Genomic DNA, 57,151 nt, shown 5'->3' with positions numbered 1-57,151 from the left:
TCATCATCACATCGCGATCGCGGCTGTTTTTCACCCAGGGGAACAGAATGCCGATGCCTAAATCGAAGCCGTCCATCACCACGTACATCATGGTGCTGAATACGATGATCACAAACCAGATCAGCGGAAGATCGATATTCATGTTTAGCTCCTGTCGTCCAAGGTTTCTTTCACCGCTGAAAGCGGACGGGACGGTGTGCCATCGCTGTTGGATTCATCACTTTCATGCTCCTGCGGGCCTTTGCGGATCAGACGCATCATGTAGGAGTAACCCACGCCAAACACCGAGCTGTAAACGATGATAAAGGCCAGCAGGCTGATGCTCATCTGCAATTCACCGTGGGCAGATACGGCGTCTTTGGTGCGCAGTAGCCCGTAAATCACCCAGGGCTGTCGGCCGATTTCCGTGGTAAACCAGCCTGCCAGCAGGGCGAGTATGCCAGATGGCCCCATCCATAAAATGAAATGCAGGAACGGCCTGGAGTGATAGAGCCTGCCGCGCCAGCGCAGCCATAGGCTCCAGAAACCGGCCAGGATCATCAGCATGCCCAGCGCCACCATAATGCGGAACGTCCAGAACACCACGGTGGCGTTAGGGCGATCTTCCGGCGGGAAGGATTTCAGCGCGGGCACCTGTTCGGTCAGGCTATGAGTCAGGATCAGGCTGCCAAGATATGGGATCGCCACTTGGAAGCGGGTTTCTTCTCGCTGCATATCCGGCCAGCCAAACAGGATCAGCGGCGTGGCTTCTCCTGGGTGGTTTTCCCAGTGTCCTTCCATTGCCGCGATTTTTGCCGGTTGATACTTCAGCGTATTCAAGCCGTGTGCATCACCGATAACCGCCTGAATCGGGGCCACGACCAGTGCCATCCACATGGCCATCGACAGCATTTTGCGCATGGCCGGAGTATCACGCCCGCGCAACAGGTGCCAGGCAGCGGAAGCGCCGACAAAAAAGGCCGATGACAGGAACGCAGCGGTAGTCATATGCAACAGGCGGTAAGGGAACGATGGGTTGAAGATCACTCTCAGCCAGTCGACCGGGATGACCACGCCGTTGACGATCTCGTGCCCTTGAGGGGTATGCATCCAACTGTTGGAAGCCAGGATCCAGAAGGTGGAGATCAGCGTACCAAGTGCCACCATGCAGGTGGAGAAGAAGTGCAACCCTGGGCCGACGCGGTTCCAGCCAAATAGCATCACTCCCAGAAAACCGGCTTCAAGGAAGAAGGCGGTTAGCACTTCATAGGTCAGTAACGGGCCGGTAATGCTGCCAGCAAACTCGGAGAAAAAACTCCAGTTGGTGCCGAATTGATAGGCCATCACCAGGCCGGACACCACTCCCATACCGAAGTTAACGGCAAAAATTTTTGACCAGAAATGATAGAGATCGCGATAGGTACGGTTACCACTCTTTAACCATAAACCTTCCAGCACCACCAGATAACTGGCCAGACCGATGGTGATGGCAGGGAAAATGATATGAAAGGATACAGTGAAGGCGAACTGAATACGTGCTAGCTCCAATGCGTCAAGACCAAACATGACGCCTCCTACATTTGTACATAAATTGACCTCTTCAGTATAGCTGTAATTTTCCAAACCAACGCTTGGTATTCAGTAGAGCACAGAGTAGAGTGACTATAATAGTGACAGATATTTTATATTTACCTATAACAGTTGGGTTCGAATGACCAGATATGAACAGCTTGCTCAGCAGATCCGTGAGCAAATCCAGAATCGGGTGTGGCGTGCGGGTGACAAACTGCCTTCGCTGCGTGAAAGCGGTAAACGCGCGGGATTGAGCCTGATGACGGTGGTGCAGTCTTACCAACTGTTAGAAAGCCAGGGCTGGATTGTCGCCCGGCCGCAGTCTGGCTATTACGTCGCGGCTCGCCCGCAGCCACTGCCGCAGCCGGTAAGCGGTGAAAAACTGCTGCTGAGTGAACAGGTCGATATCAACACCTTTATCTTCGAGGTGTTGCAGGCGTGCAAAGATCCGGACATTGTGCCCTTTGGCTCGGCTTTTCCCGATGCCACGCTGTTTATGCAGCCGAAGCTGGCGCGGGCGTTGAGCAACGTCGCGCGTAAATTCACCCCGCACAGTTCGCTGGCCAACCTGCCGCCGGGCAACGATGCGTTGCGCCGTCATATTGCTCAGCGCTATGCGCTGAGCGGCATGCAGGTGGCACCGGATGAGATCGTGATCACTGCCGGTGCCATGGAATCGTTGAGCCTCAGCCTGCAGGCGGTAACGCAGCCGGGCGACTATGTCGCTATCGAATCCCCGGCATTTTACGGCGCGTTGCAGGCGCTGGAACGGCTGCGGCTGAAGGCGGTGGCGATCGCTACCCATCCGCAGTACGGCATCGATCTGGATGCGCTACAGCAAGCGGTGGAACAGTACCCGATCAAGGCCTGCTGGTTGATGACCCACTTCCAGAATCCGCAAGGTGCCACCTTACCGCAGGAGAACAAACAGCGGCTGGTGACGTTGCTGCGCGAGCACCAAATCTCCTTGATTGAAGATGATGTGTACGGTGAGCTGTATTTCAGCGCTGAACAACCACTACCCGCCAAAGCGCTGGATAGCGGCGGGCAGATCCTGCACTGCTCGTCGTTTTCCAAATGTCTGGCTCCGGGTTTTCGCGTGGGTTGGGTGGCGGCGGGGCGCTACGCACCGCAGATCCAGCGTTTGCAACTGATGAGTACGGTGTCGACCAGCGTGCCGACCCAGATGGCGATTGCCGACTACCTGCTGCACGGCGGTTACGATACCCACTTGCGCCGCCTGCGTCGTTTGCTGGCCCAGCGCCAGAGCGTGATGTGCCAGGCGATTGCCCATCACTTTCCAGCCACGGTTAAGGTCAGCCAGCCGGACGGTGGCTATTTTCTCTGGTTGGAGTTGGATCCGGCACTTTCGGCCATGGTGCTGTATCAACGCGCATTGGCTGAAGGGATCAGTATTGCCCCTGGGCGGATGTTTACCACCGGCAACCACTTCAACCACTGTTTCCGTCTCAATGCCTCTTTTGCCTGGTGCGATAGGTTTGAAATGGCGATCAAAACGTTAGCCAGACTGATTCGTGAGCTGGAGCCAGTGGCGTGAATCAGGCCAGATAATGTTTCAACGCGCGCCCGGCCTGATGGAGGGCGGAATGCACCGCCGGGACGTGGGCCAGCGGGTTTAGCAGGCCGTAATCGTGGATCAGACCGTTGTAGCGGGTGGCCGTGACTTCAACACCCGCAGCGTTCAGCAGGCGGGCATAGGCTTCGCCTTCGTCACGCAATACGTCCAGCTCTGCGGTTTGGATCAGCGCTGGCGGCAGGCCTTTCAGCTGTTCTAGCGTGGCATTGAGCGGTGAGGCGTAGATCTCTTTGCGCAAGGCTTTATCAGGGGCGTAATGATCCCAGAACCCTTTCATCATATTGCGCGTCAGGAAATGGCCTTCGGCGAACTGATGATATGACCCGCTATCAAAACTGGCATGGGTAACCGGCCACAGCAGGATCTGGCAACGCAGCGCTGGCGTGGCGTGTTCTTTCGCCAGCAGGCTGACCACCGCCGCCATATTGCCGCCCACGCTGTTGCCAACCACCGCCAGGCGCGTGCTATCGACGTTGATTTTCTCGCCAAATTCCGCCACCCACTCGGTGGCGGCGTAGGCCTGATGAATCGCGCTGGGATAGTGAGCTTCCGGTGACGGCGTGTAATTGACAAACACCGCAACCGCCCCGGAGCTGTAAACCAGATCGCGCACCAGCCGCTCATGGGTGAGGAAATCACCCAGCACCCAGCCACCGCCGTGGAAGAACATAAACGCCGGTAATTTTCCCTTCACTCTGGGCGGGCGCACGATGTGCAGCAGAAGTTCCTTGCCCGCCACGCGGATAGTTTTTTCTTCAATTTCAACGTCATGTAACGGTACCTCGACGCTGCGTTGCACCGCCTCCAGCACCTTACGCGCCTCTTTCGGCTTCATTTGCTCCATGGGTTTGCCCACACCGCTATTCAACGCCTGCAAAAAGGCGGCGGTGCACTGTTCTGCGGCTGGTTGGCTGAGATCAACGATTTTCTTCGGCATGCTGGAGCCTCAAAAGTGGGAGAGATGGCGCAATCAAAGTGTAGTTAATGCCTTTATTTTTGTGCGACAGCGAACGGGCAAAAATATGTCAGGGCGCGTAATGGCTGAATTGCGCGACAGAACGCCTCAATTGAGTGCGCCTAATGCACCGCCGTGGTGCAAAAGCGTGAATCTTCCGCCAACGGGCCAAATTATTTTTGCGAGCGCGATCAGAGAAACAGAAGAATTTTGCGATTGAATAGGATTTCGCTGCCAACGATGATTTCACACCGTATTTTTTCCATTATTCATTACCAATGCATAAATATTGAATATTTATGCATTATAACTTCTTGTTTTAACGAAAAAAATTTCAAAACACGCTAAAAAACCCGATTTGGCACGATAGCTGCTCTACACTCTTTATGAAACGACATGTATTTTAACTACTCGTTAACATTTATTCCCCGTTCCGGGGTGCTAAATGCGACAGATATAGCGAAAAATCGATTTTATGTAACAGGTTTGTATCTGAATGGCCGCTGATAAGAAGAATTATCGTCGGTCAGAAAATCTCATCAGCAAGACGATTTTTTGTGGTGTTGCATTGCTTCCGGTGCAGGAACGGCCCTTACAGTCAAAATTCAGCCTTTGCTGAAGTTCATGAGGTCACTATGGAACAGCCAATCGCAGTTACCCGCCAGTCTTTCGATGACTGGATGGTCCCAGTCTATGCACCTGCTGATTTTATTCTGGTGCGGGGAGAGGGATCACACGTCTGGGATCAGCAGGGCAAGTCTTATATCGACTTTGCCGGCGGGATTGCCGTGAACGCGCTGGGGCACGCTCATCCGCAGGTCAAGGCAGCGCTGGTGGAACAGGCAGGCAAGCTGTGGCACTTGGGCAATGGTTATACCAACGAACCGGTGTTGCGCCTGGCAAAACAGCTGATCGACGCCACCTTTGCTGAAAAAGTGTTTTTCTGCAACTCCGGGGCGGAAGCCAACGAAGCCGCGTTAAAGCTGGCGCGCAAGTATGCGCTGGATAATAGCGGCAGCGAAAAGAATCAGATTGTGGCGTTCAACAATGCTTTCCATGGCCGCACGCTGTTTACCGTTTCAGCCGGTGGTCAGCCAAAGTATTCGCAGGATTTTGCACCGCTGCCCGGTGGGATTATCCACTCACCGTTTAACGATCTGGCTGCGGCGGCAGAAGTGATTAATGCCAACACCTGCGCGGTGATCGTCGAGCCGATCCAGGGCGAAGGCGGCGTGTTGCCCGCCGATCCGCTGTTCTTGCAGGGGTTGCGTGAATTGTGCGATCGCCACGGCGCATTGCTGATCTTTGATGAGGTACAAACCGGCGTGGGCCGTACCGGGCATCTGTATGCCTATATGCAATACGGCGTGGTGCCGGATGTGTTAACCACCGCCAAGGCGCTGGGCGGCGGCTTCCCGATCGGGGCGATGATCACCACGGACAAACTGGCGAAAACGCTGGGCGTCGGCACTCACGGCACCACCTATGGCGGAAACCCGCTGGCAACGGCGGTGGCCGGTGCAGTGTTCTCCCTGATCAACACCCCGGAAGTGTTGGACGGGGTAAAACAGCGTCACCAGTGGTTTATCGATGGGTTGAATAAAATCAATCAACAGTATCCGATCTTTGCGGAAATCCGCGGTGGCGGTCTGCTGATTGGTTGTGTATTAAGCAAGGACTATGTGGGTAAGGCTAAACAGATCACGCAACTGGCCAACGAGGAAGGGGTGATTGCCCTGATCGCCGGCCCAGACGTGGTGCGCTTCACCCCTTCGCTGATCATCCCGGAACAGGATGTTAAAGAAGGGCTGGCGCGGTTCGCGCGTGCTGTCGCGCGGATTTGCAGTTAATAAAGCGGCTGCACCCAAGTGGTGCAGCCTATCCCCGGTTGGCGTGAAAAACCCTGGGGAGACGATTTTCGAGGTTCGCATCATGATGATTATCCGCCCTATAGCGCGTCGCGATCTGGCTGACTTACTGACGCTTGCCGGTAAATCCGGTATTGGTTTGACTTCTCTGCCGCAGAATGAAGATACGCTGTCGGCACGTATTGAGCGGGCGTTAAAAACCTGGCAAGGCGAACTGCCGAAAAGCGAACAGTGTTACCTGTTTGCCCTGGAAGATACCGAGCGTCAACAAGTGGTTGGCGTCAGCGCCATCGAGGTGGCGGTGGGGTTATCCGAGCCCTGGTACAGTTTTCGCGTGGGCACGCAGGTGCATGCCTCAAAACAGCTTAACGTGTACAAATCGGTGCCGACGCTGTTTCTGAGTAATGACCATACCGGCCATTCGGAACTGTGTACGCTGTTCCTCGATCCTGACTATCGTCACGGCGAGAACGGCAAGCTGCTGTCTAAAGTGCGTTTCCTGTTTATGGCAGCGTTCCGCGAGCATTTTTCCCGTAAAGTGATTGCCGAAATGCGTGGTTTTTCCGACGAGAACGGCCGTTCACCGTTCTGGGAAAGCGTCGGCCGCCACTTCTTTTCCATTGAGTTTGCCAAGGCGGATTACCTGAGCGGCACCGGGCAGAAAGCCTTTATCGCCGAACTGATGCCAAAACATCCGCTGTATGTCGACTTCCTCGCCGAAGATGCTCAGAAGGTGATTGGTGAAGTCCACCCGCAAACCGCTCCGGCGCGCCGGTTGCTGGAGGCCGAAGGGCTGCGTTATCAGGGTTATGTGGATATCTTCGACGGTGGCCCAACGCTGGAGGCGGAGATCGACGAGATCCGCGCGGTGAAGCGCAGCAAACTGGTAAAAGTGGTACTGGACGATGTGCCAATGAACAGCGATGCCCCGGTGTATCTGGTGGCTAACGACAACTATCCCCATTACCGCGCACTGCTGGTGCATGCCGATCTGCATGACGATCGTCTGCGCATCAATGCCGAAACCGCAGCGGCGCTTGGCGTTGAACAAGGCAGCCAGGTGCGGGTAATCACGCTTATTGCACAGGAGAAGGCGTAATGTCACACCCAGCATTGTTGATTAACGGAACTTGGCGTGAAGGCCATGGCGCTGAATTCGGTAAAACCGATCCGGTAGATAACCAACCGTTGTGGCAGGCTAACGCGGCGGATGCGGCCGATGTGGCCGCCGCTTGTGAAGCCGCGCGCGGTGCGTTTCCCGCCTGGGCTCGTACGCCGTTTGCCGAGCGTGAGCAGTTGGTCAAACGCTTTGCGGCCCTGCTGGAAGAGCATAAGCAGGATTTGGCGGAAGCGATCAGCCGTGAAACCAGTAAGCCGCGCTGGGAAACCCTGACCGAAGTGCAGGCGATGATCGGCAAAGTGGGGATCTCCCTGCAAGCCTATCAGACGCGCACCGGCATAACAGAAACGGCCATGGCCGACGGTGCTTCGGTGCTGCGCCATCGCCCGCACGGCGTGCTGGCGGTGTTTGGGCCGTACAACTTCCCCGGCCATCTGCCGAACGGCCATATAGTCCCTGCCTTGCTGGCGGGCAATACCCTGGTGTTCAAACCGAGTGAACTGACGCCGTTGACGGCGGAGGCGACGCTGAAACTCTGGTTGCAGGCCGGTTTGCCGGATGGAGTGATCAATCTGGTGCAAGGCGGGCGAGAAACCGGTGAGGCGCTGGCCGCCAGCCAGAACATCGACGGGTTACTGTTTACCGGCAGTGCCAATACCGGCTACCACCTGCATCGTCAACTGGCCGGGCAGCCGGAAAAAATCCTGGCGTTGGAGATGGGCGGCAATAACGCGCTGATCGTCGAACAGATTGAAGACTGTGATGCGGTGGTGAACCTGGCGATCCAATCGGCGTTTATCTCTGCCGGGCAGCGTTGTACCTGTTCGCGTCGTATTCTGGTCAAACGCGGGCCGGAAGGCGATGCCTTTATCGAGCGTTTGGTCGAAGTCGCTGGCGCTTTACGTATTGGCCGCTGGGATGCCGAACCGCAGCCGTTTATGGGCGGGGTAATCTCGGTTGCCGCAGCCGAGAAGATGCTGGCAGCACAGCAGCAACTGCTGGCGTTAGGGGGCAAGGCCTTGCTGACTCTGCGGCAGTTGGCGAGCGGCAGCGCCTTACTCAGCCCTGGGATTATTGACGTTACGGGCGTTGCTAATGTGCCGGACGAAGAGTATTTCGGCCCGCTGACCACCATCATCCGTTACGACAGCTTTGACGACGCATTGCGCATCGCCAACAACACGCGCTACGGATTGTCTGTGGGGTTGGTGTCACCGCAGCGTGAGCAGTTCGAACAACTGCTGCTGGAAGCGCGCGCCGGTATTGTGAACTGGAACAAGCCGTTGACCGGTGCTTCCAGTGCTGCTCCTTTTGGCGGCGTCGGGGCTTCGGGCAACCATCGGCCGAGTGCGTTCTATGCGGCAGATTATTGCGCCTGGCCGATGGCGTCGCTGGAAAGCCCCAGCCTGACGCTGCCAACCAGCCTGTCACCCGGTTTGTCGTTTAACTGATGCCCAGAGGAGAGAACAATGTCGGGATATGAAGTCAATTTCGATGGGTTGGTCGGTTTGACGCACCACTATGCTGGGTTGTCGTTTGGTAATGAAGCCTCAACCCAGCATCGCAATGCGGTATCCAACCCGAAGCTGGCGGCTAAGCAGGGCTTGCTGAAAATGAAAGCGCTGGCGGATTTAGGTTTTCAGCAAGGGGTGTTGCCGCCGCAGGAACGCCCGCATCTGCCGATGCTGCGTAAACTGGGGTTCAGCGGCTCCGATGAAAGCGTGCTGGCTCAGGCGATGCGCACGGCACCGCAACTGCTTTCCGCACTCAGTTCGGCCTCTGCCATGTGGACCGCCAATGCGGCGACGGTGTCACCTTCTGCCGACAGCGCCGATGGCAAAGTGCACTTCACCGCTGCCAACCTGAATAACAAATTCCACCGGGCGATCGAGGCGGAAACCACCTCCGCCGTGCTGCGGGCGATTTTCAGCGATCGGCAGCATTTTGTGCATCATGAGGCTTTGCCACAGGTGGCGCTGTTCGGCGATGAAGGGGCGGCTAACCATAACCGGCTAGGGGGCGATTATGCCCAGCGAGGCGTGCAGGTGTTCGTTTATGGTCGGCAGGAGTTCGGTGGGGAGCAGGCTCCAACGCGCTATCCGGCTCGGCAGACGCGGGAAGCCAGCGAAGCGATCGCCCGCTTGCATCAGTTGGACGCAGAGCAGACGGTCTTTTTGCAGCAGAATCCGGCGGTGATCGATCAAGGAGTGTTCCATAACGATGTGATTGCGGTCAGCAATCAGCAGGTTCTGTTTCATCATCAGCAGGCTTTTTTGCATCAGCAGCGCGGGCTGGATGAAGTCCGGCGCAAGATGGCCTCGGTGGGATCTGAACTGGTGGCGATCGAAGTGCCCACCGCGCGCGTTAGCGTGGCGGATGCGGTAGCGACTTACCTGTTCAACAGCCAACTACTGACCAAAGCGGATGGCCGAATGATGATCGTGGTGCCGGAAGAGTCCCGCCAGCACGAAGGGGTTTGGCACTATTTGACGGAAATGGTGGCCAGCGGCGGCCCGATTGATGAAATCAAGGTATTCGATCTGCGTGAGAGCATGCGCAACGGCGGTGGCCCGGCTTGCCTGCGGCTGCGGGTGGCGATGAATGAGCAGGAACTGCGGGCAGTCAACCCGCGGGTGATGATGAATGACGCGCTGTTTACCACCCTTAACCAGTGGGTCGATCGCTATTATCGCGATCGCCTGACGCAGGGCGATCTGGCGGACCCGCAGTTGCTGCGTGAAGGGCGTGATGCACTGGATGCCTTGACCTCGATCCTCGGTTTGGGGTCTGTTTACCCGTTCCAGCAATAACCGGAGCAATCATGATCGACTTATTGGCGCTCACGTTGGCGGGGGAAACCCCGTCGCAATCCCGTGGTGAAAATGCGACGTTGCGTTGGCAGTGGCTGGGGGAAGGGCTGCTGGAGATCTGCCCGCTGCACGGTTATCAACGGGCGGCGGTGATTTCTGCCGGTATCCACGGCAATGAAACGGCACCTATCGAATTACTGAACCAATGCGTGGGTGAAATACTCGCGGGCACCCGAGCGTTGGCGGTACGTTTGCTGGTGGTGTTAGGCAACCCACCGGCGATGCGCGCCGGTAAGCGCTACTTGAGCAGCGATATGAACCGCATGTTCGGTGGCCGCTACGCTCAGTTTGAACCTTGCGGGGAAACCGCGCGGGCGCAGCGGCTAGAGCAGGCGATCGGTGCCTTCTTTGCCGGAGAAAGCGCCGCACGCTTTCACTTTGATTTGCATACGGCGATCCGCGAATCGCATTTACCGCGCTTTGGCTTGTTGCCGTTCCAAAACCGGCCATACAGCGCGGAAATGCTGGCGCTGCTGGAGGCAGCGGCGTTAGATGCCGTGGTGATCCATCAGGCTCCGGGGGGCACTTTCAGCCATTTCTCCAGTGAACAATGGCAGGCTGCCAGTTGCACATTAGAGCTGGGAAAGGCACGGCCGTTTGGCAGCAACGATTTGCAGCAGTTTGCGGGTATTCATCAGGCATTACGGGCGTTTATCAGCGCCGAACCGCTGCCGCAACGTGCGCAGGCTCCCGTGCGGGTATTCCGCGTGGAGCAATCACTGATTAAGCGCAGTGAAGCATTCAAGCTGCATTTGAGTCATGACACGGCTAACTTTACTGCATTGGCACGGGGAACCTTGTTGTGTGAACAACCTGGCGAGATATACCGGGTGCAGCATGATCAGGAGTGGATATTGTTCCCGAATCCCAGCGTGGCTCTAGGATTGCGTGCTGGCATGATGCTGATTGAAATCCCGCGTAGTACCCTGTTCTGATCCCTTCCTCAGCGCCGCAGGTTAAAAAGAACCTGCGGTGCTGCCGTTATTTTCTGCGCAACAACCGAGTATTTTATTTAATGATTTTGATAGCGAAGGGTACCTGTTCATTAATTTAAGGTATTTCTTATGCTGTCTAAGATAAACGAACTAATAGAATGAAAGCTAAATCGGTTAAATCACTTAACTCGATTTAGATATGCAGAAATGTGAAATAGGCAATTCGATGAGCCATCCTGCCAAGATTGAGGTCGTTGCTTGGCGGGTAAAAATCAAACAAAATGAAACTTTTCTGCTCATAGAAGAACTGTTTCATCTGTTAACTTATCAAAAAAGTTAAAAATATTAAATTTAATCAGCTGGTTACGACAATCTTTTTTGTTAATGTTTTGTTACAAATAAACATGGTTTACAGCCGCTATTTTATGAACTTTTTGATTTTAAGTTTTTATTCATGATGATAATGTCACATGGCTCTTAATTGAGGGCCTTCATAAAATACACAACGATAAAGATCACAGCCCAAACCATAAATTGGGCGTGACGGGCAGATTTTAATTAATATCTAGGAAAGAAATTATGAAACGCAGTGTACTCGCTCTGGCGGTCGCCCTCGGTACCGTTACTTCAATGGCCAATGCGGCAGAAATCTACAATAAAGATGGCAATAAACTCGATCTGTATGGCCGCGTGAACGGCAAACATTACTTTGTCAGTGACAGCAAGGAAAGCGGTGATAAATCTTACGTTCGTTTAGGTTTCAAAGGCGAAACGCAGGTTAACGATCAACTGACCGGTTATGGTCAGTGGGAATACCAATATCAAGCCGACAAAAGCGAAGGCAGCGATGCGAACGAAGGCAGCAAAACCCGTCTGGGCTTTGCGGGCCTGAAGCTCAAAGACTACGGTTCATTCGATTACGGCCGTAACTACGGCGTTGTGTACGATGTTGAATCCTTTACCGATATGCTGCCAGAGTTCGGTGGCGACTCTTACTCAAGAACTGACAACTTCATGACCAGCCGTTCTACCGGTCTGGCAACCTACCGTAACCGTGATTTCTTCGGTCTGGTGGATGGCTTGAACGTAGCGCTGCAGTATCAGGGTAAAAACGAAGGCCGCGACCTGCACCGCCAGAACGGTGACGGCTACGGTCTGTCAGCGGTTTATCAGGACATCGGTGGCAGCGGTATTGGCGCAGCGGCAGCCTATTCTGATTCCAATCGTACTGAAGCACAGAAAAATGCCCTCTACGGTCACGGTGATGGCAGCGCTTCAGCTTGGACGACCGGGCTGAAATACGATGCTAATCAGCTCTATCTGGCGGTTATGTACGCAGAAACTCGCAACATGACCCCAATCACCGTTAATGGCGTGAAGGGTGCGGCTAAAAAGACTCAGAACGTTGAAATCGTCGCGCAATACCAGTTCGAAAACGGACTGCGTCCTTCTCTGGCTTATGTGCAATCTAAAGGCAAAGATATCGAAGGGATTGGTGATACCGATTTGGCAAACTATGTTGATATCGGTGCGACCTATTACTTCAACAAAAATATGTACGCCTACGTTGATTATAAAATCAACCAGTTGAACGACGATAGCAACAAACTGCGTCTGAACAACGACAACATCGTTGCGACCAGCTTGACCTATCGTTTCTAAGCGTTTATTTCCAGATGCAGGAGGGCATAGCTCGCACCTGCATCTGTCTACCCCATTCCTGTGTCGGGAAGTGGTCAAAAGGCAGAATGCGAACTCTGCCTTTTTCTTTTAAATTCAGATAGGGTTTTACTCGCTGGCGGGCAACCACAGGCCGTCGATAAAATCCTCAATCGGATAACAACCGGCATGGCGCAGCCGCTGTTCTTTCATCACCAGCAGGCATTGCTGCTCATCACGCAAGACATCAACCACAATATCGGCACAGCCACCATCCAGATAGCAAACGAACATCACTAATGCGTACATAATGCTATCGCATCCTCTTCGTTAACGCTTTTATACTGTCAGTTTAGGCTATGGCGCATTTACTGTGACAATCCACGTTGGCGTTACAGTTAAATATAGGTAGCGAAAGCGTTTTGCCGGGTTAAAAGATCTTTTTTGCTGAAAGATTATCATTTAGTGAAAAAGTGATCTGCCGCAAATAAAAAAAATCATGTTGAACTAAGGTTGATCTTAATGGGTGAATTTGGTCTGTCGGCTCGTTGACGTTGTGAGGTTGCTATGAACCAATTACTCTCTCGTACAAGGTTATATCATATTGTGATTGCAACGACTCTATTCTGGCTTTCAATTGCTGCCTTGGTTTCGGTGATGCTAAACTAACCCTAAGTAGTTAATTAAAAATCCGCTTCGGCGGATTTTTTTACGCCTTGGCATAGGCAGATCAGAGAGCAAGTTTATACTTTATATTCATGCCCAAGAATAAGCCGATAAAATATGATGCTCATTGCCGCCATACTGATTCTCTTCGTTGCGCTCTTACATATTTACATTTTTGTTCTGGAAGTCTTTCTCTGGCAAACGCCAGCGGGAAGGCGTGCTTTTGGCACAACGGCAGAGTTTGCCGCCGCCACGCGAGTATTGGCGGCAAACCAAGGGCTGTATAACGGTTTTCTTGCAGCTGGCTTGCTGTGGGGAATGTGGCGGCAGGATGTGCCTACCCAACTGTTTTTTCTGGGCTGCGTGCTGATCGCGGGCGTTTTCGGCGGTTTGACCGCCAGCCGCAAAATTCTCTGGGTTCAGGCATTGCCAGCACTGGTGGCCATACTGGCATTATTGCTGGCGTATTATCGCGCTTGAGGCGTGGTTCAGGCCATTTTCTGATGAATGACGTGCAAGGGGGGCTCAATATGCAGATCTACGCTCAGGTCCTGGCGGAAATCATACGGAGTGATATCGAAACGTTTTCTGAACATGTAAGTGAAATGTGACTGAGAACCAAAGCCAAAATCCAGCGCGATGTCAAAAATGGAAGCTTCACTGCTGCGCAGTTGGTACACCGCTCCGGCAAGACGGCGTTCACGAATATATTTGCCCAGCGAGATCCCTGTCGCTTCTTTAAACAGCTTCTGCATATGCCACAGAGAGTAGCCGGAATACTCAGCCAGTTCTTCCAAGTGGATCACTCGCCCGAGGTGAGTTTCAACCCATTTACTGAGGGCGCAGACTAATGAGAGGTGGTGTTCTTGTATCAATACACTTACCTATTGATTTATTGTTAAATTTATAAATCCTGAATGCTTGCGGATACTCTGCTAATGCTATGATTTTACAGGATTTATCGGTTTAACCTAGACTAAAAGACGTTGGTAAACGCACCTAGCCTAACCCAGAGATTTGAGGTTGTCACCACCGATAGTCGATTGACCCTGCCATTACAGCCGCTACCGCCCCCGTGCAGGGTTATCACTTCCGTTAAACAAAGCCTCTGCCCACCTTGAATCACATAGTAATACGGCTATGCTTGAGCTATTGCTGTTTATAGGGAATGTGACGCTATATGGCACCTCCACGATCCAATGAAAGTACTCGCACCCGGAAAGTCTTCTCCTTCTGGGATAACTATTTGTCACAGCAGGTTAACCTCTTGCCGGTATTGTTATTTATTGTTGGGGTGATCTTATCAGGCGTTGGGGCATGGCGGCTTTATAACGAGATTGAACTTAATGCCAAGGCTGAATTTCAACGCAACGTTGAGCGGATTTCTGGTGAGATTGTCAGGCGTTTTTCTCAACCGGTATACGGCCTGAATGGCGCGAAAGGTGCTTATGCCACCAATAACGATTTAAATCGTGAACAGTTTCGTGCCTATGTGGCATCCCATGACCTGTCGGTTGAGTTCCCAGGGGTTCGAGGGTTTGGTTTTATTCAACGGGTGCAACGTAACCATCTGGAGGCGTTTCTTGCGCAGGTCAGAGCGGATGGTGCCCCGGACTTTACTGTCCACCAGCTTGATGACAAGCATTACGACGATCTGTATATCACTAAATATATTGAGCCGGTTGAAAATAATTATGGTGTTGAAGGGCTTGACGTTGGCTCTGAATCTGTCCGGCGTGCGGCTATTCTATCGGCGATTAATACTGGCCAACCTACGCTGTCTGGCACCCTTCATTTAGTGCAGGATAACCGTAAAACGCCCGGGGTTCTGCTGTTTGTGCCGGTTTATGCCTATGGTACCAACCCTGTTACGCCTGTGGAGAGGCAGGCATCATTGGTGGGGCTGCTCTATTCGCCTATCGTGATTGCCGATCTGTTACGTGATATTCCAGAGTTCACTAACAGACGAATGGATATCGAGCTGTTTAATGGCGCGCACGACCTCTTTGCACAACATTTGGTTTTTGATGCCGATGGCAGCCAAAAACCAGGTTTTATGCCAAAAGCAGAGCATAGCGATCAGGTCATCAATGCCAGAACATTCCGCCAGATAAATACATTGACGCTGCCAGGGCGCGAGATGACCCTACGGGTAACCAGTACCCCGTCCTTTGAGGCACTGACGGAACGTTACGCTCCGTGGTTATTGTTTGCTTTTGGTTTGTTGCTCAGTTCCGCACTGGCGTTATTGCTGCGGCAACAAATAAACGGACGATATCGTGCAGAAATGCTGGCACGTAATATGACGGCAGATCTTGAACGCTTGGCGCTGGTGGCTAAAAATACCTCTAATGCGGTGATCATTACAGATGTTGACCGGCGTATCCTGTGGGTTAACGAGGGTTTTGAACGTATTACGGGCTACAGTAAAACCGAAGTCCTTGGTCAGTCTCCTGGGCAATTACTGCAATGTGCCAATACCGATAAGAAGGTTGCTGCGGCAATGAAAGCCGCATTGGATGCCGGCGAGCCGTTTAATGGTGAAATCATCAACCGGTCTAAGTCAGGCCAGGAATACTGGATTGAATTAGAAATTCAACCGCGCTACAACGATCAGAATGAACCTATCGGGTTTATGGCCATTGAATCGGATATCAGTGAACGTAAAGCCACCTATATGCGGCTTGAGGCCGCTTTACGTGAAAATAACGCGTTGCTCAGCACCCTTAATTTGCATGGCATCATTTCTTCCGCTGATAGTCATGGGCTAATTACTGAGGTTAATGACGCATTTTGTAAAATCAGTGGTTATCAGCGGGACGAGTTGGTTGGCCAGAATTATCGTCTATTAGACTCGCATACTCATCCCACTGAGTTTTGGCAAGCGATGTGGAAAGATATCGCCAGCGGAACCTCTTGGCGGGGAGAAATCTGCAACAAAGCGAAGGATGGGAGCATTTATTGGGTGGATACCACCATTGCACCGTTTAAAAATAGTGCAGGCGAGATTGAACGCTATATCTCCATCCAGATTGATATTACCACCAGCAAAAATCAGCAGGCTAGCCTGACTATTGCCCGTAACCAATTGATCCGGGCCGCCGATGTGGCGGAGTTGGGCATCTGGTTTTGGAATATTCCAGATAAAACCTTCTCTTTTGATGAGCGCATGAATGATATTTATGCGCTGCCCGCGGAGTTATGTCATGCGCCTATTCCTCAGGAGCATTGGTATAGCCTGCTGCATCCAGACGATCGCCAAGAGGTTACACATGCAGTGAAAATGGCGCTGGAAAGCGAAAGTGTTTACCGCCAGAATTTCCGCATTGTGATCAATAACCAAGTCCGGTTTATTCAATCAAGCGGGATGGTTGAACGGGATGAGAATGGCCGTCCGGTCTCAATGATGGGGATAAATCGTGATGTCACTCAACAGTATGAGGATGAGAATATCCTGCGGGCAGCCAGGCAAGCGGCAGAGGCAGCGAATCATGCCAAATCGGCATTTCTGGCGACCATGAGCCATGAATTACGTACGCCAATGAATGCTGTTCTGGGGATGATGACCCTATTAAGGAGAACCGGGCTCAATAATAAACAGGCTGACTATGCCATCAAAATTGAAGCGGCTGCCCGTACGCTGTTGCGGTTGCTGAATGACATTCTGGATTTCTCGAAAATTGAATCGGGCAAAATGGTTCTGGAATGCATCCCGTTTGATATTCATACCATGCTGCGGGATCTGTCCGTCATTCTATCCAGCAACCTGAGAGTGAAAAACGTTGAGGTCCTGTTTGATATTGATCCGCGCTTACCCTCATTTGTCGTGGGTGACAGCATGCGGCTGCAACAGATATTAATCAATCTTGGCGGCAACGCGCTGAAATTTACCGAACAGGGAGAGGTGATACTGTTTATCAAGGTTGTCCAGCAAGACAGCCATCAGGTGGCCTTGCATTTCGGTGTTCGCGACACCGGGATTGGGATCGCGCCTGAACATCAGGAACGCATTTTCAGTGGGTTTACGCAAGCGGAAGCCTCTATCACTCGCCGTTTCGGCGGTTCGGGATTGGGGCTGGTGATCAGCCAACGTTTTGTGGCCTTAATGGGCGGGACTCTGGAGTTAGAAAGCCAGGTGGGTCATGGCAGTCTGTTCCATTTCACCATTACGCTGCCTGTTCCTGCTCGTTCATCGATGGTGAGTGAGGTGCCTGAGCCATTGGCGGTCAGGGCTCATGCATTAAATTATCTACGCGTCTTGGTGGTTGATGACAACCCGACGGCCTGCGATCTGATTAAGCGCATGGGCGAATCGTTAAAATGGACCGTTGACGTGGCCAACAGTGGCAGCGAAGCGTTGCAACTGATGCAGCAGCAACGTGAGCAAGGTATTACCTACGGTGCGCTATTCATTGACTGGCAAATGCCGGGATTGGACGGCTGGCAGACCAGTAAGTCTGTACGCGAACTCATGCCGGAAGGGATTGTGCCGATGATTGTTATGATCACCGCCCACGATCGCGAAATGCTGTTGCAGCGCAGCGAGGAAGATCAGGCGTTGCTTGATGGCTATCTGGTCAAACCTATTACGGCTTCTATGCTGCTGGATTCAGTGACCGATGCATTAAGCGAAGGCAAACAGCCAGAAAATTCGCCGCCCAGACTGGTGGCCCCTTCGGAACAATTGCCTGGTATCAGGCTGTTGGTGGTCGAAGATAACGTGAACAACCAGCAGATTGCCCGCGAATTGTTGGAGGATGAAGGGGCTATTGTTCAGATTGCCAATCATGGTCAGGAGGCGATTGATATCCTGCAGGATAACGTCTCCGTCTTTGATGTGGTGTTGATGGATTTGCAGATGCCCGTCATGGATGGTTTAAGCGCGACGCAGTATATTCGCAACACGCTGGGGCTGGTGGATTTACCTATTATTGCCATGACCGCCAATGCGATGGCTTCCGATCGCGATGCCTGTTTGGCGGCAGGGATGAACGACCATATTGGTAAACCCTTTGACCTGAATAATCTGATCCGTGTGGTACGGAAATACAGCAAACAGCCTGAAATAGCGATTGCCACACATAAAGAGACGCTTTCACCGCTATTAGTGGAATGGAAAGAGGCAGCAGCGGTGGCAGGGATTGAACTGGAGTCGGCGCTTAATCGATTAGGTGGGGACATTCCGTTGTTGCAGAAAATGATCTCGCTGTTTGGGGCAGAACTGGCCGATTTCCCTGAACAACTGGATACGCTGGTCGCGCAGCAGGATTGGCGATCTGCATCGCGTCTGTTACACACGGTCAAGGGGCTGGCCGCGCAGCTTGGTGCAACGCATCTGTCGCAGAATGCCGGCAAGGGGGAGACGTTACTGAGCGGTGCATCAATACCTGAACCAGAGACGATAGCGAGCTTGCTGAGTGAAATAAAAGATCAAGCGCGGTCCGTGCAGCTCGGGATGGTAGAATTGAGCCACATGCTGCAAGGGAAGGCTGCTGATGCGGATTCAGCCGGGAACGGGAAGACAGATTCTCTTGGCTCTGAGCTGAACGCACTGATATTGCTGTTACAAAATTCAGATATGGCAGCACTGGAAGCGATGAATCAATTACAGGCGACTTTTGGCCACCAAGTGGGTGAGGCATTTTCTCCGCTGAGTCATGCGATTAACCAATTAGACTTTGCGCTGGCCATCCAGATAGCTCAAGCGTTGCTGGACGGCTGTTTAATTCAAAGGAATGAAAGTAATGACGATAATTGATCAAGATACCGTCGTGTTTTTACCGAGTTTAGATAAGCCAAAGCTGCTGATTGTCGACGATCACCCGATCAATATTCAGGTGTTATATCAAGCGTTCTCTACCGATTATCAGGTTTGTATGGCAACCAATGGCAAACAGGCGCTGGATGTCTGTATTAAGCAGAAGCCGGATCTGATTTTGCTGGATATTGAAATGCCGGACATCAGTGGCTATGAGGTGTGTGCCCAACTCAAGGCTCTGCCTGAAACCAAGGATATCCCGATTATCTTTGTCACCGCTCATATTGATGAAGAGACCGAAACTCGCTGTTTTGATGAAGGTGCGGTGGATTTCATCAGCAAGCCAATCAACAGAAACACGGTGAGAGCGCGAGTGCGCACCCATCTGTTGCTGAAGGCGCAATCTGACTTGCTACGTCAATTAGTCTATTTGGATGGCTTAACCGAAGTACATAACCGGCGCTATTTTGACGAGCGGCTGGAGCAGGAGTGGAAACTGGCCAGCCGTCACCAGACACCGCTTAGCCTGATTATTATTGATGTCGATTTTTTCAAGAAATATAACGATTTGTATGGTCACTTGGCAGGAGATGACTGCTTACGCCGTGTGGCAAAAACTATCTACAATGCCCTGAAGCGCGCTACCGATCTGGTTGCCCGCTACGGTGGAGAGGAGTTTGCCTGTCTGCTGCCCAATACCGAATTGAGTGGTGCGATGGCCGTGGCGGAGTCAATAAGATCACAACTGATTGAGCAGGAGATCCCTCATGCCGACTCCTCGGTATCGCCCTTTGTCAGTATCAGCCTGGGAGTCTGTTGCCGAAGTGCTGAAAGCACCGGTACGCTGGCCGATTTCTTGCTACAGGCGGACGCCCAACTGTATCAAGCGAAGAGAAAGGGCAAAAATCAAACCTGCGGAACCTGGTTAGAAGATACTGGGCTCGAAGCAAGCTGCTGATCCAGCACCTGCTGCCTGCAATCCCCACCTCGTTGGTCATATGAATAAAAAGCCTTACCGGATGACTTGTCATCATCCGGAAAAACCAGCTAATCTGAAATTACCCGCAACCGCCAACCTGAGTGGTCCAGGTCCGAGAAGTTTTTAGCCGAAACAGAGAGCCAACCGTAACAACGTCATATTGATGGGGTGATCGCATGTTAATAACAGTGATTATTACTCTTTTTGTTATCGTGGGCGTCGCTGCCTTTATGGCTGCGCCAGTGATGATGGTCAATAACGCGGAAGGTGTGGGAGGTGAAGATCAGTGAAATCAGGTAATCAACCCACTTATCGGTATTAATGCAACTCAATGATGGCGGGTTCCAGGTAAGGTGCCCTGTCATCATCATTTACCCGCCTGAAACGACTAGCCATGCCACAAGCTCAATAACCCTTTTGCCTCTGGTGTCGCTCTGAGCATGATGATCGGTTTCCAGTTCGGCAGTCGTCATTCTGGCTTTGGCAGTATACTTGGCTTGGCTGTGCGCTTTGGGAGCCTGATTGCTGAGAGGTTGATCGGCATATTCAGCCGGTTCCAGGTTGCCAACCCGTTAAAATCAGCGTGTCCACTTTCACCGGTTACCGATAAAAATGAGATCATAAGGTTATGGAAATCAAGGATTACTATGCCATTTTAGGGGTTAAACCCTCTGATGACATTAAGGCAATCAAGACCGCTTACCGCCGCTTGGCACGGAAATTCCATCCGGATGTCAGCACCGAAGCTGATGCGGAAGCCCGTTTTAAAGATGTTGCTGAAGCCTATGAAGTGCTCAAAGACAACGAACGACGTGCGGAATATGATCAACTGCTTCAGCATCGTAACGATCCTGGTTTTGGTCGGCAGACGCGCCGTACAGAGAGTGGCAATGCTGAAGATTTCTCCGACATCTTCACGTCGATGTTTGGTCGCGGCGCGCAGGGGCGGCAGCAGCGGCATGCGGCGCGAGGGCAGGATGTGGAACTCGGCGTGGCGATGTTCCTGGAGGAAACTCTGAGTGAACAAACCCGGTCACTGAGCTATAAGGTGCCGGTATACAACATTTTTGGTCTGGTCGAAAAAGAAATCCCCAAAACCCTTAACGTAAAAATTCCTGCGGGAGTAGCCGATGGCGAACGCATCCGCGTTAAGGGCCAAGGGGTTCCTGGTACTGATGGCGGTGCGAATGGTGATCTGTATCTGATCATTAAGCTTGCTCCACATCCGCTGTTTGAAGTGATCGGACACGATCTGGAGATTATGGTTCCGCTGGCACCTTGGGAGGCTGCGCTAGGAGCAAAAGTCTCGTTGCCCACCTTGTCAGATAACATTCTGCTCACCATTCCTGCGGGCAGCCAGGCCGGCCAGCGGCTGCGAATTAAGGGCAAAGGTCTGGTCAGCAAGAAAGAGACCGGCAATTTGTATGCGGTGATCAAGATTGTTATGCCGTCTAAACCGGATGAGAAGCAGGCAGCACTCTGGCAACAGTTGGCTGAGGCTAATGCCGCCTTCGATCCCCGTACAGCATGGAGTAAAGCATAATGGCCAAGTTACAGATAACCTTTACCGTGACTGAGTTCTGCCTGCATACCGGAGTGACCGAAGCCGAATTGAGCGAGGTGGTGGGGTTGGGGGTCATTGAGCCGCGGGATCCTGAGGCGGCCGATTGGCTATTCGACGATGGTGCGCTTGCGGCGTTCAATCGCGCCCAGCGCCTACAGCACGAACTGGCGCTGGACTGGCCCGGTATCGCTGTGGCCTTGACGCTGTTGGAGGAGATTGAGCAGTTACGCAAAGAAAATAGCCAGTTGCGCCATCGCTTGGAGCGTTTTATTGAGTGATAGACATGTTGTACTATGCAGCGTCTGAATCAAGAAGGAAGTTATTATGTCTGACATGCTGAGCAACGATCAGGAACTGGTTTCTGATCTGGTTGCCTGCCAACTGGTTATCAAACAGATCTTGGACGTGATCGACGTTATTGCGCCGACGGAAGTACGGGACAAGATGGCTAGCCAACTGAAGAGTATTGATTTTTCTACCCATCCAGCCGGGGCCGATCCCATCACCAAGCGGGCGATTGAAAAAGCGATCGCGCTGATTGAGATGAAATTTAACCGCGAGTAATCCGTGAACCGCCGCATGGCGGCGGTTTTTCTCGTAACATGGCGTAATAACAATTTCTGGCAAACCTGCACTTGGCTTGACCGGGAGTGGTAAGATAGTGGCTCGGTTTATGCAGTAGATAGGGTTGTTCATGTACGATTTAGGTTATGGGCCGTCTGGCCTGATTTCCATTGCCGTTGTCATTTTATCCGTGTTGCTTGGCTTGTGGGTGTGGTTCCTGGTGAACCGTGCCAGCGTGCGTGCCGATGAGCAGATTCGCCTGCTACAGGAGATTGCCGAGCAACAGCGCCAGCAAACGGCGTTGCTGAAAACGCTGGTGAAAAACGCACGCGGAGAGCAAGAACCGAGCGATGACGACGATCTCGGCCCGGCGCTGGGTTTCAAAGGGTTTATCCCAGAGCGTTAAGCTCAAGACTGATTTTGTGAGAAGGTAAAGAATCAATCGCACCTTCTCACCATTCCACCCTCAGTAAAACACCATGCCCGCATAGGGTTTCTCGCGACAGGCCGCTAAACGGCTGGCCAGATCGCCGCAGTGGATTTCCAGTGCGTGTCGATCGGGATCGAAAAAATAGAGTGATTCTCCCTCGCTACGGTTACTTTTCCACTCTTCTACCCCATGTGTACGTAAGCGCACGGCAAAGGCGGCAAAATCCTCGGGTGCGATGCTGAAAGCGTAATGGGTATAGTCGTGCCTAGTTTGCTCTACGCGAGCGCCATCCAGCGACAGGCATAGCCACAGTTCACCCAGCGTCAGATAGGCTCCCTGTGCCCAACGGGCTTTAGGGCTAAAGCCCAGCATGTCGACATAAAAAGCAAAGCTGCGATCAAGATCGCTGACGGCGAGCGTCAGGTGGTTAAGGCCCGATAGCATGATGAGGAATATCCTTAAGCGTGTAGCCAGTTGTCATAAATCTGTCGTATCAGCATCGTAATGTAGCGTTAACTATAAGAAAGAGGGTTATCGCCAATGATTAAATGGTATGAAGAAAGTGACGCTGAAGTAAACCGCAGTATTGCGCTAATCACCGGGGAAAATCCGGAAAAATGGTACCCTTACGGTGGTGTCAAAGGTAAAGACTATTGCAAGAACCCTGCGGATGCCTGGCCGATTATCTGCGCCAATAACATTAGCCTCAACGCCATCAGCCAGGATAATCATCCGCAATGGCAGGCCAGTATCACCACCCAACGCGGCGCATGGCAAGCGGGCAGCAGCAGCCCACTGCGAGCCGCCATGATCTGTTTTCTGCTGAGCCAGCAGACGCAAGAGGTGATTTGCTGACGCTTTTCTCATCACTCTTCTGATATTTGCCCCGTTAAATCAATTTATCTGCCAATAGGATAGGCAAAAAAGCCAGATGTTTATCATACTGGTCATAAGCCACAGGCGAGCTATCTTGTATTACTTGGGGGCAGGGAGAGGTAGGGAATGAAGATCACCAATCGTTATTATGATGCGAGCAAAGCCCATCATACGCCGCACGGATTCTGCAACCCTGAACCGACGCTGCACAAACAGGGGGATCTGAGGCGCTGGCAGGAGGAGCGTAAAAAGCTCGGCTTGCCCAAGCCACCGCAGGCGGGTTATGAGCAGTTCACCGCAAGCTGGTGGCAAGCCGCCGATCTCAGTGGCAACCAGGACAGCGTTTGGTGGTTGGGCCATGCTTCGCTGTTGCTGCGCCTGGGTGGGCGTTATGTCCTGATCGACCCGGTTTTGTCAAACCGAGCCTCGCCGCTGAGTTTTTATGGCCCAAAACGTAAAACGCCCCCTCCGGTGACGGTGCAGCAACTGCCCGCAGTGGATGTGGTGTTGATCTCCCATAATCATTACGATCATCTGGATCGCTGCACCATTAGGGAACTGACCAAGCGTTTCCGCGAGATCACCTTCGTGGTGCCGCTGGGGCTCAAGCGCTGGTTCAGCCATTATCCGGCCAAGCGGGTGGTCGAATTGGACTGGTGGGAAAGCCTGACGCTGGATGAGATGACGTTTCATGCCACGCCTGCGCGCCATTGGAGCATGCGTACCCCTTGGGATCGTAACCGTTCGCTGTGGTGTGGTTGGGTGATCCATCATCCTGCGCTGCGTTTTTATTTTACCGGTGACAGCGGTTATTCTGAAAAATTGGTCGAGATTGGCACTCGCCTGGGGCCATTTGATATGGCTGCATTACCGATCGGTGCCTATGCACCAAGATGGTTCATGCAGGAGCAGCATATGGATCCGCAGCAGTCGGTCATGCTCTATCAGCAATTAAATTCCCCGCGGGTTATTCCTATTCACTGGGGGGTTTTTGAATTGGCCGATGAGTCTTTGGATGAGCCTCCGCAGCAATTAAGTCTGGCATTAAACGCTGAGGGAATTATGCAGCATCGGTTTCATCCGTTAAAAATTGGTGCGCGTATTGATCTTGATGAAACTTCTCAGGAGTAAAGCTCTGTGCGTTCAGTGCTACCTGGTATTCCGCACCGTGCGGGCTTTGGTGGGGGAGGGCTTTTAGGTGGTCAATGAGGCTGATAGTGGTTGAAATGGGTAAAAAACAAATCCAGAAGTGGGGCCGAAATTCATTGACCCATTTCCTTAATCATGGGTGAAAATAAATATTTTGTTATCAGAGAATACTTTTTTTATTTATTGATCCTTGACTAGGCTAACTCCGAATATTTACCGCCTGATGGCCACGGCTATTTTAGCGAGCTGCTCTTTATTGGTGCATAATTCCCGATGGTGCATGTTTATGCAGCAGTAAACCGCAACTTTATGCCGCACAAAAAAGGCATAACGACCATAACTTCTAGCACCAGGAGACGATCTCTTCCTGCTGTGGCAGGCTTGGCAGCAAAAATTCAGATCGATGCGCCGTTTTGCCACCCGTTCATCGATATTCAAATCGTGCATATAAAATTCCATAAAGATTCAAAAATTTTTATGCTTTTACGGTGCTCAGACGCTTATATGTTGTCAAAAACATTCGTCGCCAGCTTGAAAGAATTGTTAAAATTCAGGCAGCACGCGGAGTTCAGCCCAGCACGTTTACAAAGCAGAAAATAGCCAAGGCTTCAACCTCTTTTACCGTATTTAGGCTATTGGTGCGGCCGACCGTTTCAAATATGTGCGACAGGTCGATCAGTGATTAAAAATGGCTTGCCATCGTTTACAGAGTATGTGATAACGCATCTGGGTAAAACGAGGTACAGTTCTGTATATGTGTGGCATTTTCAGTAAAGAAGTTCTGAGTAAAGACGTTAGCGTTGAATACCGCTTCTCTGCCGATCCTTATCTTAGTGCCTCAAGCAGTAACGACTCTAGTTTGTCTATGTAACGCCGCTGGGCGGTTTAAACAATCCAAAGGAAATACTCAAGATGGCAAAGATCAAAGGTCAAGTTAAGTGGTTCAACGAGTCTAAAGGTTTCGGTTTCATCACCCCAGCTGACGGCAGCAAAGATGTGTTCGTACACTTCTCTGCAATCCAGGGTAACGGCTTCAAAACCCTGGCTGAAGGCCAGAATGTTGAGTTCGAAATCCAAGATGGCCAGAAAGGCCCATCTGCAGTAAACGTTACTGCTATCTAATCAGCGTCAGCTGTACAAAAAACCCGCCTTTGTGCGGGTTTTTTCGTTTCTGCGATTTGCTCGCCTTCAGCCAGTGATGATAATGCCGGAATACTGATTACGTCCTTTGATCCCCGGATGGCTGGGATCCTGCGCCCGGCGGTGGCTGTTACGGCGATAACTGGTGTATTTAAAGCGTTGTGGCAGCCGTAGGTCGCCGTTCTGCGTGCAAATGGTGCAGCTGCCTGCGCGGTCGACCGCGGCAAACCCTAGGGCTTGGAGCTGGTTTTCGGCAATAGCCGCCAGATCCAGATGACGATGCCGTGGGCTGATCAAGTCAGGCGGCAGAGGCAAAGCCTGCTGAAAGCGCGCTACCAATTCCTCATTGACCTCATAGCAGCACGATCCCGCTGCGGGGCCAATGGAAGCTACCCAGTTTGCTGTGCTGTCCTCACGGTTGATATGCCGTGCCATCTGCTCAAGAATGCCGTCCAGTAATCCGCGCCAGCCCGCGTGCACCGCAGCGACAGCGCTGCCGTCATGACGGCTGAAAATCACCGGCAGGCAATCTGCGGTCAGCACGCTGATCAGAATCCCCGGTTCACGGGTAAAAAAACCATCGGCTTCGCCGCACGCTTGGGCTGGATGATGAATATCAACAATACGTATGCCGTGTACCTGTTTCTTTTCTGGCAGCGTGGCGCGATAGGGCAATAGCAGCTCCGGTAGCAGGGCACCTTTAGTGCCAAAGCCATGCTTGATGCCGGGAACGGCACTGAGGAGCGGGGAGGTGTCGGTCATAGAACGTTTTTTCCTGCAACTGGACGATAGGCTCCAGTGTAGCCAGCTTTTTTAGCCGTTGGCTAGCGGTAGCGGAGAGTATCCGCCTTGCATCGCACAGAGCCCTTCTTTAGACTAGCCGCGCCGTATCTCTCTGGAATCCAAGCCATGTCCTACCAGTGCCCCCTGTGCCACCAACCGCTGCATCATGCCAGCCAGCAATGGCGTTGCGAAAATAATCATCAGTTCGATCGTGCCAAAGAAGGTTACGTCAATTTAATGCCCGTGCAGCATAAGCGCTCAAAGCAGCCTGGTGACAGCGCCGAGATGATGCAGGCACGCCGTGCGTTTCTTGACGGTGGTTATTACCAACCATTGCAACAGTGGATCGCGGAACTGTTAGATACGGCATTGCCTGATGAGGCGCAAGCGTTGTTGGATATTGGCTGTGGGGAAGGTTATTACACCGCTGCGGTGGCAGCGCGCTTATCGCAGAAACGGGCATTGGCCGTGCATGGTCTGGATGTGGCAAAGGTGGCGATCCGTTCTGCCGCCAAGCGTTATCCAGCGGTGTCATTCTGTGTGGCTTCCAGCCATCGTTTGCCGTTTGCTGACGCCTCACTCGACGCGGTATTGCGCATTTATGCACCCTGTAAAGCCGAGGAATTAGCACGGGTGGTGAAGCCAGGAGGGGTGGTTGTGACGGTGTCACCTGGGCCGCGCCATCTTTACCAGCTAAAGCAGCAGGTTTATCAGGATGTGCAGTTGCATGCGGAAAACGACGAGCAACTTGAGGGATTTACCTGTGAAATCATCGAGACATTGGCCTATCCGATGACGCTGCCCGGTGCGCAGGCGGCCAATTTGTTGCAGATGACGCCGTTTGCCTGGCGCGCTTCGCCACAGGTGCAGCAACAGCTGGCAGAAACCACGGCTTTTGCCTGTGAAACAGACTTTGCGATCCGCTTGTATCGCTGTTGTCGCTAGAAACAGAAAAACCAGCCGAGGCAGGTTTTTCTGTTTAGGAAGATGTTAGGCAAGATAGCCCAAGTGCTCAAGCAGGATATTGACCCCAATGCCAATCAGCACCACCCCGCCAAGAATTTCAGCACGTTTGCCCAGCAGAGGGCCGATATAGCGGCCAATCATCATCCCCAGCGTGGCCATAATCATGGTGGCACAACCGATCGCCATGGCGGTATGGATGATATTGACCTGGAGGAAGGCCAGACCGACGCCGATGGCCATCGCATCCAGGCTGGTGGCGATAGCGGTAGCCACTAATACCCAGAAGCCATGACGTTTGACTTTCTGTTCTTCGTGCGGCTGGTTTTTTACGCCTTCCACGATCATACGCGCGCCCAGAATAAACAGCAGGCCGAAGGCTACCCAGTGGTCCCACTCCATGATGTATTGGCTGGCGAACAGCCCGATAGCCCAGCCGATCAACGGCGTAATGGCTTCAACGACGCCAAAGATCAGACCGGTGCGGAGAGCTTCGCGGAAACGTGGTTTATGCAGGGTAGCACCTTTACCGATTGATGCGGCAAATGCGTCCATAGACATACCAAATGCAAGAATGAGAGTTGCTGACAGGTTCATGTAAAATAGCCTCGGCCGGGCGGCTCCATATACACGTAACCCACCCCCAACCATACGACGGAGTTACGTGTCTATGGTCTCGCCAACCTATTCGGCTACCCGTACCACGTTTCGAGTTGCGAAACGAGTATGTTGATACGGGCGTTTCTGGTATTTGCTACCCAGAAACCGGCTACTCCCCAATGACGGCGCAACCTTACCATAATATTTTTAGCGGGGACAACCTTTAAATTGATGAGGTAATTTGATGGAATTGAGAATTATTTTCACTTAAGGCGGAAAGGAACAAATAACGGTGATAGCTGCATCAAAATATGCGGGAATAATAAACAGCGCACCAGAAACATTGCTGATAAATTATCCGGTGATGCGCGTACGGTTAAATTGATAAAAAACAGAAAAACTCTTTTGTTACTGATTATCAACAAGAAAATGATAAATTCTCTCCAGATCATCTAATTGTGTGACCTGGATCAATAATCTGCGCTGCTCTAAATCGATAACCAGAATACCATCTTCGGATAAATTCATTGCTCTGATGCGGGAGTATTCAAGAAAAGTGTTGGCATAAAAGAAACCTTGCGCTTTAAACAACAGCTTAGGCCAGCGAATATAGGAAATATAGACGGCAATTAACGCCAGAGAAATAAGCAGATAAGTGGTTAAGAGCGCGCCTTGCGTGGTGAGGTTGCGGTAAATCAGGATGGCAAGCAGGCCGACAAAAATCAGGCAGTCAAGCCGGTTATTGCGTTTTAACTGCACTTTGAGCAGGGTTTTGCCTTTCAGCAGGTTCATGCCGAACTCGTCGTACAGCGCATACAGCAGCATCAGCACAATAAAAATCAGTAACACACCGTCGGTCAGCGACATCTCACAACTCCATAAATAAAAAACCGGGGGTTTTGCCTCTAATGCCGGTCAGTTAAGCGAACAGTGGCATAACCATGCGGCATAATGCCAAAGATAACGCCCCCTCTCCCTGTGGGAGAGGGCCGGGGTGAGGGGCTTGTAGTACAGTGATCTTCCCCTCACCCTAACCCTCTCCCCGAAGGAGAGGGGACTGGTTAGCCTTTAGATTTTTATCCTCACTTGTTAACGCGATTATAGCCCTAGCAGACCGATCCAATAGCCGAAAATACCGATGGCGAAGAAGCCGATGATGATCCACAGCGCATTAACCTTCTTGCGCAGCAGCCACATACAGCCAAAGGTCAACAACAGTGGCACCAGCCCCGGCATCAACTGATCGAGGATGGTTTGCACCGTGGTGATCTTGGTTTGCCCGGTCTGGTCAGTGATCTTCGACACCACCAGCGGAATATTCACGTGCGTCCATTTGTTAACCAAGGCCCCCATGACAAACAGGCCGAGAATGGACGCTCCTTCCGTCAATTTTTGCAGGAAACCACCGCCCATATCGTTAACGATATCGACCCCTTTGCGATAGCCGTAGGCCACACCGTAATAACGGGTCAGCAGGCGCACCAGGTTAAACAGCACGAAGAACAGAATCGGGCCGAGCAGGCTGCCGCTCATAGCGATCCCCGCCCCCAGTGCAGCAAATACCGGGCGCACGGTACCCCAGAAAATCGGGTCGCCCACGCCCGCCAGCGGCCCCATCAGGCCCACCTTGATGCCGTTAATCGCCGCATCGTCAATCGGGGCTCCATTGGCACGCTGCTCCTCCATTGCCATGGTCACGCCGAGCACCGGTGCGGCGACGAACGGTTGGGTGTTGAAGAACTCGAGGTGGCGTTTGATCGCCTGCTTGCGATCATCGTTGTTTTCCGGGTACAGGCGACGGATCACCGGCACCATCGAGAAGCAGAAACCCAGCGCCTGCATACGTTCAAAGTTCCATGACCCCTGAAACAGGTTCGAGCGGATGAATACGCCACGAATATCGGCAGGTGTCAGTTTCTTTTGTGTTGTTGTATCAACCATTTCTTTCACCTATTCCTAGTCCAGTTCGTTATCAAGGTCGTTGGCATTGGCCGGGCCGGCCTGAACCACCTGAGACTTGTTGTATTTCGGGCTGAGCTGGATATAGAGCACGGCCATCACCACGCCAATCACGCCGAGCGCAACCAGGTTAAAATCGGTGAAAGCTGCGGTCACAAAGCCCAGGTAGAAGAATGGCATCAGGTAACCGGCACGCATCATGTTGATGACCATGGCGTAACCGACCACCACGATCATGCCACCGGCGATGTTCAAGCCGCTGGTGACCACTTCCGGGATCGAGTTAAGCAATGCGTGAACGCCAGCGGTGCCGACCGAGATCGCCACGATCACCGCCGGAATGGCGATACGCATGGCCTGTAACAGCAGGGCAGAGATGTGGATCCAGGTGATGGCGCGCAGGCTGCCGCGTTCTGCCGCTTTGTCAGCGGCGTGCTGGAAGGCCACGGTCACCGTACGGACAATAATAGTCAGTACCTGGCCCGCCGCCGCCAAAGGAATAGCCAGTGCGATACCGGCCCCGATGTTTTGCCCACCGGCAATAACCAGAATGGTGGAAATGATGGATGCCAACGCCGCATCGGGTGCTACTGCGGCACCGATATTCATCCAGCCTAGCGCAATCATCTCCAGCGTACCGCCGATGATGATGCCGGTTTTTATGTCACCGAGAACCATGCCAATCAACGTACAGGCGATTAATGGACGGTGGAATTGGAATTCATCCAGAATGGAACCCATCCCGGCAATACAGGCAACGATAAATACCAGCACAATCTGAAGAGTGGTAATCTCCATTGCACTTCTCCTATGACTAAAAAACTTTGAATAAAATAATCAACGGCGCAGGCCATTAATTGAGTTTGCTAATCAGATCCATCATTTTTAACTGGCTGTCGGACGAAACCTTACGCACTTCCAGTTCAATGCCGTGCTGGTTTAATTTATTAAACGCCTCGATGTCTTGTTTATCGACGGACACCGCGTTATTCACCTGGGTCTTACCCTGACGGAACGCCATGCCACCGATATTGACCGACTTAATCTCCACGCCACCTTCCACCAAACGCCAGACATCGGTGGGGTTGGTGAACAGCAACATCACGCGGTCACCGGCATATTTTGGGTTGTTCCAGACGCGAATGGCTTTTGCCACGTCGACCACGTGCGCGGTAACGCCTGGCGGCGCCACCTGGGTCAGCAGGGTTTTCCGCACGTGATCGGCGGCCACTTCATCACTGACCACGATGATACGGCTGACGTTGGTTTCCTTGGTCCAACGGGTAGCTACCTGGCCGTGAATCAAACGGTCATCAATGCGTGCCAAGCCAATTTTCATGCGATCGCCAGGGCCGAGAGGAGCTTGTGGAGCGGCGGTTTTTATCGGCGGGGGAACTGCGGGCTTCAGGCTCTCTGTGACCGGTTTCTTCAGCGCCTTTACGCCTTCACGGCCGGTTTCCAGGGCCAGCGCGACCAGGTCGTCGAAGCTGGGGTGATCATCACGCGCCATAAAGGTTTCCACCAGCATCGGAATATTAACCCCGGTGATCACCTCATAGTGTTGTTTATCAACAGCAATACGGCTGGCCGCATTAAACGGGCTGCCGCCCCAGGTATCGACCAGAAACAGGACGCCATCGCTGGTGTCGAGCTCGCTGATTTTCCCATGGTACTTTTCGATTAGCGTTTCGGCGTTTTCACCGGGGACAAAATCTATATAAGCAACGTTATCCTGATCGCCCAATAGCATTTCTGTGGTTTTCAGCAATTGTTCTGCTGCGGTCCCGTGTGTGCCGATGATAATAGCTATTGCCACTCGCTACCTCCTCGTTGAACTTAAGGCACAGACCGTGCCTTTCTCGTTACCATCCTGGCAGTAGATTTCCGTGGTGCAGATACATCATGGTAAAAAAGGGGGGCTTACTACACATTTCCCGCGCAGTTTCATCAACCTGTGCGCGTTAATTCACATTAGTGTTAATTTATTTTAGTGAGTGAAAAAATAAATTTTGTGATATCGCTCTGTTATTGGCCGATCGAATTATCACGGATGTGGGTTTGAGGGATTAAACAGCAGAGATGTTACAAAACGAGGCGCAAAGTAAAAGAACAGACAGCTGACAAAGCCAGATATTAGGGAGAGCGTGCCGAAGGGGTCGTAGCGGCGTAAGCCGCCGGAGCGCCCCTCGGTGCGCTAGGCCCGGGTATCTCGGGCTTAATACCACTTTGTCATCAAGCTCAGAAGCTACTTTTCCGCAGAAAAATTTCCTGCTAAAGTGCCTGCTTGTTTTATTACTAAGGAGTGAAGGGCCTCAGCCCTCCCTATGGACTGTCACCGAAGTTACTGTTTTTCAACGCTACACCCGCCACCTGCTGGCGTTATAGATGTCACACGGCCCGTCGGCTTTTTCCCGGTTCTGCAATTCTATTCCACCATGATCCTTGCTTGCGCAGCCTCTGCGTATGCTTTGTCACGCTTGAGCGCCGCTCGGCAAACCTGTCTTTCTTCTGGAGTCTGATATGGAAATATTAATGGACCCCTCTATTTGGGCTGGGTTATTGACCTTAGTGGTGCTGGAAATTGTACTGGGTATCGACAACCTAGTGTTTATTGCCATTCTGGCCGACAAACTGCCGCCCAAACAGCGGGATAAAGCCCGTATTCTTGGCCTGTCATTGGCGCTGGTGATGCGCCTTGGCCTATTGTCGGTGATTTCGTGGATGGTGACGTTGACCACGCCGCTTTTCAGCGTGGCAGAACTCAGTTTCTCCGGTCGTGATCTGATCCTGCTGTTTGGTGGTGTCTTCCTGCTGTTCAAGGCCACTATGGAGCTGCATGAACGGCTGGAAGGGCAAGGCCACCAGGGCGGGCTTAACCGCGGTTACGCCAAGTTCTGGGTGGTGGTGGTACAGATCGTTATCCTCGATGCCGTGTTCTCCCTTGATGCGGTGATCACCGCCGTGGGGATGGTGAACGATCTGCCGATCATGATGGCGGCGGTAGTGATTGCCATGGCGGTGATGTTGCTGGCGTCAAAACCGCTAACGAGCTTCGTGAACGCCCACCCGACCATCGTGGTGCTCTGTCTGAGCTTCCTGTTGATGATTGGCCTGAGCCTGATTGCTGAAGGTTTCGGTCTACATATTCCGAAAGGCTATCTGTACGCCGCGATTGGCTTCTCGATCCTGATCGAGCTGTTTAACCAGATTGCACGTCGTAACTTCATCAAGCATGAGGCGCGTCGCCCGATGCGCGAACGCACGGCGCAAGCCATTATGCGCCTGATGGGGCAGGAACGGGGGCAAGAGCAACCGGACGAAGCGGCAACGCGTGAAGTGAATCAGACCTTTGCGGAAGAAGAGCGCTATATGATCAGCGGCGTACTGACGCTGGCTTCTCGCACCTTGCGCAGCGTGATGACACCGCGTACCGAAATCTCCTGGGTGGACTGTGAACGTTCCCGTGAAGAAGTGCGCGAGCAACTGCTGGATACCCCACATAGCCTGTTCCCAGTGTGCCGTGACGAACTGGATGAGATCGTTGGCGTAGTGCGTGCCAAAGATTTGCTGGTTGCACTGGATCGGGGCGTGGACATCGCTGAGTTTGCCGCCCGCACGCCGCCGATGGTGGTGCCGGAAACCATGGACGTGCTTAAGTTGTTGGCGGTATTACGCCGGGCCAAAGGCCGCCTGGTGGTAGTGACCAATGAGTTCGGCGTGGTGCAAGGGCTGATTACACCGTTGGACGTGCTGGAAGCGATCGCCGGAGAGTTCCCGGACGAGGACGAAACGCCGGATATTATTGCGGAAGGCGATCGCTTGCTGGTGAAAGGCGGAGCGGATTTACACTCGTTGGAACAAGCGTTGGACTGCGACGATCTGGTCAGCCCGACGGAGGATTATGCTTCGTTGGCGGGTTTCCTGCTCTCTCATTACGGCCAGATGCCGGAAGTTGGGGAGGTGGTGGAACTGAACGCGTTGCGTTTCGAAATCCTTGAGGTATCTGACTACCGTATTGAGCTGGTGGGTATTACCAAGGTGAAGCCAGACTACGAACAACATTAATAATGATTCAGGCCGGAGGGTTCTCCTCCGGCCGTTTATGGCGCATTTCCTGCTGCCGGATTTCATATTGCTGTAACCACACCGGAAACACCTTGATTGGCATTGGTTTGGCAAAGTAGTACCCCTGCAACGCATTGACGTTACGGGAGCGCAGATAGTCGGCCTGTTCCTCGGTTTCTACCCCTTCAGCTACCATCTTGATCTTCAGGCGTTGTGCCAGCGTGATAATAGTGTCGGTAACGGTGGCGTTCACCGCGTCGGTCCCGATAGCGGCGGTAAAGCTTTGATCGATCTTCAGCACGTCCGGGCTCAAATTCTTCAGATAGCTCAGTGAACTGTGACCGGTGCCGAAATCGTCGATCGCCAGCATGATGCCCATCTCTTTGAGCGACTTAATCTGTTCATGCTGAATTTCCGACAGCGCCGTGCGCTCGGTCAATTCCAGCATCATTGAGGGCATCGGGTTGGCCGGTAACCAGATGCGACGAATATCGTCAATAATACTGACGGTATTGAAGTGTTCGGCGGCGACGTTGATGCTGATATAAAACGAGGGGCGCTGCGGGAATAGACTCAGGTTTTCCACCACGGTGGTCATCAGATAGCGGGTGAGCACGATGATCAGATCGTGTTGCTCGGCCAAGGGAATAAACACATCCGGTGAAATCCAGCCCTGACGTTTATTCTTCCAGCGCAACAGCGTTTCGACACCGATGCAGCGGCCATTGTCGCTCTTGATGATCGGCTGGCAGTAGACGCGGAATTCACGATGAGTAATGGCGTGGCCGATGTAGTAAGACAGGCTCATGCGGTTGGCGGTCACCAGATACACCACATAAGCGACCAGCAGGCTGAGCATTAAGGCGAGTGGGATATGGCGTGGCAAGGCGGCCAGCGCCAGCATGCTGGCGCTAGGACCAAACAGTGAAATAGAGAGCGGGTACTTATCTGATTTCGCCGTATATTGCAGACCTTCAGCCTGCGTACTACCGAGAAGAATTTCGCGCTGGCCGTACATCAGGCTGTGGTTGCCAACGTTAAGTACTACCCGGTGAGCGTAAGGCTCCTGTGGTTCAAGCAGGAAATTGGCCAGCAGTTCAATATTGAATACGTGCAGCACGCCGTTGGTAGCGCTGTTGTCCAGCGGCGTCCACATCACCAGCGTCGGCACGCCTTTGGCGACCGCCAGGGAAGGGCGCAGGGCCAGTTGCACACCGTCATTATTCATCTCAGGGAAGATAATCGAAAACACATAATTACGTGGGCCAAACAGGCTTGAACAATAAATATCACCGTTCTGAACCAGAAGCAGCGAGCGCAGGGCCTGATTCTGAGCTGCCCGAAAACGCAGCGTCGGCATTATCGGCTCACAGGGTTGCCCAACCAGCGGCATGGTGCGTTCGGCCTGCTGTTGTGCCGGTAGCAGTAACCTATTCAGTTTGGTGATGATTTGAGTGGTTAAAACCTGTCGGTTCTGCTCAGTGATGCGAATTTCCTGATAATAACGGATATACATTGAAATCAAAAAAATAACCAACCCAACCGCACAGGCGAGCAGCCAACGGTAATAGCGGTATTTCGATGCGGCAAGCTGGGTCATCAACATCGGGTAAATCCTTGTTCAGTGCCACTCTACGCCTTAACACTGTAATAAGAGGTAATTCTAGTCTGTTGCCGTAGAAACTTAATGATAGCTCAACAAATAACTTCACATATTTGCAACACATGGGTTAAGCGAGGGGGAATAGAAGGCAGAAAAGGGTTGAACAGCCACCAAGAAAACCCTGCCGGGAAGGCGTAATGCCGGTCAGTTAAGCGCAAAGCTGCATAATTATGCAGCAGGTGCTAAAGGTGTGGCCTCCCTCTCCCTGTGGGAGAGGGAACGGGTTAGCCTTAACTGACAAGCATTAGACCAGGTAGGCGGGTAGTTGAATTAATCACACTGGACTTTGATTGCCAAGCCGCCACGAGAGGTTTCACGGTATTTAGCGTTCATGTCTTTGCCGGTTTCGTACATGGTTTCGATCACTTTATCCAGTGAAACGCGGGGCTCACTGGTGCGGCGCAGCGCCATGCGTGCCGAGTTGATGGCTTTCACGGCAGCGATGGCATTGCGCTCAATGCACGGCACCTGAACTTGGCCAGCAACAGGATCGCAGGTCAGGCCCAGGTTATGCTCCATGCCGATCTCTGCGGCGATGCATACCTGTTCCGGGCTGCCGCCCAACAGTTCGGCCAGGCCCGCGGCAGCCATGGAACAGGCAACGCCGACTTCCCCTTGGCAACCCACTTCGGCACCAGAGATAGAAGCATTCATTTTATACAGCGTCCCGATGGCGCCGGTGGACATAAAATAGCGGATGTAAATGTCCGGGCTGACGGATTCGATAAAGTGATCATAGTAGGCCAGCACGGCGGGCACGATACCACAGGCACCGTTGGTAGGCGCCGTGACCACTCGGCCACCAGCGGCATTTTCCTCGTTGACCGCCAGCGCAAACATATTCACCCAATCGATCACGTTCATCGGATCGTTGGACAGTTTGTCTGAAGAGACCAGCATACGGCGCAATGCCGAAGCACGACGCGGCACGCGCAGTGGCCCTGGCAGCACTCCTTCGGTATTCAAACCACGATCGATACAGGCACGCATGGTTTGCCAGACGTTGGCAAAGTAGCTTTCGATCTCCTGCTTGCTGTGCAGCGCCAGTTCGTTCTGCATGATCAGGCCAGACAGAGAAAGACCGGTGGTGTGGCAATGTTCGAGCATTTCACTGGCCGAATGGAACGGATAAGGCACGCTGACCTCGCTGCTGTCGGCTTTACCGAAGTGCTCTTCATCAACGATAAAACCACCGCCGAGGGAATAATAGGTCTTGCTGTAAACCTGCTGGTCTCCGGCGAAGGCATGGATCTGCATACCGTTCTCGTGCAGAGGCAGGCTATCACTGCGGAATACCATGCCGCCGTCACGCGGGAAATCGACTTCATGCAGGCCGCTTGCCAGCATCAGGCGTTGACGCTGTTCAACGTCACGAATAAAACCGGGAATGCTGTCGATATCGACCGTCGCTGGCACATTGCCCGCCAGGCCGAGGATGATGGCAATGTCGGTATGGTGACCTTTACCGGTCAATGAGAGTGAGCCGTAAACATCAACGGCAACACGCGTGACTGAAGGCATCAGGCCTTCGTTTACCAGATCGTCGACAAACTGTTTGCCGGCTTTCATTGGGCCAACCGTATGAGAGCTGGACGGGCCGATGCCGATCTTAAACATGTCGAAAACGCTAATCACGCTAAAACTCCTTAAAGAGGCATATTGTTATGGCTGCAACAGCCTAAGCTGCGCAGGAAACCAGGCTCGGGTGGCCGGTTTTACATCAACGGAGCTTAAACCTCATTATAATAGTGGTTTGTTCCGGGTGCTGGTATTTTACAGGTATTTCATAAGGCTTAAGAGAGTATTTACGGTTTTTTTAAAAGACTGATGCGCTGAACAGTAGTTGAAAAAAAATAGCCATGAAGTGATAGCGATCGCTTTACAGATGAAAACTGTAAGAGACAAACACTAAATTGTGAAATCAATCACAGAAGTCGGCGGCCTTAAATGCTTACTTGCTGCGCCAGGCGACGAATGATGGCGGCGGTTAACCCCCAAACAAACTGGCTTTGATACCAGGAAAGGTAGAGCCGGTGTGAATGGCCGTTGCGGTGAATATCCAGCGGGTAATAGCGTGATAGCGTCAGTGCTTCGTGCAGCGGCATTTCAAACACCTCCGCCACTTCCTCGGCATTGGCATAGAATTCGATATCTGGCGGAAGCAGGCCAACGATCGGCGTGACTTGAAAACCGGTGTTGCTGTCGAGCGGAGCCAGTTGCCCCAGTACGTGCACCGCCTGCGGCGGGATCGCCACTTCTTCCTGCGCTTCACGTAGGGCTGTCACGATCGCTGAGCCATCTTCGGCATCGGTTTTGCCCCCGGGAAAGGCCACCTGGCCCGCGTGTTTACGCAATGAATCAGCCCGGCGGGTGAGTAGCAAGGTCGGTTCCGGCCGGCAGATAATCGGGATGAGTACCGCAGCCGGGCGCACGTTATGCGAGGCCTGCGTGGCCTGTGGCAGTTGCAATTGAAAACGGCTGATGAAAGCGGCCAGTGACGCCGAATGGTCCGGATATTTCACGAAACGGTAAACTCCCCCAACTGTGGCAAGATGCGGCCTACCTTATCAAAGGTTTCCTGATATTCCGCCTGCTCCTGGCTGTCGGCAACGATGCCACCGCCTGCGGAACAATAGATGCGGCCGTTTTCGGTGGTCAGCGTCCGGATAGTGATATTGGTATCCATGGTGCCGCAGGTGCTGATATAGCCAATGCTGCCACAATAGGCATTACGCCGCTGTGGTTCCAACTCTTCGATGATCGCCATGGCGCGTACTTTGGGGGCTCCGGTGATCGAACCGCCAGGGAAACAGGCACGCAGCAGTTCGGTGGCTGGCGTGGTGGTGGGGAGCTGCGCGGTGATGGTACTGACCAGATGATGTACCGCCGGGAACGGTTCAACCACAAACAGTTCGGGCACGCGTACGCTGCCCGGTTGTGCCACGCGGCCGATATCATTGCGCAGTAGATCGACAATCATCAGGTTTTCAGCGCGATCTTTCGCTGAGTTAGCCAATTTCTCTGCCTGCGCCGCATCTTCCGCCGCATCGGCCAAGCGAGGCAGGGTGCCTTTTATCGGCCGGGTCTGGATCCGCTGATTCTCCAGCCACAGAAAACGCTCCGGCGAAACGCTCAACACGCTGTTTTGCGGCAGCCGCAGAAAAGCAGAGAACGGTGCGCGGTTGCTGGCGTTCAATTGGCAGAAAGCCTGCCATTCGTCACCTTGATAAGGCGCGGAAAAGCGCTGTGCCAGATTGATTTGGTAACAGTCACCGCTGCGTAGGTACTCCTGAATACGGCGAAACTTCTCACCGTATTGCTGGCGCGTCATATTCGCCTGCCAGTTGCCGGTCAGGACAAAAGGCGCACAAGACGGAGTCTGTTGCTGGCTAAGCCAGCGCCAGCGTTGTTCAACATCGCCATAGCTGAGCAGCGTCAATGTCTGCTGTTGATGATCGGCAATCAACGCCCAGTCATAAATACCAACCGCCATATCTGGTAGGGCAATATCTGCCTGAGCCCACTGCGGCAGTGTTTCTACTCGCCGCCCTAAATCGTAACCGAACAGCCCTAACGCACCGCCCTGAAAGGGGAGGTCCGTATTCGGTCTCGGGCGTAGGTGTAGCGCCTCCAGTTGCTGTTGCAACAGCAGGAACGGATCTTCTGATGAGATCTTGCTCTCAGCGCCATGGCAAATTTCGGTGTTTGAGCCGCGGGTGGTCAGAGTGAGGCGCGGCTCGGCAACCAGAATATCAAAGCGATTATGGGAGTGCTCGGCAAACCCAGAATGCAGCAACATAGCCCAAGGTTGCTGCGCCAGTGGAGCAAACAGCTCCAGCAGTGATTCACGGGTATAGGGCAAAGATTTAAGGTTTGGGGCGGTTGCACTCATGGGCTTCAATCGACCTGGCTGACAGGAATGGCGGTTTCGGCTGGTTATTCTGCCATATTCTACCCGCAGGCGCAGCCCACAGTGGCTCCAGGCGAAAAGTAAACCAAGTATTTCTTGCGACTTTTACACCTCTTCTAGATGTAAAAACGCAAGAAGCCTTGATGCTGGCAAATAGAGATCATAGTGTTACCTAAACTTGCGAACATATAATAACATTCTATTATTAATTACGAATGGTTATTATTTCTTTGTTGCCATATTTCTGAGGCAACATGTTATTTAATTCTGAACATGGATTGTGGATATCAAAAATACTCAATAAAATCACCCAGTCAGTCTTGTAGTTCATTGCCTTGCAGCAAAGCAGCACCCTGAATTTATTAAAATAATTAAACACTTTTACTTCTGCCAGCAAAGAGCCGTATATGTCATTAAAACTGAGTGTTATTGTCCCTCTGCATAATGTTGGGGAACTGTTCATCCCTTTTCTGGAGTCTCTGCTTGCGCAGCAGGAACAACAGCTTGAAGTGATTATTGTGAACGATGGCTCTACCGATGGCTCAGGAGATATTGCTCACCGTTATGCCGCGCAGCATCAGCACATTAGCGTGATCGATCAAGCGAATGCAGGCGTATCCAGTGCGCGTAACGCCGGATTGGCCGTCGCGCGTGGGAAATATGTCGCCTTTCCTGATGCTGATGACTTATTGGCGCCAGAAATGTATTCAACGCTGATTGCACAGGCGGAACGGCATCAATTAGATGTGATGCAGTGCAATGGCGAACGTTATTTCGCCAGTAATGATGAGTTGCAGCCGATCATTCCCCAGCAACGATTGAAAGACACCACGGTGATCAGCGGTGCGCAATGGCTGGAAAAAGCGCTGGAATCCCGACGTTTTATTCACGTGGTGTGGCTGGCGGTTTACCGTCTTGATTTTATCAGGCAGCATCAGCTCTATTTTGAACCGGGTCTGCATCACCAGGACATTCCCTGGACTACCGAAGTGATGTTTAACGCCCAGCGGGTGAAATACCTCAGCAAGCCACTGTATCGCCAGCGGGTTCACGATCGGTCGATTAGCAATCGCCGCCGCACCGGGCAGGCCAACGTTGAATACCAGCGTCATTACATGCAGATCGTGGAGATGTTGGTGGCGTTGAATCAGCGCTACGGCCAGAAAATCCCGCTTTGCCCGGCATTTCACTGGCAAATCACTCGCGAAGCGTTGGGGATCTGCCACAGCATTCGCCGCGAACCTGAGTTACAGGCACAGCAGCAGATCACTGAAGAGTTCTATCGGCGTGGTATCGATCAAGCCATGATCGCCAACATGCGCGGTATCAAACAGATATGGCAGGTCATGTTGTGGCGACATCGTCTGAAGCAGTGGCGGAGCAACAGCCGTTGCCCGTTGCGGGCCCCAGAATAACAGGCGTAGGGTTCCACGGTTTTAAGGCGTATACTCCACGTCCATTTTACTGGGGAGAAACACATGCTTGCAGGTATGCCGTCACTGAGTCATCAAGAACAGCAGGAAGCTGCTGAACGTATCCATCATCTGATGGCGCAGGGCATGAGCAGTGGTGAAGCCATCGCGTGCGTCGCACAGGAAATCCGCGAAAAACATCAAGGGGATCGGGTGACAGCCCTGTTCGATGATGAAGAGGAAGAACCGCAGGAAGAGCCGACCGAGTATCTGGAAGACGACGCTGAAGACGACGAGAATTATTGAGATTATCGGGGTTCGGCAGGCCGAACCCCGCGGTTATCAGCCTTGAACTATCACAGCGGTAGCTGCCTGTTTAGCCAATTCTACTGCCTGCTCAACGTCCGCTGCGGTAGCCAGTGCTACACCCAGACGGCGTTTGCCGCTGATGTCCGGTTTGCCGAATAAACGTACCTGATTATGGCCGCTTAACGCCCGATCCAACCCACTGAAGCGCAGGTTTTCGCTGCTCAATTCCGGCAGGATCACCGCTGAAGCCGAAGGCCCGAACTGGCGGATGCTACCGATTGGCAACCCGAGGAAAGCACGTACGTGCAGGGCGAATTCGGACAGATCTTGCGAGATCAGCGTAACCATGCCGGTATCGTGCGGGCGTGGTGATACTTCACTGAAAATGACCTCATCACCGCAAACAAACAGCTCGACGCCAAATAAACCAAAGCCCCCTAATGCGTTAACCACGTTTTCTGCAATCGCCTGCGCACGGCTTAATGCCAACTCAGACATCTGCTGCGGTTGCCAGGATTCACGGTAGTCGCCGTCTTCCTGACGATGGCCGATCGGGGCACAGAAGTGTATGCCATCAACGGCATTGATGGTCAGCAAAGTGATCTCGAAATCAAACTTCACCAATCCTTCCACGATCACCCGGCCACCACCGGCGCGGCCGCCTTGTTGGGCGTATTCCCATGCGCTGCCAAGCAGCTGCTCGCTACGGATCAGGCTTTGCCCTTTGCCAGACGAACTCATTACCGGCTTGATAATGCATGGATAACCAATTTCTGCCACTGCCGCACGGAAACCCTCTTCGCTGTCGGCAAAGCGATAGCTTGAGGTTGGCAAACCCAGCGTTTCTGCCGCCAGACGGCGAATGCCTTCGCGGTTCATGGTCAGGCGCGTAGCTTCGGCACAGGGCACCACATTGTGCCCTTGCTGTTCCAGCTCGACCAGCATGCTGGTGGCGATGGCTTCTATTTCCGGCACGATGTAATCAGGGCGCTCCAGCTCAATGACCGCTTTCAATGCCTGACCATCCAGCATATTGATCACATGGCTGCGATGGGCCACATGCATGGCAGGAGCGTCTTTGTACCGATCGACAGCAATCACTTCCAGCCCTAAACGCTGGCATTCAATGGCAACTTCTTTACCCAACTCGCCAGAGCCGAGCAGCATAACGCGGGTAGCAGAAGGGCGCAGAGCGGTTCCAATTGTCAACATAGTTTCGTACCAATACGGTCTGATAGTAGGCGCGCATTATATACGAAAACGATTGCGTGTGCAGAGGGTGAGATAACAAGGCCCGGAAATCTGCCGTTGCTAGCAGTTTTTTTACCGCTGAAATCTGGAATCCACACTAACTCTGTTATCATCTGCGCCTGATTCGGTGCCAGCCCGCGGGCCGCGCCGCCTTTCCACTTGCTATATAAGAGTTATTGCCGTGAGCACAGTTTCCTTTTCTTCCCTGCCGCTGCCAGCCGAACAGTTGGCCAACCTCAACGAACTGGGGTATGCCGAAATGACGCCGGTACAGGCCGCAGCGCTGCCCGCTATCCTGAAAGGGCAGGACGTTCGTGCCAAAGCGAAAACCGGCAGCGGCAAGACGGCGGCGTTCGGTATTGGTCTGCTGGATAAAATCAATGTTGCCCAAGTGGCGGCTCAGGCGCTGATCCTTTGCCCGACGCGTGAGCTGGCCGATCAGGTCAGCAAAGAACTGCGCCGCTTGGCACGCTTCACCCAGAACATCAAAATCCTGACCCTGTGCGGCGGCCAGCCGGTGGGGCCACAGCTCGATTCATTGGTGCATGCGCCGCATATCGTGGTCGGGACACCGGGCCGCATCCAAGAGCATCTGCGTAAAAAAACGCTGGTGCTGGACGATTTGAAGGTGCTGGTGCTGGATGAAGCCGATCGCATGCTGGACATGGGCTTTGCCGATGATATCGACGATGTGATCAGCTATACGCCGCCGCAGCGCCAGACCTTGCTGTTTTCTGCCACCTATCCGGCAGGCATTGAGCGCATCAGCGCCCGCGTGCAGCGTGAACCGCTGAATGTCGAAGTGGATGAAGGGGATGAGCCCACCACCATCGAACAGCGTTTCTATGAAACTACGCGCGATCAACGCCCGGCAGTGCTGGTGGCGGCGATCCGCCATTATCAACCCGCTTCCTGCGTGGTGTTCTGCAACACCAAGCGTGACTGCCAGAGCGTGTTTGAAGCGCTGGAAGCGCGCGGCATCAGCGTGCTGGCGCTGCATGGCGATCTGGAACAGCGCGATCGCGATCAGGTATTGGTACGTTTCGCCAACCGCAGTTGCCGCGTGCTGGTGGCGACCGACGTCGCGGCTCGTGGTCTGGATATCAAAGATCTGGAACTGGTGGTGAACTACGAACTGGCCTTTGACCCGGAAGTGCACGTACACCGCATTGGCCGTACTGGCCGTGCTGGTTTGAGCGGGCTGGCCATCAGCCTGTGTACGCCACAGGAAATGGCGCGCGTCCATGCGATCGAAGAGTATCTGCAAATAACCGCCAACTGGGTGCCGGTTTCAGAGCTGAGCGGGGCGTCAAATGCCTCGCTGGAGGCCGAAATGGTCACCTTGTGTTTCGACGGTGGCCGCAAGGCGAAAATCCGCCCTGGCGATATTCTCGGTGCGCTGACCGGCGATGCCGGGCTGACGGCAGCGGATGTGGGCAAAATTGATATGTTCCCGGTGCATGCTTACGTGGCGATCCGCAAGGCCAGCGCACGCAAGGCGCTGCAACAGCTTCAGCAGGGCAAAATCAAAGGCAAAAGCTGCAAAGCGCGGCTGCTGAAATAATAAACGGCGGAGCGCTTGCGCTCCTGCTCGATATGATATTATACTGTATAAAATTACAGTATTCTAACCTTTGAGGAATGCGCAAATGGCTGTTGAAGTGAAATATGTAGTAGTAAGAAACGGTGAGGAAAAAATGACTTTCGCTAACAAGAAAGATGCCGATGCCTACGACAAAATGCTGGATCTGGCCGACAGCCTCGGTGAGTGGCTACAACAGGCACCGATTACCCTTGAAGATGAACAGCGTGAAGGGCTGAGCTTCTTCCTGGCAGAGAATAAAGACGCGTTAGCGCAGATCCTGCGCGGTGCAGCGCCGCAGGAAACAGTGAAAAAGCCGGCTAAAGCCAAAGCTGAAAAACCGGTCGCTATCCTGAAAGAAGAATCCACCTCCGAGTCAGAACAGCAGGCTGCATAATCAGCCGTGATGAACAAGGAACGGCATGAACCGTGAGATAACCTTCTTCAGCCGCTTTGAGCAAGACATTATGGCCGGGCGCAAAACCATCACCATTCGGGATGCCAGTGAATCCCATTTCCACCCCGGTGAGGTGCTGCGCGTAAGCCGTAATGAAGACGGCGTATTTTTCTGCTTTATTGAAGTGCAATTGGTCACGCCAATACGTTTAGGGGCGTTGACCGAGGCGCATGCCCGGCAGGAGAATATGACGCTCAGCGAGCTGAAACAGGTGATCAACGAGATCTATCCAGGGCTGGATGAGCTGTTTGTGATTGCCTTCAGTAAACGTTAATTTCTTGCCTGGCTGAGTCTTTAATCACTCTGCGACACAAATTTTCATCTTTCATACATTTACTGACAAATAATCCCCTAATCTGAAGATTGAGCGGCGATCTGGCATGAAAGTGCCTGCACGCCTGAACTTCACCTGTTCAGAGGTAGACGATGAAAAATAACTGGATGCAACAGATTCAATCCATGCTGGGTGACAAAGCCAGCTCAATGGGCGGCACAGAAGGTATTGGTAAATTACTGGCCCCGACCGCGCTGGGCGGTCTAGTAGGCGTTCTATTAGCCAACAAGTCTTCCCGTAAAATGGTGGGCAAGTTGGGTAAAAATGCGTTGATTATCGGTGGCAGTGCTGCGTTAGGAGCCGTGCTGTGGAACAAATACAAACAGCGCGTCAAAGAAACACACCAGGAAGAGGCGCAGTTTGGCTTGCAGAGTACGCCAGTGGATTTGCGTGCTAAACGGCTGGTACAAGCGCTGGTGTTTGCCGCCAAAAGCGACGGCCACATTGACGCAGAAGAAAAACAAGCTATCGACCATAGCCTGGAGCAATTGCAAGTGGGTGATGAAGCTCAAAGTTGGGTGCAGCAAGCCATCGACCAACCGCTGAACCCGGATCTGATCGCGCAAAGCGTGAAAAATGAAGACGAAGCGTTAGAAGTGTATTACCTGAGCTGCATGGTGATTGATGTCGATCACTTTATGGAGCGCAGTTATCTTGATGCGTTGGCACAATCGCTGAAAATTCCGGCTGACGTCAAGCAGGGCATCGAAAATGACGTTCACGAGAAAAAACGCGATTTGGCGTAGCCCTGCGGCTTGTTAATCTGGTGGGGATCGTGTCACTCTTGCCTTAATCAAGGTAAGCGGATGATTTAGCAATGATGACACCCCCTAAGGCAGAAAAACGTCCTTATCCGATCACCACTCACGGTGACACTCGTATAGATGACTATTACTGGTTGCGTGATGACGAGCGCACAGATCCCCAGGTACTGAACTACTTACAGGCAGAAAATGCCTACACTGATGCACAGTTGAAGCCGCAGCAGGCGCTGCGTGAAACGCTGTATCAGGAGATGGTGGCGCGTATCCCGCAGCAGGAACATTCCGTGCCGTACGTTAAGCGCGGTTTTCGCTATCAGACCCGCTACGAGCCCGGTAATGAATATGCGTTCCATGTACGCCAGCCAGAAGCGGCAAGTGAACAGTGGAGCACCTTGATCGATGGTAATCTGCGGGCCGAAGGGCACGAATTTTACACGCTGGGTGGGTTGGAGGTGAGTCCCGACAACCAGCGCCTGGCGGTGGCGGAGGATTTTCTGTCGCGTCGTCAGTACGATATTCGTTTTAAAAACCTGCATGATGATAGCTGGCTTGAAGAAGTGCTGGAGAACACGTCCGGCAATTTCGAGTGGGTGAACGATTCCTCTACCGTCTATTACGTCCGCAAACATGCTAAAACGCTGCTGCCATATCAGGTCTATCGACACGTGGTTGGCAGCGATCCGCAGCAAGATGTGCTGGTGTATGAAGAACGGGATGATACCTTCTACGTCAGCCTGGAAAAAACCACCTCAGAACGCTTTATCCTGATCCATCTCAGCAGCACTACGACATCGGAAATTCTGCTGTTGGATGCGGATAATGCCAGCAGTACCCCGCAAATGTTTGTACCGCGCCGTAAAGATCACGAATATGCCGTCGACCACTATCATCAGCATTTCTACATTCGCTCTAACAGAGACGGCAAGAACTTTGGTCTTTACCAGAGCGAGCAAGCCGATGAGGCGCAATGGCAGGCGCTGATCGCGCCACGAGCCGAGGTGATGTTGGAGGGATTCAGTCTGTTCCGCGACTGGCTGGTGGTGGAGGAACGTATTGCTGGTCTGACGCAGTTACGCCAAATTCATTGGCGCACTGGAGAAGACAAGAGCATTGCCTTCGACGATCCGACCTATGTCACCTGGCTGGCGTACAACCCACAACCAGAAACGGCCCTGCTGCGCTATGGCTACTCTTCCATGACGACCCCCAGCACGCTGTATGAATTGAATCTGGACAGCGGTGAGCGCGTACAACTCAAGCAGCAGGAAGTGAAAAACTTCACTGCGGAAGATTATCGTAGCGAGCGGGTGTGGGTGAAGGCACGTGACGGCGTTGAGGTACCAGTGTCTTTGGTTTACCGTCCCGATCGTTTTGCTCACGGCGCGAATCCGCTATTGGTTTACGCTTATGGTTCGTACGGCAGCAGCATGGATCCGGCGTTCAGTTCTAGCCGCCTTAGCCTGCTGGATCGTGGTTTTGTTTTCGCTCTGGCACACATTCGCGGCGGCGCCGAACTGGGCCAGCTGTGGTATGAAGACGGTAAATTGTTTAAAAAGCAGAATACCTTCAACGACTTTATCGACGTGACCGAAACGTTGGTGGCGCAAGGCTATGGCGATAACCAACGCGTGTTCGCCATGGGCGGCAGTGCGGGGGGGTTATTGATGGGGGCTATCATCAATCAGGCACCGCAGTTGTACCACGGTGTGGTCGCACAGGTGCCGTTTGTGGATGTGGTCACCACCATGCTGGATGAGACGATCCCGCTGACGACCGGTGAGTATGATGAATGGGGCAACCCGAACGACAAGGCCTACTACGACTACATCAAGCAGTACAGCCCTTACGATCAGGTGAAAGCGCAGGATTACCCGCATATGCTGGTGACCACCGGGTTGCATGATTCACAGGTGCAATACTGGGAACCGGCCAAATGGGTGGCGAAGCTGCGCGAACTTAAGACTGATGATCATCAGTTGCTGCTGCATACCGATATGGATGCAGGCCACGGCGGCAAGTCTGGCCGTTTTAAAGCCTACGAGGATATTGCGCTGGAGTATGCGTTTATTCTTTCGCTGGCCGAGTAGTGAAAACGCGGGTGGCACAAGCTGCCCGCGCTGTTAGCCGATCAGATAATACTTCAACGTATGCTTCATGTCCGGGCTGAGATCGTCGATGGATTTCAGCATCCAGCGCAGATAGCCGGGATCATCCTGCGCCACACGTTCAATCTCTTGGCCGCGATACTTACCGAATTTGAATTTTTTCAGCAACACCGGTTGCTCGGTGATCTGCACCATCTGCTCTGGCGTCCAGCCGGAGTCCCGCATAATGCGTTGCAGCAGTGCGGCGGTCACGTAGCAGTCATACAGCGCACGATGTGGGTAGAGCGTGGTGTCCTGTGGCAGTTGGACATCCAGGTTCAGGGCATAGCGCAGGTATTGGTTGCCATATTTGATGTCCGGGTAGAGCGTTCGCGCCAGCTTGACGGTACATATCCAGGCACCATTCATTTCTGGCAATACTCCGCGATCGAACGCCGCATTGTGTGCCACATAATATTCACTGCCCTGATAGCGACCAATTGCCACTGCAATGCGTGGCTTGCCTTCAACCATCTGTTCGGTGATATGGTGAATGGCCATGGCATCGATACCAATCGGTCGATCGGGGCTGATCAGGTCGCTCATCGGGTTGGTGATACGCCCATCGATCACATCGACAGAGGCCACTTCCACCACGCCGCCATCCAACCCGCAGGTTTCGGTATCTATTACACGTAAGCTCATGTTCTTCTCGGTGACAGTCTCTTGTTTTAGCATAACGATACGTGACACTGGTGTTTTCAGACAACAAAAAACCCGCCTTGGCGGGTTTAACTATGCTTGGAAGTACGCTTATTCACCAGAGTGTTGATCTTTCTTGGCACGCTTACCGGCACGTTTTTCTGCTGGGGTTTTTAACGGCTTCTTCTTCGCATTTTTCTTGCTGTCCATTCCCTTACTCATTATGGCCTCTCAGTTACCTATGGTTGGGTCGGTTGCTGTCCTATTAACCCCATAACGGCAACCATATGCAAGCAACAAAGAGTGAACTGGCATTAACGCGTTGTTAATCCAATGATTATTAATTACTAACATTCCATAAGCTAAAAGTGTTATAATATAACAAAAATGCATATCGGAGATTTCCATGACTGTAATGACGTTGTTAAGCGAGCAGCAACTGCTAGCGATGCCGGAATCTGATTACATGAATGCTGAGCAGCGGGCGTTTTTCCGTCAGCGTTTGCTGGAAGAACAACAAAAACTCTGGCAGCACATTGACGTGCTGAAGCGAGATATCGATAGCGGTGACGTGAGTGGTGATGAGGCTGATAAAGCTGCGCGTGAAGAAGATCTACGGTTGCTGTTCCGTCAGTTGGATCGAGAAAGCCGCCTGTTACCGAAGATGACCGCCGCATTAGCGCGGCTGGAAAATGGTGATTACGGCTACTGCCTGGAAACGGGGGAACCTATCGGTTTGGGGCGCTTGTTATTACGCCCGACGGCGGAATTGGGTATTGAGGCTAAAACGGCACAAGAGATGCGTGAACCGCATTTGCGCAAAAGTAAATCGACGTCATTTTAAGCAAAATCCCGCTAATATGTTGGTGTAATTAAGTATTTTCTTGTTTTGACGTTGACCTGATGCGTGGCTTCGGCTTTGATGAATGAATGACTCACAGAGACGGAAGCGCCATGGAACAATTACGAGGTTTGTACCCGCCATTAGCAGCTTATGATAGCGGTTGGCTGGACACCGGAGATGGTCACCGGATCTACTGGGAACTGAGTGGTAATCCAAACGGCAAACCTGCCGTATTTCTCCACGGTGGCCCTGGTGGTGGGATTGCTCCCTACCATCGGCAATTGTTCGATCCTGAGCGCTATCAGGTGCTGCTGTTCGATCAACGCGGTTGTGGCCGTTCCAAGCCGCATGCCAGCCTGGACAATAATACCACCTGGCATCTGGTCGCGGATATTGAGCGGCTGCGCAAGATGATCGGCGTGGAACAATGGCTGGTGTTCGGCGGTTCTTGGGGATCCACACTGGCGTTGGCTTATGCACAAACACATCCGCAATCCGTCAGTGAGATGGTGTTGCGCGGCATATTCACGCTGCGCAAGCAAGAACTCAGTTGGTATTACCAGGATGGCGCTTCACGTTTCTTCCCCGATAAATGGGAGCGCGTGTTGTCTATTCTGTCAGAAGAAGAGCGGAAAGACGTTATCACCGCTTATCGCCAGCGTTTGACGTCGCCAGATCTCCAGGTACAGCTCGAAGCCGCTAAACTGTGGAGCGTGTGGGAAGGTGAAACGGTCACGCTTTTGCCGAATGGTGCGTCGTCTTCTTTCGGTGAGGATAATTTTGCGCTGGCCTTCGCCCGTATCGAAAATCACTACTTTACCCATCTGGGTTTTCTCGACAGTGATGACCAACTGCTGAAAAACGTACCCTTGATCCGCCATATCCCGGCGGTCATTGTCCATGGCCGCTACGATATGGCCTGCCAGGTACAAAATGCCTGGGATTTGGCGAAAGCCTGGCCCGAAGCTGAACTGCATATTGTCGAAGGAGCAGGGCATGCAACGGATGAACCGGGTATTCTGCACCGCTTGATGTTGGCTACCGATCGTTTTGCTGGCAAGTAACTGACCAGGAAGCCTGCCATATCGGTGGGCTTTTCTACTTCACTTTAGGCTCGTACGGCAGACGGGAGAACTTGTGCGATTCAGCACGATAATGCGCCACACGTTCACGGAAGTAATCTCGCAGATGTGCGGGCTGTTCACGCTCTAACATCTCAGGGATCACCGGCATGTTGTAGCGTTCTTTGAACGCTACACCCGAGGCGGCGAGATCAACGTTCACTTTGTCCATCTCATCTTTGGAAAGCTCTGCCAGATTGTAACCCATGGTATTTTCCTTCAGGTTGCTGCATTGAATCAGCGCAGAAGGTAATTCACCCTTGGTCACTTGGCAAGCCTGAAGCAGGCATAAATCGCTATTTTATTTTCAGCAGTATGGAAGATATTATTTTTTTATTAAATAATAACCATTCTTCTTACAAGGAAATATAAAATAAGGGAATACTCTGACAATATTACCCACTACTCTGAAGGGGTATTTAACATCATGAAAAAATAAATAAAATTCATAGTGAAAGGGGCGTGAATCAAGGGTTTTTATTTTGTTTTAATCAGGGCATAATGCAGGCGAATCAATTTTATCCTCTCGAAAAATAAAAGGAATCATCATGCTAGCGCAAGAAATGATAAAAAAGCTGAATGAACAACTTAATCTGGAATTATATTCTGCAAATCTGTACCTGCAGATGAGCGCCTGGTGTAGTGATAAAGGCTTTGAGGGCGCAGCTGGGTTCCTGAAAGAGCACTCTCAGGAAGAAATGCAGCACATGCAACGCCTGTTTGATTACCTGAGCGACACCGGAGCCTTACCTTTGTTGGGTAGCATTGCGGCACCGCCGGTAGAGTTTGAATCGTTGGCTGACGTTTTCCAACAGACCTACGAACATGAACAACTGATCACACGTGCAATCAATGAGTTGGCGCATGTGGCAATGACCACCCGCGATTATTCCACTTTCCACTTCCTACAATGGTATGTTGCTGAGCAGCATGAAGAAGAAAAACTGTTCAAATCCGTGCTGGATAAGTTAGCGCTGGTGGGCAACAGCGGTAAGGCACTGTTCTTCGTGGATAAAGATTTGAAGAGAATGGGTACAGCTTCCGCAGGCGGCAACGGCCAGGCTTGAGGGTAATTTTTGAAAAAACGCGTGCTCTGTTCTTCACAGCACGCGGTTTTTTATACCCTGTTTTTATCATGGTTTTTCAGCGATACGTGCTGCTAAACAGCAAAATACCAGTGATGTACTCGACTTGTTGATTCACCACCGTTATGATTCAACGCGATACGTTGCTAAAGCCGCAGCGCAATCATTGTGGTGGGGTGAGGTTGCGGAAACATCGCTCCGGTTAACGGCCTGCCCCTTATCACCTTCATTATGATAAAAGGGATTCCTCTGTGATCGCTAGAATTCGTTCATCCTATCGCCTGCTTTCTACCATTTTCGTGCTGTTTGTCGGGCTTTCTTCCCAGCAGGCTCTGGCGCATGCCCACCTTAAAATGCAGACTCCTGCGGCAGATACCACTATCAGTTCGGCTCCGAAAATGCTGACGCTGAATTTCTCTGAAGGTATCGAACCAAATTTTAGCGGTGTGAAAGTAACCGGCCCTGAGCAAAAGGTAGTGAAAACTGGCAAACTGAGCCTGGAGCCGAATAACAGCACGCAGATCAACGTGCCGATTGAAGCGGAGCTGACGGCGGGGAAATATAACGTCAGCTGGCATGTCGTTTCAGTCGATGGCCACAAAACCAAAGGCCAGTACAGCTTTACCGTAAACTGACCGATGACTCTGGCGACTCTTTTTACTCTGTGTCGCTTTGCGCACTTTGTAGCGGTGATGCTGATGTTTGGCATCAGTTTGTTCACCGCCTTACTGTCGCCGCAGCGTTTCTCTCCGCGCATTATCCGTGATTTACATCCGCTGTTGCTGGTATCGACCTGGATCGCTGCGCTTACCGCGCTGTTGATGCTGGCGGTACAGGCCGGAATGATGGGGGAAGGTTGGGTCGATACCTGGCAGGTGGCAATCTGGTGGGCGGTGCTAGGTACTACGTTTGGTGAAGCCTGGCGCTGGCATTTAGCGGTGGCGTTGTTGGCTTTACTGGCGCTGCGTTTGCCCGATCCTAAACGTGCCAATGTGCTCACAGGATGCTCGGTCTTGTTGCTAATCAGCATGGCGTTTATCGGTCATGCCGCGATGCACGGTGGTGCACTGGGCCTTGCGCACCGTTTTAACCATGCGTTGCATCTGCTGGCAGCGAGCTATTGGTTTGGGTGTTTGTTACCGTTGCTGGCTTGCCTGCGTTACCTGGCCCAGCCGCAGTGGCGCAGCGATGCGCTGGCGACGCTAATCCGCTTTTCCCGCTGGGGCCATATGGCCGTAGCGCTGGTGATCCTCACCGGCATCGTTAATAGCCTGATTATCCTTGGTCATTGGCCGTTGAACGTTGATTCTGCCTATCAGCGTCTGTTATTGCTTAAAATCGCGTTGGTGGCTCTGATGGTCTTGGTGGCGCTGGTCAACCGTTACGTTATCGTGCCAACGATGCACAGCACGCCCACGCTGGCACAACGTGCGTTAGTCATGGCCTGCTGGTGTGAAGTGGTGTTAGGGGCCGCAGTCCTGTTGTTGGTCAGTTTGTTTGCAACCTATGCACCAGTATGACATTGCAGCTTGCCGGGAGCCCCTGACTTGCGGGAAAATCGAATCAAATCGCAACATAAGGCAATATCATGAAATCTGTAATTCTTGGCATCGCACTGCTGGCGATGGCGACCGGCACATTGGCGGCGGATAAACTGGTTAACGTCACTAAGCTGGAATACGGAAACCAGTGGGCGTTTACCAAAGAGGAAGTGACGCTGCAATGCCGCAAGGGCAATGCGCTGTTTGTGCTCAACAACAGCACCTTGATGCAGTATCCGCTCAATGATGCGGCGCAGGCCCAAGTGAAAGCAGGGCAGCAACGTGCTCAGCCTTTGGATGTGCTCTTGCTGGATGATGCCAATAACCCAGGTAAGAAAATGAGCGTTGAAATTTTTCGCGCAAGAGCAGAAAAGCTCTGTGCTGACTAAGCGCTTATCTGCCAACGGGTTATGAAATGGTTGACGGAGTGAGTGAAATTTACGTAATTAATTTCTACTCGAAATTATCACTTACTGTGCGGTGGGCTGGCAAAAGTAGCATGTTCAGCTACTCTTAAAGTGCATGGCTGAGTAAGCCCTGCACAAATGCCAACTTTTAGCGCACGGCTCTCTCCCAAGAGCCATTTCCCTAGACCGAATATAGGAATCGTATTCGGTCTTTTTTTATCTTGTTGATTTATAGGAATAATTTCTCGTATGCCAGAAAGTGTCCGAAATTTGTCCGAATTTTGATATCCGGCCTTTTATAGCATCACGTACTCTTTCCCCCTCATATCGAGATACTTGTCCGTCATTTTCACCGATTTATGCCCCAGTAATTTCATCGCAAATTCCTTTCCTTTCTCAATGTAGTTCGCTGTTGACGAAACAGGCAATACTCATTGAATATCAAAAAATCGCTCTAACCTCTTGAATTTTTTTCTGTTAGCTTATTATTCTTTGCTGTAAATACACCATAAGGAACAGGGCATGAAGAGGGTTCATCTAGGATTTGAAAAAGGCTTGCTAACATTGGCGTTAGTAATTGCCACATCGTTGTTAGAGCAGGGTGTGTGAAGACCGATTCTGCGATTAAAACCCAGCTATCGGGAGATGGTGTCGATGATCTTTTTCTCCCCCTTAACGGCAAAACACCCCCGCCGCCTGACGGGGAGATTAGTAAGTACGTTACGCAGATCCAAACCGCTATTCAAAGCAATTTTTACGATGCCAATTCATATGCTGGTAAGCAATGCGATTTGAGAATCAAGCTAGCTCCGGATGGGATGCTTTTGGATGTTCAGGCTGTAGATGGAGATCCTGCACTTTGTCGCACAGCTATAAAAGCAACAACAAATACGAGCTTTCCTAAACCCCCGTCACAAGCTGTTTATAGTGTTTTTAAAAATGCCTTACTGGATTTTCTCCCCGTAGCGACTGAATGATAAAAGCATCGGGGTTGAATGTGATTGTTTAGCTACGACAAATACAGGACGTGACATTAGCAAAGAAGAAGTCACACTATTTCTTGATGGTCTCACCATGCTTTTAGCGGAGGGGAGCGACAAGGCAGAGGTTTATAACGTGTTACAGATCTTAGAACTCAGGCGACAAACAGCAAGGCTGGAGTTTATAAAGTGTTCATTAATCACGTCAAGTGGTAAGTAGCAATATCGGCAGTTGAAATCCCCAAAATCGCCCCTACATAGCAGTTAACGCTGCCCCGTACCGGCTTCGTGATGTTTGTTTAGGGTTAAACATCGGGAGGGGCAGCGGTCAGAAACTTTCTTTCCTTATCACTCACATCCATAGCCCTCAGAGGGAGGATTTTCCTTCTCCTTTCATCCCCATGCCTAATGAAAGAGTGCAGTATGATACTGTGAAAATCTAATTTTCTGTGTTAGCTAACACCGGCGTTAAAAACCCTGCAAAAAACATTGCTATATGATTGTTTTTTATTTAATAATTTCAAGGCCAATTAAAGTCTTCATGGGGGGAGCGATTGTGGGTACCAAATTCATTCTAATCCTGTTTTTTTTCTCATTTTTAAATTGTCTGTTTTGTCCTGATGCAGGTGCGGCCAGGACAGGAACAATTACGATAAAGTTTGGCGAAACAACAGAGGATGCGTTTAAAAAAATACATCCTAGAGCAGTAAAAGTAGGTTTCAATAAAGCTCTGAAGGGTAACATTTACCTATTAACCCCTAACCTGAACGACGATGTGCGTAAGGATATCGTCCCTGAAGATCTCGACAAAGTTTTAGTACTATTTGATGAAAGTAAAAATTTGGTTGCAATGCAACTGAAATTTAATGAAGACTCTTTTAGCGTGGGCAGATTTGCGTTGATCAAAAAATATTCAGTTATAACTGAGAAAAAGACAATTTTTGGCACTAAGTATATAGAGTTGTACAACGAGGGGGTTTTTATTTACTTTATTACGCCATCCTACTTTTCAGGCTCTACCCTATTCTTTATAAGAAGTGACAGCAAAGAAAATATTCTACAAAAGGCTCCTGAAAGTCTATTGATTAATGAGGTTAAACTTCTTAATTTCATGGCAGATAAATGTTTTACGCCGTCACAGTAACCTTAGCTATTTAATAAGCAAGTATATGCTTTTTGTAAGCAACCTGTTTTAGGCTGTTTCTCACACTGGCCTGTGTCCGCTAGTTACTGATTATGGTGAGTTAAGGATATTTTCATCTAAAAGTGGTATGGGTTATTGTAAGGCGAACATCAGAAATTGTGAGGCATTAAAATTAAAAAATAATGTTCATGAGCTCACTGCCACACCTCAATTTAACGATGGCGGGTGGTATTTCTCTGGAATAAGGATAGTCAGGTAATTTCTGGCTCATGCGACCGTCTACCAAGAAAGCTTGCCTGGTCACCCTGACCGTTAAGGGACACCACCTAAAATTAGGGTTAGTGCAAATAAGGGCTCTGCCGCATAAAGGCTATTGCACTTTGAGCACCGACTGCTCCACGATTAATACCCCATTTTTATAAACCATCAGCACACCCGGTGGACTATCACTGGTGCCTACCACCGTCACCTGACATTCATATTGGTAAGGGCCGCTTTGAAATTGAAATGTGTGATTGCCACCACTGCCATTGAATTTTACCTCGCCATTTTTCAGCACCAGATCTGGTTTATCACTGATCGGATTTCCTTTGGCCCAAGAGGCATAGCGATATTTGCCATTGTTCAGTTGATCGATGCGAATAGTAAATTTTTCGGTCTGCCACATCAGCACGGGACGTTGATACTCTTTCAGGCTTGGGTGCAGGGTATTTTTTTGTTTGGCGATCAGTTCGCTGGCTCGCTTGGCTTCAAGCGCTGTCTGATAATTGACGGCAATAATATTGCCATCGTAATCCATCCATATCTTACCGCTACCCAACATAATGCCGCGCCATCCCATCGACTGCCAATCTTGTTCGGCACGAGATTGTGCAATGGTGTCGAGAAGGGTGCGATCAAATACCTCATCAAAGCGTGTAAGCATCTCCTGTGGCCCGCTGATTGCCGCAAGAGGATATTCTCGCTTTAAAGGGTAGGCGATCCGGTTGACAATGGCCTGATGATCCTTATTTTTTGCCGCATCGATAAAAGAGAACACTACAGGCTGATATTTTACCGGGAGAAGAGCCTCTTGCCCATAAACAGATGCCGCACTCAGTACCAGTCCTAGGAGCCCGAACACTCCTTGCTTACACCACGTCATCACGCGTGATTGGCCAAACCTTGTCGCTTGTTTCATTCTGTTCCCCGATAATTATCTTGCTTGTATCTTAAAGAAATTGTTTTTGTAATCCAATATTGGGGTGCCCTTTCGGGCCAGGGCCATTCGCACATATTGCTGCGTTTTTCGCCGCTTATTTGGCCCACCAAAATCCTTGATCTACGTGCAAGTGACTGCCAACTGTGCTGTTCCCACAATGTGAGCAAACGTCATTTACCAGCGAAACGTTCGGTGATGCAGTTATGCCGTTGCAGGTGAGTCAGGGGTAACTGGATGTATGCGCCTCTCGAATCGATGTGTTGATTTAGTGGCAGCGGGATAGTGCAGGGAAACGAGTATGCGAGCTTG

The 57,151-nt window shown here is 51.9% G+C and carries 56 protein-coding genes and 1 riboswitch (1 of these 57 running past the window's edge); of the genes, 35 read left to right on the top strand and 21 right to left on the bottom strand.

What is annotated here, in order from left to right; all coding sequences use genetic code 11:
• Together cydB and AC2A1E_RS05075 are read right to left on the bottom strand one after the other, a co-directional pair.
• Window positions 1–142, bottom strand: partial view of a cytochrome d ubiquinol oxidase subunit II gene (gene cydB, locus AC2A1E_RS05080; protein ID WP_484382848.1) — the 5' portion only. 866 nt of this gene lie to the left of the window's left edge; the window shows 142 of its 1,008 coding nt (coding positions 1–142); it begins with the start codon at window positions 140–142; its stop codon lies off the left edge, out of view.
• Between the two features lie 2 nt (window positions 143–144).
• Window positions 145–1,545 carry a cytochrome ubiquinol oxidase subunit I gene (locus tag AC2A1E_RS05075; RefSeq protein ID WP_484382847.1) on the bottom strand — a complete coding sequence of 467 codons (1,401 nt, stop codon included), beginning with the start codon at window positions 1,543–1,545 and terminating at the stop codon, window positions 145–147.
• 145 nt (window positions 1,546–1,690) lie between these two features.
• Between AC2A1E_RS05075 and AC2A1E_RS05070 the strand changes: the two genes are divergently transcribed.
• Window positions 1,691–3,109, top strand: coding sequence for an aminotransferase-like domain-containing protein (locus tag AC2A1E_RS05070; protein ID WP_484382846.1), 1,419 nt, complete (start codon window positions 1,691–1,693; stop codon window positions 3,107–3,109).
• Between the two features lies 1 nt (window position 3,110).
• Here AC2A1E_RS05070 and AC2A1E_RS05065 read toward each other — a convergent pair whose 3' ends face one another.
• Window positions 3,111–4,085: an alpha/beta hydrolase gene (locus AC2A1E_RS05065; protein WP_484382845.1), complete on the bottom strand. Its 975-nt coding sequence runs from the start codon at window positions 4,083–4,085 to the stop codon at window positions 3,111–3,113.
• 653 nt (window positions 4,086–4,738) lie between these two features.
• Here AC2A1E_RS05065 and AC2A1E_RS05060 point away from each other — a divergent pair.
• The 6 genes from AC2A1E_RS05060 (at window position 4,739) to AC2A1E_RS05035 (ending at window position 12,558) form a co-directional block, all read left to right on the top strand.
• The gene (locus AC2A1E_RS05060; protein WP_484382844.1) at window positions 4,739–5,953 is read left to right on the top strand and encodes a bifunctional succinylornithine transaminase/acetylornithine transaminase; all 1,215 of its coding nucleotides are present in this window, start codon (window positions 4,739–4,741) and stop codon (window positions 5,951–5,953) included.
• A gap of 82 nt (window positions 5,954–6,035) precedes the next feature.
• A complete protein-coding gene (gene astA / locus AC2A1E_RS05055; protein WP_484382900.1) occupies window positions 6,036–7,070 on the top strand; it encodes an arginine N-succinyltransferase in 1,035 nt (344 codons plus the stop codon).
• Complete coding sequence (gene astD, locus AC2A1E_RS05050) at window positions 7,070–8,542, top strand: succinylglutamate-semialdehyde dehydrogenase (protein WP_484382843.1); 1,473 nt, start codon at window positions 7,070–7,072, stop codon at window positions 8,540–8,542. The genes astA and astD overlap by 1 nt, the downstream gene beginning before the upstream one ends.
• Before the next feature lie 18 nt (window positions 8,543–8,560).
• The gene (gene astB, locus AC2A1E_RS05045; RefSeq protein WP_484382842.1) at window positions 8,561–9,901 is read left to right on the top strand and encodes an N-succinylarginine dihydrolase; all 1,341 of its coding nucleotides are present in this window, start codon (window positions 8,561–8,563) and stop codon (window positions 9,899–9,901) included.
• A gap of 11 nt (window positions 9,902–9,912) precedes the next feature.
• Window positions 9,913–10,896, top strand: coding sequence for a succinylglutamate desuccinylase (astE, locus tag AC2A1E_RS05040; protein WP_484382841.1), 984 nt, complete (start codon window positions 9,913–9,915; stop codon window positions 10,894–10,896).
• A gap of 579 nt (window positions 10,897–11,475) precedes the next feature.
• A complete protein-coding gene (locus AC2A1E_RS05035; protein ID WP_484382840.1) occupies window positions 11,476–12,558 on the top strand; it encodes a porin in 1,083 nt (360 codons plus the stop codon).
• Window positions 12,559–12,684: 126 nt separating this feature from the next.
• Here the strand turns inward: AC2A1E_RS05035 and AC2A1E_RS05030 are convergent, their stop codons facing one another.
• Window positions 12,685–12,864 (bottom strand): YdfD/YebW family protein, encoded by a 180-nt coding sequence (locus AC2A1E_RS05030; protein WP_459402346.1) that lies wholly within the window; start codon window positions 12,862–12,864, stop codon window positions 12,685–12,687.
• A gap of 474 nt (window positions 12,865–13,338) precedes the next feature.
• On the opposite strand from AC2A1E_RS05030, the gene AC2A1E_RS05025 reads away from it, so the two are divergent.
• Complete coding sequence (locus AC2A1E_RS05025; protein WP_484382839.1) at window positions 13,339–13,701, top strand: DUF1304 domain-containing protein; 363 nt, start codon at window positions 13,339–13,341, stop codon at window positions 13,699–13,701.
• A gap of 8 nt (window positions 13,702–13,709) precedes the next feature.
• Here the strand turns inward: AC2A1E_RS05025 and AC2A1E_RS05020 are convergent, their stop codons facing one another.
• Window positions 13,710–14,096, bottom strand: coding sequence for a helix-turn-helix domain-containing protein (locus tag AC2A1E_RS05020; RefSeq protein ID WP_459402348.1), 387 nt, complete (start codon window positions 14,094–14,096; stop codon window positions 13,710–13,712).
• 305 nt (window positions 14,097–14,401) lie between these two features.
• On the opposite strand from AC2A1E_RS05020, the gene AC2A1E_RS05015 reads away from it, so the two are divergent.
• From AC2A1E_RS05015 to AC2A1E_RS04990, 6 genes are all read left to right on the top strand, one after another.
• A complete protein-coding gene (locus tag AC2A1E_RS05015) occupies window positions 14,402–18,979 on the top strand; it encodes a CHASE domain-containing protein (RefSeq protein WP_484382838.1) in 4,578 nt (1,525 codons plus the stop codon).
• The gene (locus tag AC2A1E_RS05010; RefSeq protein WP_484382837.1) at window positions 18,966–19,937 is read left to right on the top strand and encodes a diguanylate cyclase; all 972 of its coding nucleotides are present in this window, start codon (window positions 18,966–18,968) and stop codon (window positions 19,935–19,937) included. Before AC2A1E_RS05015 ends, AC2A1E_RS05010 begins: the two co-directional genes overlap by 14 nt.
• A gap of 649 nt (window positions 19,938–20,586) precedes the next feature.
• The gene (gene cbpA / locus AC2A1E_RS05005; RefSeq protein ID WP_484382836.1) at window positions 20,587–21,501 is read left to right on the top strand and encodes a curved DNA-binding protein; all 915 of its coding nucleotides are present in this window, start codon (window positions 20,587–20,589) and stop codon (window positions 21,499–21,501) included.
• Complete coding sequence (gene cbpM, locus AC2A1E_RS05000) at window positions 21,501–21,800, top strand: chaperone modulator CbpM (protein ID WP_459402352.1); 300 nt, start codon at window positions 21,501–21,503, stop codon at window positions 21,798–21,800. The genes cbpA and cbpM overlap by 1 nt, the downstream gene beginning before the upstream one ends.
• A 46-nt stretch (window positions 21,801–21,846) precedes the next feature.
• Window positions 21,847–22,086, top strand: coding sequence for a DUF2766 family protein (locus tag AC2A1E_RS04995; protein ID WP_473187517.1), 240 nt, complete (start codon window positions 21,847–21,849; stop codon window positions 22,084–22,086).
• A 130-nt stretch (window positions 22,087–22,216) separates the two neighbouring features.
• Window positions 22,217–22,492, top strand: coding sequence for a YebO family protein (locus AC2A1E_RS04990; RefSeq protein ID WP_459402354.1), 276 nt, complete (start codon window positions 22,217–22,219; stop codon window positions 22,490–22,492).
• Between the two features lie 60 nt (window positions 22,493–22,552).
• On the opposite strand, the gene fos is transcribed toward AC2A1E_RS04990, so the two are convergent.
• Window positions 22,553–22,960 (bottom strand): fosfomycin resistance glutathione transferase, encoded by a 408-nt coding sequence (gene fos / locus AC2A1E_RS04985; protein ID WP_484382835.1) that lies wholly within the window; start codon window positions 22,958–22,960, stop codon window positions 22,553–22,555.
• A 96-nt stretch (window positions 22,961–23,056) separates the two neighbouring features.
• Here fos and AC2A1E_RS04980 point away from each other — a divergent pair, with 96 nt between their 5' ends.
• Together AC2A1E_RS04980 and AC2A1E_RS04975 are read left to right on the top strand one after the other, a co-directional pair.
• Window positions 23,057–23,371, top strand: a complete 315-nt coding sequence (locus AC2A1E_RS04980; RefSeq protein WP_484382834.1) for a phage protein NinX family protein — start codon at window positions 23,057–23,059, stop codon at window positions 23,369–23,371.
• A gap of 147 nt (window positions 23,372–23,518) precedes the next feature.
• A complete protein-coding gene (locus AC2A1E_RS04975; protein WP_484382833.1) occupies window positions 23,519–24,523 on the top strand; it encodes an MBL fold metallo-hydrolase in 1,005 nt (334 codons plus the stop codon).
• Between the two features lie 231 nt (window positions 24,524–24,754).
• On the opposite strand, the gene AC2A1E_RS04970 is transcribed toward AC2A1E_RS04975, so the two are convergent.
• Window positions 24,755–24,988 carry a hypothetical protein gene (locus AC2A1E_RS04970; RefSeq protein WP_484382832.1) on the bottom strand — a complete coding sequence of 78 codons (234 nt, stop codon included), beginning with the start codon at window positions 24,986–24,988 and terminating at the stop codon, window positions 24,755–24,757.
• Window positions 24,989–25,295: 307 nt separating this feature from the next.
• On the opposite strand from AC2A1E_RS04970, the gene AC2A1E_RS04965 reads away from it, so the two are divergent.
• Window positions 25,296–25,412, top strand: a complete 117-nt coding sequence (locus AC2A1E_RS04965; protein WP_002211058.1) for a DUF2627 domain-containing protein — start codon at window positions 25,296–25,298, stop codon at window positions 25,410–25,412.
• 41 nt (window positions 25,413–25,453) lie between these two features.
• A complete protein-coding gene (gene cspE, locus AC2A1E_RS04960; RefSeq protein WP_002221949.1) occupies window positions 25,454–25,663 on the top strand; it encodes a transcription antiterminator/RNA stability regulator CspE in 210 nt (69 codons plus the stop codon).
• 66 nt (window positions 25,664–25,729) lie between these two features.
• On the opposite strand, the gene AC2A1E_RS04955 is transcribed toward cspE, so the two are convergent.
• Window positions 25,730–26,443 (bottom strand): purine nucleoside phosphorylase YfiH/LACC1 family protein, encoded by a 714-nt coding sequence (locus AC2A1E_RS04955; RefSeq protein WP_484382831.1) that lies wholly within the window; start codon window positions 26,441–26,443, stop codon window positions 25,730–25,732.
• Between the two features lie 147 nt (window positions 26,444–26,590).
• Between AC2A1E_RS04955 and rlmA the strand changes: the two genes are divergently transcribed.
• Window positions 26,591–27,409 (top strand): 23S rRNA (guanine(745)-N(1))-methyltransferase, encoded by an 819-nt coding sequence (gene rlmA, locus AC2A1E_RS04950; protein WP_484382830.1) that lies wholly within the window; start codon window positions 26,591–26,593, stop codon window positions 27,407–27,409.
• Window positions 27,410–27,454: 45 nt separating this feature from the next.
• Here rlmA and mntP read toward each other — a convergent pair whose 3' ends face one another.
• The 5 genes from mntP to manX form a co-directional block, all read right to left on the bottom strand.
• A complete protein-coding gene (gene mntP, locus AC2A1E_RS04945) occupies window positions 27,455–28,024 on the bottom strand; it encodes a manganese efflux pump MntP (protein ID WP_484382829.1) in 570 nt (189 codons plus the stop codon).
• 12 nt (window positions 28,025–28,036) lie between these two features.
• Window positions 28,037–28,217: riboswitch (yybP-ykoY riboswitch) on the bottom strand.
• A gap of 218 nt (window positions 28,218–28,435) precedes the next feature.
• Window positions 28,436–28,894 (bottom strand): DUF986 family protein, encoded by a 459-nt coding sequence (locus AC2A1E_RS04940; RefSeq protein ID WP_484382828.1) that lies wholly within the window; start codon window positions 28,892–28,894, stop codon window positions 28,436–28,438.
• Between the two features lie 231 nt (window positions 28,895–29,125).
• A complete protein-coding gene (locus AC2A1E_RS04935; RefSeq protein WP_459402362.1) occupies window positions 29,126–29,968 on the bottom strand; it encodes a PTS mannose transporter subunit IID in 843 nt (280 codons plus the stop codon).
• Window positions 29,969–29,983: 15 nt separating this feature from the next.
• Window positions 29,984–30,784, bottom strand: a complete 801-nt coding sequence (locus AC2A1E_RS04930; RefSeq protein ID WP_484382827.1) for a PTS mannose/fructose/sorbose transporter subunit IIC — start codon at window positions 30,782–30,784, stop codon at window positions 29,984–29,986.
• 55 nt (window positions 30,785–30,839) lie between these two features.
• Window positions 30,840–31,802 carry a PTS mannose transporter subunit IIAB gene (manX, locus tag AC2A1E_RS04925; protein WP_484382826.1) on the bottom strand — a complete coding sequence of 321 codons (963 nt, stop codon included), beginning with the start codon at window positions 31,800–31,802 and terminating at the stop codon, window positions 30,840–30,842.
• 704 nt (window positions 31,803–32,506) lie between these two features.
• Between manX and AC2A1E_RS04920 the strand changes: the two genes are divergently transcribed.
• Window positions 32,507–34,051: a TerC family protein gene (locus AC2A1E_RS04920; RefSeq protein WP_484382825.1), complete on the top strand. Its 1,545-nt coding sequence runs from the start codon at window positions 32,507–32,509 to the stop codon at window positions 34,049–34,051.
• Between the two features lie 7 nt (window positions 34,052–34,058).
• Here the strand turns inward: AC2A1E_RS04920 and AC2A1E_RS04915 are convergent, their stop codons facing one another.
• The 4 genes from AC2A1E_RS04915 to pabB all read right to left on the bottom strand — a co-directional run bounded on the left by AC2A1E_RS04915 (window position 34,059) and on the right by pabB (window position 39,606).
• Window positions 34,059–35,657: an EAL domain-containing protein gene (locus tag AC2A1E_RS04915; RefSeq protein WP_484382824.1), complete on the bottom strand. Its 1,599-nt coding sequence runs from the start codon at window positions 35,655–35,657 to the stop codon at window positions 34,059–34,061.
• Between the two features lie 327 nt (window positions 35,658–35,984).
• Window positions 35,985–37,349, bottom strand: coding sequence for an L-serine ammonia-lyase (gene sdaA, locus AC2A1E_RS04910; RefSeq protein WP_484382823.1), 1,365 nt, complete (start codon window positions 37,347–37,349; stop codon window positions 35,985–35,987).
• A 308-nt stretch (window positions 37,350–37,657) separates the two neighbouring features.
• Complete coding sequence (locus AC2A1E_RS04905) at window positions 37,658–38,236, bottom strand: CoA pyrophosphatase (protein ID WP_484382822.1); 579 nt, start codon at window positions 38,234–38,236, stop codon at window positions 37,658–37,660.
• Window positions 38,233–39,606, bottom strand: coding sequence for an aminodeoxychorismate synthase component 1 (gene pabB / locus AC2A1E_RS04900; protein WP_484382821.1), 1,374 nt, complete (start codon window positions 39,604–39,606; stop codon window positions 38,233–38,235). Before pabB ends, AC2A1E_RS04905 begins: the two co-directional genes overlap by 4 nt.
• A gap of 425 nt (window positions 39,607–40,031) precedes the next feature.
• Here pabB and AC2A1E_RS04895 point away from each other — a divergent pair, with 425 nt between their 5' ends.
• The gene (locus tag AC2A1E_RS04895) at window positions 40,032–41,039 is read left to right on the top strand and encodes a glycosyltransferase (protein WP_484382820.1); all 1,008 of its coding nucleotides are present in this window, start codon (window positions 40,032–40,034) and stop codon (window positions 41,037–41,039) included.
• A 63-nt stretch (window positions 41,040–41,102) separates the two neighbouring features.
• On the top strand, window positions 41,103–41,342 hold the full coding sequence (locus AC2A1E_RS04890) for a YoaH family protein (RefSeq protein ID WP_484382819.1): 240 nt from the start codon (window positions 41,103–41,105) through the stop codon (window positions 41,340–41,342).
• 36 nt (window positions 41,343–41,378) lie between these two features.
• On the opposite strand, the gene purT is transcribed toward AC2A1E_RS04890, so the two are convergent.
• On the bottom strand, window positions 41,379–42,557 hold the full coding sequence (gene purT / locus AC2A1E_RS04885; protein ID WP_484382818.1) for a formate-dependent phosphoribosylglycinamide formyltransferase: 1,179 nt from the start codon (window positions 42,555–42,557) through the stop codon (window positions 41,379–41,381).
• Window positions 42,558–42,777: 220 nt separating this feature from the next.
• Between purT and dbpA the strand changes: the two genes are divergently transcribed.
• The 5 genes from dbpA (at window position 42,778) to AC2A1E_RS04860 (ending at window position 47,820) form a co-directional block, all read left to right on the top strand.
• Window positions 42,778–44,160 carry an ATP-dependent RNA helicase DbpA gene (dbpA, locus tag AC2A1E_RS04880; RefSeq protein WP_484382817.1) on the top strand — a complete coding sequence of 461 codons (1,383 nt, stop codon included), beginning with the start codon at window positions 42,778–42,780 and terminating at the stop codon, window positions 44,158–44,160.
• An 85-nt stretch (window positions 44,161–44,245) separates the two neighbouring features.
• Entirely contained in the window at window positions 44,246–44,575 is a 330-nt protein-coding gene (locus AC2A1E_RS04875; protein WP_459402374.1) for a YebG family protein, read from the top strand.
• Between the two features lie 25 nt (window positions 44,576–44,600).
• Window positions 44,601–44,909: a N(4)-acetylcytidine aminohydrolase gene (gene yqfB, locus AC2A1E_RS04870; RefSeq protein ID WP_484382816.1), complete on the top strand. Its 309-nt coding sequence runs from the start codon at window positions 44,601–44,603 to the stop codon at window positions 44,907–44,909.
• A 152-nt stretch (window positions 44,910–45,061) separates the two neighbouring features.
• Window positions 45,062–45,715 carry a tellurite resistance TerB family protein gene (locus AC2A1E_RS04865; RefSeq protein ID WP_484382815.1) on the top strand — a complete coding sequence of 218 codons (654 nt, stop codon included), beginning with the start codon at window positions 45,062–45,064 and terminating at the stop codon, window positions 45,713–45,715.
• 71 nt (window positions 45,716–45,786) lie between these two features.
• Window positions 45,787–47,820, top strand: coding sequence for a S9 family peptidase (locus tag AC2A1E_RS04860; protein WP_484382814.1), 2,034 nt, complete (start codon window positions 45,787–45,789; stop codon window positions 47,818–47,820).
• A gap of 33 nt (window positions 47,821–47,853) precedes the next feature.
• Here AC2A1E_RS04860 and exoX read toward each other — a convergent pair whose 3' ends face one another.
• Window positions 47,854–48,522 carry an exodeoxyribonuclease X gene (gene exoX / locus AC2A1E_RS04855; protein WP_484382813.1) on the bottom strand — a complete coding sequence of 223 codons (669 nt, stop codon included), beginning with the start codon at window positions 48,520–48,522 and terminating at the stop codon, window positions 47,854–47,856.
• Between the two features lie 403 nt (window positions 48,523–48,925).
• Here exoX and AC2A1E_RS04850 point away from each other — a divergent pair, with 403 nt between their 5' ends.
• Both AC2A1E_RS04850 and pip read left to right on the top strand, forming a co-directional pair.
• Complete coding sequence (locus AC2A1E_RS04850; protein ID WP_459402379.1) at window positions 48,926–49,363, top strand: TraR/DksA C4-type zinc finger protein; 438 nt, start codon at window positions 48,926–48,928, stop codon at window positions 49,361–49,363.
• A 110-nt stretch (window positions 49,364–49,473) separates the two neighbouring features.
• Entirely contained in the window at window positions 49,474–50,427 is a 954-nt protein-coding gene (gene pip, locus AC2A1E_RS04845) for a prolyl aminopeptidase (protein WP_484382812.1), read from the top strand.
• 34 nt (window positions 50,428–50,461) lie between these two features.
• On the opposite strand, the gene AC2A1E_RS04840 is transcribed toward pip, so the two are convergent.
• Window positions 50,462–50,692, bottom strand: coding sequence for a DNA polymerase III subunit theta (locus tag AC2A1E_RS04840; RefSeq protein WP_459402769.1), 231 nt, complete (start codon window positions 50,690–50,692; stop codon window positions 50,462–50,464).
• 340 nt (window positions 50,693–51,032) lie between these two features.
• On the opposite strand from AC2A1E_RS04840, the gene ftnA reads away from it, so the two are divergent.
• From ftnA to AC2A1E_RS04810, 6 genes are all read left to right on the top strand, one after another.
• Complete coding sequence (gene ftnA, locus AC2A1E_RS04835; protein ID WP_484382811.1) at window positions 51,033–51,551, top strand: non-heme ferritin; 519 nt, start codon at window positions 51,033–51,035, stop codon at window positions 51,549–51,551.
• 269 nt (window positions 51,552–51,820) lie between these two features.
• Window positions 51,821–52,204: a CopC domain-containing protein YobA gene (gene yobA / locus AC2A1E_RS04830; RefSeq protein ID WP_484382810.1), complete on the top strand. Its 384-nt coding sequence runs from the start codon at window positions 51,821–51,823 to the stop codon at window positions 52,202–52,204.
• 3 nt (window positions 52,205–52,207) lie between these two features.
• Window positions 52,208–53,089, top strand: coding sequence for a copper homeostasis membrane protein CopD (gene copD, locus AC2A1E_RS04825; protein ID WP_484382809.1), 882 nt, complete (start codon window positions 52,208–52,210; stop codon window positions 53,087–53,089).
• A gap of 68 nt (window positions 53,090–53,157) precedes the next feature.
• Window positions 53,158–53,499: a YebY family protein gene (locus AC2A1E_RS04820; RefSeq protein WP_484382808.1), complete on the top strand. Its 342-nt coding sequence runs from the start codon at window positions 53,158–53,160 to the stop codon at window positions 53,497–53,499.
• Between the two features lie 623 nt (window positions 53,500–54,122).
• Entirely contained in the window at window positions 54,123–54,494 is a 372-nt protein-coding gene (gene tolA / locus AC2A1E_RS04815; RefSeq protein WP_484382807.1) for a cell envelope integrity protein TolA, read from the top strand.
• A 559-nt stretch (window positions 54,495–55,053) separates the two neighbouring features.
• The gene (locus AC2A1E_RS04810) at window positions 55,054–55,641 is read left to right on the top strand and encodes a hypothetical protein (RefSeq protein WP_484382806.1); all 588 of its coding nucleotides are present in this window, start codon (window positions 55,054–55,056) and stop codon (window positions 55,639–55,641) included.
• Window positions 55,642–56,011: 370 nt separating this feature from the next.
• Here AC2A1E_RS04810 and AC2A1E_RS04805 read toward each other — a convergent pair whose 3' ends face one another.
• Window positions 56,012–56,821, bottom strand: a complete 810-nt coding sequence (locus tag AC2A1E_RS04805; RefSeq protein WP_484382805.1) for a hypothetical protein — start codon at window positions 56,819–56,821, stop codon at window positions 56,012–56,014.
• Window positions 56,822–57,151: the final 330 nt, after the last annotated feature.

It is taken from the genome of Serratia sp. HNCC26DJ206 (assembly GCF_057180605.1).
This window is presented reverse-complemented; position numbering and strand designations above follow the sequence as displayed.

Bases quoted from the DNA above. Each gene is read 5' to 3' on its own strand.
- AC2A1E_RS05075 (WP_484382847.1), bottom strand. From the start codon at position 1,545: ATGTTTGGTCTTGACGCATTGGAGCTAGCACGTATTCAGTTCGCCTTC.
- AC2A1E_RS05070 (WP_484382846.1), top strand. From the start codon at position 1,691: ATGACCAGATATGAACAGCTTGCTCAGCAGATCCGTGAGCAAATCCAG.
- AC2A1E_RS05065 (WP_484382845.1), bottom strand. From the start codon at position 4,085: ATGCCGAAGAAAATCGTTGATCTCAGCCAACCAGCCGCAGAACAGTGC.
- AC2A1E_RS05060 (WP_484382844.1), top strand. From the start codon at position 4,739: ATGGAACAGCCAATCGCAGTTACCCGCCAGTCTTTCGATGACTGGATG.
- astA (WP_484382900.1), top strand. From the start codon at position 6,036: ATGATGATTATCCGCCCTATAGCGCGTCGCGATCTGGCTGACTTACTG.
- astD (WP_484382843.1), top strand. From the start codon at position 7,070: ATGTCACACCCAGCATTGTTGATTAACGGAACTTGGCGTGAAGGCCAT.
- astB (WP_484382842.1), top strand. From the start codon at position 8,561: ATGTCGGGATATGAAGTCAATTTCGATGGGTTGGTCGGTTTGACGCAC.
- astE (WP_484382841.1), top strand. From the start codon at position 9,913: ATGATCGACTTATTGGCGCTCACGTTGGCGGGGGAAACCCCGTCGCAA.
- AC2A1E_RS05035 (WP_484382840.1), top strand. From the start codon at position 11,476: ATGAAACGCAGTGTACTCGCTCTGGCGGTCGCCCTCGGTACCGTTACT.
- AC2A1E_RS05030 (WP_459402346.1), bottom strand. From the start codon at position 12,864: ATGTACGCATTAGTGATGTTCGTTTGCTATCTGGATGGTGGCTGTGCC.
- AC2A1E_RS05025 (WP_484382839.1), top strand. From the start codon at position 13,339: ATGATGCTCATTGCCGCCATACTGATTCTCTTCGTTGCGCTCTTACAT.
- AC2A1E_RS05015 (WP_484382838.1), top strand. From the start codon at position 14,402: ATGGCACCTCCACGATCCAATGAAAGTACTCGCACCCGGAAAGTCTTC.
- AC2A1E_RS05010 (WP_484382837.1), top strand. From the start codon at position 18,966: ATGACGATAATTGATCAAGATACCGTCGTGTTTTTACCGAGTTTAGAT.
- cbpA (WP_484382836.1), top strand. From the start codon at position 20,587: ATGGAAATCAAGGATTACTATGCCATTTTAGGGGTTAAACCCTCTGAT.
- cbpM (WP_459402352.1), top strand. From the start codon at position 21,501: ATGGCCAAGTTACAGATAACCTTTACCGTGACTGAGTTCTGCCTGCAT.
- AC2A1E_RS04995 (WP_473187517.1), top strand. From the start codon at position 21,847: ATGTCTGACATGCTGAGCAACGATCAGGAACTGGTTTCTGATCTGGTT.
- AC2A1E_RS04990 (WP_459402354.1), top strand. From the start codon at position 22,217: ATGTACGATTTAGGTTATGGGCCGTCTGGCCTGATTTCCATTGCCGTT.
- fos (WP_484382835.1), bottom strand. From the start codon at position 22,960: ATGCTATCGGGCCTTAACCACCTGACGCTCGCCGTCAGCGATCTTGAT.
- AC2A1E_RS04980 (WP_484382834.1), top strand. From the start codon at position 23,057: ATGATTAAATGGTATGAAGAAAGTGACGCTGAAGTAAACCGCAGTATT.
- AC2A1E_RS04975 (WP_484382833.1), top strand. From the start codon at position 23,519: ATGAAGATCACCAATCGTTATTATGATGCGAGCAAAGCCCATCATACG.
- AC2A1E_RS04970 (WP_484382832.1), bottom strand. From the start codon at position 24,988: ATGCACGATTTGAATATCGATGAACGGGTGGCAAAACGGCGCATCGAT.
- AC2A1E_RS04965 (WP_002211058.1), top strand. From the start codon at position 25,296: ATGTGTGGCATTTTCAGTAAAGAAGTTCTGAGTAAAGACGTTAGCGTT.
- cspE (WP_002221949.1), top strand. From the start codon at position 25,454: ATGGCAAAGATCAAAGGTCAAGTTAAGTGGTTCAACGAGTCTAAAGGT.
- AC2A1E_RS04955 (WP_484382831.1), bottom strand. From the start codon at position 26,443: ATGACCGACACCTCCCCGCTCCTCAGTGCCGTTCCCGGCATCAAGCAT.
- rlmA (WP_484382830.1), top strand. From the start codon at position 26,591: ATGTCCTACCAGTGCCCCCTGTGCCACCAACCGCTGCATCATGCCAGC.
- mntP (WP_484382829.1), bottom strand. From the start codon at position 28,024: ATGAACCTGTCAGCAACTCTCATTCTTGCATTTGGTATGTCTATGGAC.
- AC2A1E_RS04940 (WP_484382828.1), bottom strand. From the start codon at position 28,894: ATGTCGCTGACCGACGGTGTGTTACTGATTTTTATTGTGCTGATGCTG.
- AC2A1E_RS04935 (WP_459402362.1), bottom strand. From the start codon at position 29,968: ATGGTTGATACAACAACACAAAAGAAACTGACACCTGCCGATATTCGT.
- AC2A1E_RS04930 (WP_484382827.1), bottom strand. From the start codon at position 30,784: ATGGAGATTACCACTCTTCAGATTGTGCTGGTATTTATCGTTGCCTGT.
- AC2A1E_RS04920 (WP_484382825.1), top strand. From the start codon at position 32,507: ATGGAAATATTAATGGACCCCTCTATTTGGGCTGGGTTATTGACCTTA.
- AC2A1E_RS04915 (WP_484382824.1), bottom strand. From the start codon at position 35,657: ATGTTGATGACCCAGCTTGCCGCATCGAAATACCGCTATTACCGTTGG.
- pabB (WP_484382821.1), bottom strand. From the start codon at position 39,606: ATGAGTGCAACCGCCCCAAACCTTAAATCTTTGCCCTATACCCGTGAA.
- AC2A1E_RS04895 (WP_484382820.1), top strand. From the start codon at position 40,032: ATGTCATTAAAACTGAGTGTTATTGTCCCTCTGCATAATGTTGGGGAA.
- AC2A1E_RS04890 (WP_484382819.1), top strand. From the start codon at position 41,103: ATGCTTGCAGGTATGCCGTCACTGAGTCATCAAGAACAGCAGGAAGCT.
- purT (WP_484382818.1), bottom strand. From the start codon at position 42,557: ATGTTGACAATTGGAACCGCTCTGCGCCCTTCTGCTACCCGCGTTATG.
- AC2A1E_RS04875 (WP_459402374.1), top strand. From the start codon at position 44,246: ATGGCTGTTGAAGTGAAATATGTAGTAGTAAGAAACGGTGAGGAAAAA.
- yqfB (WP_484382816.1), top strand. From the start codon at position 44,601: ATGAACCGTGAGATAACCTTCTTCAGCCGCTTTGAGCAAGACATTATG.
- AC2A1E_RS04865 (WP_484382815.1), top strand. From the start codon at position 45,062: ATGAAAAATAACTGGATGCAACAGATTCAATCCATGCTGGGTGACAAA.
- AC2A1E_RS04860 (WP_484382814.1), top strand. From the start codon at position 45,787: ATGATGACACCCCCTAAGGCAGAAAAACGTCCTTATCCGATCACCACT.
- exoX (WP_484382813.1), bottom strand. From the start codon at position 48,522: ATGAGCTTACGTGTAATAGATACCGAAACCTGCGGGTTGGATGGCGGC.
- AC2A1E_RS04850 (WP_459402379.1), top strand. From the start codon at position 48,926: ATGACTGTAATGACGTTGTTAAGCGAGCAGCAACTGCTAGCGATGCCG.
- pip (WP_484382812.1), top strand. From the start codon at position 49,474: ATGGAACAATTACGAGGTTTGTACCCGCCATTAGCAGCTTATGATAGC.
- AC2A1E_RS04840 (WP_459402769.1), bottom strand. From the start codon at position 50,692: ATGGGTTACAATCTGGCAGAGCTTTCCAAAGATGAGATGGACAAAGTG.
- ftnA (WP_484382811.1), top strand. From the start codon at position 51,033: ATGCTAGCGCAAGAAATGATAAAAAAGCTGAATGAACAACTTAATCTG.
- copD (WP_484382809.1), top strand. From the start codon at position 52,208: ATGACTCTGGCGACTCTTTTTACTCTGTGTCGCTTTGCGCACTTTGTA.
- AC2A1E_RS04820 (WP_484382808.1), top strand. From the start codon at position 53,158: ATGAAATCTGTAATTCTTGGCATCGCACTGCTGGCGATGGCGACCGGC.
- AC2A1E_RS04805 (WP_484382805.1), bottom strand. From the start codon at position 56,821: ATGAAACAAGCGACAAGGTTTGGCCAATCACGCGTGATGACGTGGTGT.